Annotated in this window: 34 protein-coding genes and 1 rRNA gene; 26 read left to right on the top strand and 9 right to left on the bottom strand. The window is 55.4% G+C overall.

The genetic code is table 11. The features are described from left to right. Positions 1–93: 93 nt before the first annotated feature. From rrf to Tam1G_RS07990, 3 genes are all read left to right on the top strand, one after another. Positions 94–210: ribosomal RNA gene (rrf, locus tag Tam1G_RS08000) — 5S ribosomal RNA — on the top strand. Between the two features lie 375 nt (positions 211–585). Beyond that, positions 586–4,149, top strand: coding sequence for a DNA-directed RNA polymerase subunit beta (gene rpoB / locus Tam1G_RS07995; RefSeq protein WP_033889505.1), 3,564 nt, complete (start codon positions 586–588; stop codon positions 4,147–4,149). 150 nt (positions 4,150–4,299) lie between these two features. Further along, entirely contained in the window at positions 4,300–8,343 is a 4,044-nt protein-coding gene (locus Tam1G_RS07990; RefSeq protein WP_033889507.1) for a DNA-directed RNA polymerase subunit beta', read from the top strand. A gap of 164 nt (positions 8,344–8,507) precedes the next feature. Here Tam1G_RS07990 and Tam1G_RS07985 read toward each other — a convergent pair whose 3' ends face one another. The 8 genes from Tam1G_RS07985 to Tam1G_RS07950 form a co-directional block, all read right to left on the bottom strand. Next, positions 8,508–9,020, bottom strand: coding sequence for an FHA domain-containing protein (locus tag Tam1G_RS07985; protein WP_101626122.1), 513 nt, complete (start codon positions 9,018–9,020; stop codon positions 8,508–8,510). A gap of 11 nt (positions 9,021–9,031) precedes the next feature. Continuing rightward, positions 9,032–9,706: a variant leucine-rich repeat-containing protein gene (locus tag Tam1G_RS07980; protein WP_033889510.1), complete on the bottom strand. Its 675-nt coding sequence runs from the start codon at positions 9,704–9,706 to the stop codon at positions 9,032–9,034. Between the two features lie 21 nt (positions 9,707–9,727). Continuing rightward, on the bottom strand, positions 9,728–10,807 hold the full coding sequence (locus tag Tam1G_RS07975) for a PP2C family protein-serine/threonine phosphatase (protein ID WP_033889511.1): 1,080 nt from the start codon (positions 10,805–10,807) through the stop codon (positions 9,728–9,730). Further along, positions 10,804–13,170 (bottom strand): transglutaminase TgpA family protein, encoded by a 2,367-nt coding sequence (locus Tam1G_RS07970; RefSeq protein WP_242689738.1) that lies wholly within the window; start codon positions 13,168–13,170, stop codon positions 10,804–10,806. Before Tam1G_RS07970 ends, Tam1G_RS07975 begins: the two co-directional genes overlap by 4 nt. 122 nt (positions 13,171–13,292) lie before the next feature. Beyond that, positions 13,293–14,531, bottom strand: coding sequence for a DUF58 domain-containing protein (locus Tam1G_RS07965; protein WP_423220492.1), 1,239 nt, complete (start codon positions 14,529–14,531; stop codon positions 13,293–13,295). An 11-nt stretch (positions 14,532–14,542) separates the two neighbouring features. Continuing rightward, positions 14,543–15,709 (bottom strand): AAA family ATPase, encoded by a 1,167-nt coding sequence (locus Tam1G_RS07960; protein ID WP_101626120.1) that lies wholly within the window; start codon positions 15,707–15,709, stop codon positions 14,543–14,545. Positions 15,710–15,777: 68 nt separating this feature from the next. Further along, complete coding sequence (locus Tam1G_RS07955) at positions 15,778–21,723, bottom strand: Ig-like domain-containing protein (protein WP_101626119.1); 5,946 nt, start codon at positions 21,721–21,723, stop codon at positions 15,778–15,780. Positions 21,724–21,761: 38 nt separating this feature from the next. Continuing rightward, a complete protein-coding gene (locus tag Tam1G_RS07950; protein WP_101626118.1) occupies positions 21,762–23,183 on the bottom strand; it encodes a serine/threonine-protein kinase in 1,422 nt (473 codons plus the stop codon). 122 nt (positions 23,184–23,305) lie between these two features. Here Tam1G_RS07950 and Tam1G_RS07945 point away from each other — a divergent pair, with 122 nt between their 5' ends. From Tam1G_RS07945 to Tam1G_RS07845, 22 genes are all read left to right on the top strand, one after another. Then, the gene (locus tag Tam1G_RS07945; RefSeq protein WP_101626117.1) at positions 23,306–27,460 is read left to right on the top strand and encodes a PD-(D/E)XK nuclease family protein; all 4,155 of its coding nucleotides are present in this window, start codon (positions 23,306–23,308) and stop codon (positions 27,458–27,460) included. Further along, positions 27,457–31,410 carry an ATP-dependent DNA helicase gene (locus tag Tam1G_RS07940; protein WP_101626116.1) on the top strand — a complete coding sequence of 1,318 codons (3,954 nt, stop codon included), beginning with the start codon at positions 27,457–27,459 and terminating at the stop codon, positions 31,408–31,410. The genes Tam1G_RS07945 and Tam1G_RS07940 overlap by 4 nt, the downstream gene beginning before the upstream one ends. 186 nt (positions 31,411–31,596) lie before the next feature. Then, positions 31,597–32,967 (top strand): MFS transporter, encoded by a 1,371-nt coding sequence (locus Tam1G_RS07935; RefSeq protein ID WP_101626115.1) that lies wholly within the window; start codon positions 31,597–31,599, stop codon positions 32,965–32,967. A 232-nt stretch (positions 32,968–33,199) separates the two neighbouring features. Next, positions 33,200–33,955: a 4-hydroxy-tetrahydrodipicolinate reductase gene (gene dapB, locus Tam1G_RS07930; RefSeq protein WP_101626114.1), complete on the top strand. Its 756-nt coding sequence runs from the start codon at positions 33,200–33,202 to the stop codon at positions 33,953–33,955. 139 nt (positions 33,956–34,094) lie between these two features. Next, the gene (gene dapA, locus Tam1G_RS07925) at positions 34,095–35,000 is read left to right on the top strand and encodes a 4-hydroxy-tetrahydrodipicolinate synthase (protein ID WP_033889750.1); all 906 of its coding nucleotides are present in this window, start codon (positions 34,095–34,097) and stop codon (positions 34,998–35,000) included. 83 nt (positions 35,001–35,083) lie between these two features. Further along, complete coding sequence (locus Tam1G_RS07920; protein WP_033889522.1) at positions 35,084–36,931, top strand: ribonuclease J; 1,848 nt, start codon at positions 35,084–35,086, stop codon at positions 36,929–36,931. A 146-nt stretch (positions 36,932–37,077) separates the two neighbouring features. Beyond that, on the top strand, positions 37,078–39,687 hold the full coding sequence (gene pepN / locus Tam1G_RS07915; protein ID WP_101626113.1) for an aminopeptidase N: 2,610 nt from the start codon (positions 37,078–37,080) through the stop codon (positions 39,685–39,687). Between the two features lie 173 nt (positions 39,688–39,860). Further along, a complete protein-coding gene (locus tag Tam1G_RS07910) occupies positions 39,861–40,754 on the top strand; it encodes a sulfite exporter TauE/SafE family protein (protein WP_101626112.1) in 894 nt (297 codons plus the stop codon). Between the two features lie 140 nt (positions 40,755–40,894). Then, entirely contained in the window at positions 40,895–42,283 is a 1,389-nt protein-coding gene (gene glmM, locus Tam1G_RS07905; protein WP_033889526.1) for a phosphoglucosamine mutase, read from the top strand. Positions 42,284–42,320: 37 nt separating this feature from the next. Further along, positions 42,321–42,974, top strand: a complete 654-nt coding sequence (locus Tam1G_RS07900; RefSeq protein WP_101626111.1) for a peptide deformylase — start codon at positions 42,321–42,323, stop codon at positions 42,972–42,974. A 261-nt stretch (positions 42,975–43,235) separates the two neighbouring features. Further along, on the top strand, positions 43,236–43,367 hold the full coding sequence (locus Tam1G_RS12020; RefSeq protein WP_272945240.1) for a hypothetical protein: 132 nt from the start codon (positions 43,236–43,238) through the stop codon (positions 43,365–43,367). A gap of 247 nt (positions 43,368–43,614) precedes the next feature. Continuing rightward, the gene (gene prfB, locus Tam1G_RS07895) at positions 43,615–44,739 is read left to right on the top strand and encodes a peptide chain release factor 2 (protein WP_101626110.1); all 1,125 of its coding nucleotides are present in this window, start codon (positions 43,615–43,617) and stop codon (positions 44,737–44,739) included. Positions 44,740–44,882: 143 nt separating this feature from the next. After that, on the top strand, positions 44,883–46,043 hold the full coding sequence (gene ftsE, locus Tam1G_RS07890) for a cell division ATP-binding protein FtsE (protein ID WP_101626109.1): 1,161 nt from the start codon (positions 44,883–44,885) through the stop codon (positions 46,041–46,043). 6 nt (positions 46,044–46,049) lie between these two features. Continuing rightward, complete coding sequence (ftsX, locus tag Tam1G_RS07885) at positions 46,050–46,973, top strand: permease-like cell division protein FtsX (protein ID WP_101626108.1); 924 nt, start codon at positions 46,050–46,052, stop codon at positions 46,971–46,973. A gap of 81 nt (positions 46,974–47,054) precedes the next feature. Continuing rightward, positions 47,055–48,392: a CHAP domain-containing protein gene (locus Tam1G_RS07880; protein WP_033889530.1), complete on the top strand. Its 1,338-nt coding sequence runs from the start codon at positions 47,055–47,057 to the stop codon at positions 48,390–48,392. Positions 48,393–48,515: 123 nt separating this feature from the next. After that, the gene (gene smpB / locus Tam1G_RS07875; RefSeq protein ID WP_033889531.1) at positions 48,516–48,992 is read left to right on the top strand and encodes an SsrA-binding protein SmpB; all 477 of its coding nucleotides are present in this window, start codon (positions 48,516–48,518) and stop codon (positions 48,990–48,992) included. Positions 48,993–49,203: 211 nt separating this feature from the next. Continuing rightward, a complete protein-coding gene (locus tag Tam1G_RS07870; RefSeq protein ID WP_101626107.1) occupies positions 49,204–50,151 on the top strand; it encodes an ABC transporter substrate-binding protein in 948 nt (315 codons plus the stop codon). A 143-nt stretch (positions 50,152–50,294) separates the two neighbouring features. Further along, positions 50,295–51,239, top strand: coding sequence for an ABC transporter substrate-binding protein (locus tag Tam1G_RS07865; RefSeq protein WP_033889534.1), 945 nt, complete (start codon positions 50,295–50,297; stop codon positions 51,237–51,239). A 160-nt stretch (positions 51,240–51,399) separates the two neighbouring features. After that, the gene (locus Tam1G_RS07860) at positions 51,400–52,383 is read left to right on the top strand and encodes an amino acid ABC transporter permease (RefSeq protein ID WP_033889535.1); all 984 of its coding nucleotides are present in this window, start codon (positions 51,400–51,402) and stop codon (positions 52,381–52,383) included. Between the two features lie 20 nt (positions 52,384–52,403). After that, positions 52,404–53,201 (top strand): amino acid ABC transporter ATP-binding protein, encoded by a 798-nt coding sequence (locus Tam1G_RS07855; protein ID WP_101626106.1) that lies wholly within the window; start codon positions 52,404–52,406, stop codon positions 53,199–53,201. A 14-nt stretch (positions 53,202–53,215) separates the two neighbouring features. Next, entirely contained in the window at positions 53,216–55,108 is a 1,893-nt protein-coding gene (gene glmS / locus Tam1G_RS07850) for a glutamine--fructose-6-phosphate transaminase (isomerizing) (RefSeq protein WP_033889537.1), read from the top strand. Positions 55,109–55,113: 5 nt separating this feature from the next. Then, positions 55,114–55,845, top strand: a complete 732-nt coding sequence (locus Tam1G_RS07845; RefSeq protein ID WP_033889538.1) for a pseudouridine synthase — start codon at positions 55,114–55,116, stop codon at positions 55,843–55,845. Positions 55,846–55,851: 6 nt separating this feature from the next. Here Tam1G_RS07845 and Tam1G_RS07840 read toward each other — a convergent pair whose 3' ends face one another. Further along, complete coding sequence (locus Tam1G_RS07840) at positions 55,852–56,838, bottom strand: LacI family DNA-binding transcriptional regulator (protein WP_081889936.1); 987 nt, start codon at positions 56,836–56,838, stop codon at positions 55,852–55,854. Positions 56,839–57,074: 236 nt separating this feature from the next. Between Tam1G_RS07840 and Tam1G_RS07835 the strand changes: the two genes are divergently transcribed. Further along, positions 57,075–57,671: carbohydrate ABC transporter permease (locus Tam1G_RS07835; protein WP_133124996.1), on the top strand; the 597-nt coding region annotated here is incomplete at its 3' end.

Here is a 57,671-nt window from a genome sequence, read left to right as displayed (position 1 = left end):
TCGGAAAACGAACATCAGGAAGCGTCCACCATCCGGTCCCCGAACCACCACATGCCGGCCAAGACATGGTCTTGGACCGTATAACAGAAGATTTGCGGCGGTCATGGCCCAGGGGAGACGCCCGGTCCCATTCCGAACCCGGAAGCTAAGGCCTGGCACGGCGATGGTACTGCACCCGACAGGGTGTGGGAGAGTAGCACACCGCCGCATCAACACGTTAGAGAGAGGGAGGAACCAAACGGTTTCCTCCCTCTTCGCATATGCGCGAACAAATGTGATTGATGCAAACAAACACGCTTTGAACCATGTTTAAGGCGCGCGAAGTAGCGTAGCCAATTAACTGTGATACGTCGTGAAGCTCTACGAGGATGTACGGAATCATTGGCATCGCAATCGTTGATAATGCAGGATGTCTGTAATCATTAGAAGACTTGTCGCTACATACCGCTAATCTTTGTAATTTGCATGAGGTGTGTCATATTGCGGGCATACCACCGACAATGAAGCGTCCGCATAGGCATATGGTGGCCATGCGCGCGCTCCCAGGGGAATACCACAACTTTAGCGAGCGATAAGGAACGTCCATTGGCTAATACAGCTACGACGAACACCACTACCATCATCGCACGCGCCGACCAGCATGACATTGACCTGCACAAGGCGTCGGATCGCGTGAACTTCGGCTCCATCAAAGAGCCTATCGATGTGCCCTATCTGCTGGGCGTACAGACCGACAGCTTCGACTGGCTGATCGGCAACGAGCGCTGGAAGAAGCGCGTCGAGGAAGACGAGGCCAACGGCACCAACACCGTGGCTCACACTTCCGGTCTCGATGAGGTCTTCAACGAGATCTCCCCAATCGAGAACTTCGCCCAGACCATGTCCCTGACCTTCTCCGACCCATACTTCGAGGAGCCGCGTCACACGGTCCAGGAGTGCAAGGAGAAGGATTACACCTACTCCGCACCGCTGTACGTGAACGCTGAGTTCGAGAACGGCGATACCGGCGAAATCAAGTCTCAGACCGTGTTCATGGGTGACTTCCCGCTGCAGACCCCGCACGGTACCTTCATTATCGGCGGCACCGAGCGAGTCATCGTCTCCCAGCTTGTGCGCTCTCCGGGCGTTTACTTCGATCGTCAGCAGGACCGTACTTCCGACAAGGAAGTCTTCGGAGCCAAGATTATCCCGTCCCGCGGCGCATGGCTCGAGTTCGAGATCGATAAGAAGGACCAGCCGCAGGTGCGCGTGGACCGCAAGCGTAAGCAGTCCGCCATCGTGTTCCTGATGGCCATCGGCATGACCAAGCCCGAGATTGCTCAGGCCTTCAAGGACTGCCCGCTGGTGCTCGATGCACTGCAGCGCGAGACCCTGGAAACCCAGGACGAGGCTCTGGTCGACCTGTACCGCAAGATTCGCCCGGCCGACACCCCGACTCCGGAAGCCGGCAAGAACCTGTTGGATTCCTTCTACTTCAACACCAAGCGCTACGATCTGGCCCGCGTCGGCCGCTACAAGATCAACCGCAAGCTCGGTCTTGAGGCTGACTTCAATGATCGTTCCCTGCACCAGGAAGACATCATCGCTACCATCAAGTACCTGGTGGCTCTGCATGATGGCGCCAAGACCTTCGCAGGCACCCGCAATGGCGAGAACATCGATCTGCGCGTGGATGTGGACGATATCGATCACTTCGGCAACCGTCGTATCCGTCAGGTTGGCGAGCTGATTCAGAACCAGCTGCGTACTGGCCTGAGCCGTATGGAGCGCGTGGTACGCGAGCGTATGACCACTCAGGACGCCGAGGCTATCACCCCGCAGTCTCTGATTAACATTCGCCCGGTGAACGCCACCATCAAGGAGTTCTTCGGTACTTCCCAGCTCTCCCAGTTCATGGATCAGAACAACCCGCTCTCCGGTGTGACGAACAAGCGTCGTCTCTCCGCTCTGGGCCCTGGTGGTCTGTCCCGTGACCGCGCATCTATGGAAGTGCGAGACGTGCACCCGTCCCACTTCGGCCGTATGTGCCCGATTGAGTCTCCTGAAGGCCCGAACATCGGTCTTATCGGCTCCCTCGCAACCTTCGGCCGTGTGAACCCGTTCGGCTTCATCGAGACCCCGTACCGTAAGGTCGTCAACGGTCACGTCACCGATGAAGTCGAGTACATGACCGCAGACCGCGATCTCGACCACGTCATCGCCCAGGCCAACCAGGAGCTCGACGAGAACGGCAACTTCGTGCAGAAGTCCGCACTTGCCCGAGTCGGCGAAGAAGAAGCAGTCGATGTGCCGGTGAGCTCCGTGGATTACATGGATGTCTCACCTCGTCAGATGGTCTCCCTTGGCGCCTCCCTGATTCCGTTCCTGGAGCACGATGAGGGCCACCGTGCACTGATGGGTACCAACATGCAGCGTCAGGCCGTGCCGCTGATCGAATCCGAGCGCCCGTTGGTGGGTACCGGCTCCGAATGGCGTGCTGCCAACGACTCCGGCGACGTGATCAAGGCCGAGAAGGACGGCGTGGTGACCTACGTCTCCGCCGATCTGATTCGCGTGATGAACGACGATGGCACCACTAGCTCCTACAAGCTGGCCAAGTTCCAGCGTTCCAACCAGACCACCTGCTACAACCAGCGCCCGATCGTGCACGACGGCGAGCGTGTGGAAGCCGGCTCGGTCATGGCTGACGGCCCCGCCATCCAGAACGGTGACCTGGCTCTGGGTAAGAACCTGCTCATCGCCTTCATGCCTTGGAACGGCTACAACTACGAGGATGCTGTGATTATCTCCCAGCGCCTTGTGCAGGACGATACCCTCTCCTCCATCCACATCGAGGAGTACGAGATCGACGCTCGCGAAACCAAGCTGGGTGCCGAGGAAATCACCCGCGACCTGCCGAACGTCGGCGAGGACGCAGTGGCCAACCTCGACGAGCGCGGCATCATCCGTATTGGTGCTGAAGTCGAAGCTGGTGACATTCTGGTCGGTAAGGTCACCCCGAAGGGCGAGACTGAGCTGACTCCAGAAGAGCGCCTGCTGCGCGCCATCTTCGGTGAGAAGTCCCGCGAGGTGCGTGATACCTCCCTGCGTGTGCCTCACGGCGAGACCGGTACCGTTATCGGCGTTAAGGAAATCACCCGTGAGGATGCCGAGGAAGACGGCGACGAGCTGCCTAACGGCGTGAACCAGATGATTCGCGTCTACATCGCTCAGCACCGTAAGATCACGGTGGGCGATAAGCTCTCCGGCCGCCACGGCAACAAGGGCTGCATCTCCCGCATCCTGCCGGAAGAGGATATGCCGTTCCTCGCCGACGGTACCCCGGTCGACATCATGTTGAACCCGCTGGGTGTGCCTTCCCGAATGAACCTCGGCCAGGTGCTCGAGCTGCACCTTGGTTGGATTGCTCACTCCGGTTGGGACATTTCCCTCGACCCGAACCTGGAAGCCGAGTGGAAGAAGCTGATTCCGTCCGGTGCCGAGAAGGCTGAGCCGGGCACCCCGGTGGCAACCCCGGTGTTCGACGGTGTCAAGCCGGAAGTCTTGAAGGGCCTGCTGTCCACCACGCTGCCGAACCGCGATGGCGATCGACTTGTGGGCCCGGACGGCAAGGCAACCCTGTTCGACGGCCGTACCGGCGAACCGTACACCAAGCAGATCTCCGTTGGCTACATGTACATGCTGAAGCTGCACCACCTGGTCGACGACAAGATCCACGCTCGTTCCACCGGTCCGTACTCCATGATCACCCAGCAGCCGCTCGGCGGTAAGGCCCAGTTCGGTGGCCAGCGCTTCGGCGAGATGGAAGTGTGGGCCCTCGAGGCCTACGGTGCTGCCTACACGCTGCACGAGATGATGACCACCAAGTCCGATGACGTCGACGGCCGCGTGCGCGTCTACGGCGCCATCGTGAAGGGTGAGAACCTGCCACCGGCAGGCATCCCTGAATCCTTCAAGGTGCTTCTCAAGGAAATGCAGTCCCTGTCCCTGAACGTCGAAGTGCTCAACGCCGAAGGCGTGGCCATCGACATGAAGGATGAGGAAGACGATCCGGTGAGCTCCGCCGACGATCTGGGCTTCAACATTGGTGCCCGCCCTGATGCGGCCGCCAAGGAAGACCAGAAGGCAGAAGAGCCCGAATACCAGTGATCCCACGGGTCGTAAGCCCACTTGATTGGCCGGCCTCAAGCTCAAGTAAGAGCTGCTGAGGCCGGCGCAATCCAGCAGTATGCAAGGCATACGCAGGCTTACGACTCCACACAGCGTGAACGAAATTTTTCAATAGAAACGGATTAATAAGTGCTGGACGTCAACGCATTTGACAAGCTTCGCATCGGCCTGGCCACCGCGGATGACATTCGCGGCTGGAGCCACGGCGAAGTCAAGAAGCCTGAAACCATCAATTACCGTACTTTGAAGCCTGAGAAGGACGGTCTGTTCGGTGAGCAGATCTTCGGTCCGACCCGTGACTGGGAGTGCGCCTGCGGTAAGTACAAGCGCGTGCGCTTCAAGGGCATCGTCTGCGAGCGATGCGGTGTCGAAGTGACCCGTTCCCGCGTTCGTCGTGAGCGCATGGGCCACATTGAACTGGCCGCACCGGTCACCCACATCTGGTTCTTCAAGGGTGTGCCTTCCCGCCTCGGCTACTTGCTGAACGTCACCCCGAAGGATCTGGAACGCGTCATCTACTTCGCCTCCTACATGGTCACCGAAGTGGACGATGAGCAGCGCCACAACGATCTGCCTGGCCTGCAGGACGAGTTCGATTCCGAGATCGCCCGCCTCGAGCAGCGTCGCGACTCCGACATCGAAGCCCGCGCCAAGAAGGTGGAAGAGGACCTCGCCGCCCTCGAAGAGGCTGGCGAAGCCAAGGGCCCGGCTCGTGCCAAGCTGCGCAACGGTGCTGAGCGCGACATGGCTGCCATCCGTACCCGTTACAACGATCAGATCGCCCGCGTGGACGCAGTCTTTGACAAGTTCAAGAAGCTCAAGCCCGGCGACATGGTTGACGATGTGGACCTGTGGCGTGAAATGCAGGATCGCTACGGCGATTACTTCGACGGCTGCATGGGCGCCGAAGCCATCAAGAAGCGTCTGCAGTCCCTCGATCTCGAGGCTATCTCCAAGGAACTGCGCGAGGAGATCAAGGACGCTTCCGAGCAGCGCAAGACCAAGGCCTTGAAGCGCCTGAAGGTCGTCAACGCCTTCCTGACCACCGGCAACAAGCCGGAGGCTATGGTGCTCGACGTGATTCCGGTCATCCCGCCGGATCTGCGCCCGATGGTTCAGCTCGACGGTGGTCGTTTCGCCACCTCCGATCTGAACGATCTGTACCGTCGTGTGATCAACCGTAACAACCGTCTGAAGCGACTGATCGAGCTTGGCGCTCCGGAGATCATGCTCAACAACGAGAAGCGCATGCTTCAGGAAGCCGTCGACTCCTTGTTCGACAACGGCCGTCGTGGTCGCCCGGTCACCGGTGCCTCCAACCGCCCGCTCAAGTCCCTGTCTGACATGCTCAAGGGTAAGCAGGGTCGTTTCCGTCAGAACCTGCTCGGTAAGCGAGTCGATTACTCCGGTCGTTCTGTGATCGTCGTCGGCCCGTCTCTGCGCATGCACCAGTGCGGTCTGCCGAAGCCGATGGCACTCGAGCTGTTTAAGCCGTTCGTCATCAAGCGTCTCGTGGACCTTAACTACGCGCAGAACATGAAGTCCGCCAAGCGTCTCGTGGACCGTGGCGACTCCGAGGTGTGGGGCGTGCTCGAAGAGGTTATCTCCGAGCATCCGGTGCTCCTGAACCGTGCACCTACGCTGCACCGTCTGGGTATTCAGGCCTTCGAGCCGATCTTGGTGGAAGGCAAGGCTATCCACCTGCCGCCGCTGGCCTGCGCCGCCTTCAACGCTGACTTCGATGGTGACCAGATGGCAGTCCACCTGCCGCTCTCCGCCGAAGCTCAGGCTGAAGCCCGCTCCCTGATGATGGCTTCCGACAACATCCTGAAGCCGGCAGACGGCCACACCGTGACCATGCCGTCTCAGGATATGATCCTCGGTCTGTACTACCTGTCCACCGTGCTGGAAGGCGCCAAGGGCCAGGGCCGTGTGTTCTCCTCCCTCGAGGAAGCCGAAATGGCTCTTGACCGTCACGAGATCGACATGCAGGCCAAGGTGCTTATCCGCCTGCCGGAGAGCTTCGTGCTGCCGAAGGATTGGGAACCGGGCGAAGTCAAGGTGCTCGACCCGCGTGAAGGTGAGAGCGACGTTGCCAAGGAAGAGCGTTTCCACGATGGCAGTGTGCTGTTCGCCACCTCCTACGGCCGCATTCTGTTCAACCAGACTCTGCCGACCGATTACCCGTTCGTCAACGACCAGGTGGCCAAGGGCCGTCTGTCCAAGATCGTCGATGACATCGCCATGCGCTACTCCACCCAGCAGGTGGCCGTAACGCTGGATGCTCTGAAGGATCTTGGCTTCACCCGTGCACCGTGGTCTGGCGTGTCCTTCGCCTTCTCCGACGTGAACGAGCCTCCGGAGCGCGACCAGAAGATTGCCGAGTACGAGGCTAAGGCCGATAAGGTCAACGCCAACTACGAGATGGGTCTTCTGACCGAGGAAGCTCGTCGTCAGGAACTCATCGACCTGTGGACCGAGTGCACCGCAGCCGTTTCTAAGGAAGTCGAGGATAAGTTCGATCCGACCTCCAACCTGGCTATCATCGTGCAGTCTGGTGCACGAGGCAACATGATGCAGATCAACCAGATCGCAGGTATGCGAGGCCTCGTGGCAAACCCGAAGGGTGAGATTATTCCTCGTCCTGTGAAGTCCAACTACCGTGACGGCCTGTCCGTGCTGGAGTACTTCATCTCCCAGCACGGTGCACGTAAGGGTCTGGCCGATACCGCACTGCGTACCGCAGAATCCGGTTACCTGACCCGTCGTCTGGTGGACGTTTCCCAGGACGTCATCGTCCGTGAGGAAGACTGTGGCACCAAGGCCGGCCTGATGATTCGCGTGGCCGATCGCGACGCCGATGGCAACCTGACTCTCGTCAAGGCCGCTGACGGTGGTCCGTACTCCCGTCTGCTCGCTGCCGATGTCATTGACCCGGCAGATGGCCAGACCGTGCTGTACAAGCGTGACGATGCTCTGTCGATGGACGTGCTCAACGACCTCGTTGCCCACGGTGTGGAAGAAGTCAAGTGCCGTTCCGTGCTGACCTGCGAGTCCAAGCGTGGCGTGTGCTCCAAGTGCTACGGCTGGTCTCTGGCCACCAACACTCTGGTCGACGTTGGCGAAACCGTTGGTATCGTCGCCGCCCAGTCCATTGGTGAGCCTGGTACCCAGCTGACGCTGCGTTCCTTCCACTCCGGTGGTGTGGCCGCCGCATCCGATATCACCCAGGGTCTTCCTCGTGTTACCGAGCTTTTCGAAGCTCGTACCCCGAAGGGCGAGGCTCCGATCACCGAGTTCGCCGGCACCATCAAGATTGTGGAGAACGATCGCGGTCGCCAGATCATCCTGACTCCGGATGCCGATTCCGGCGCTCCGAAGGAAGAGGGCATCATCAAGCCGATCACCTACCAGGTGTCCAAGCGTGTGCCGCTGAAGGTTGCCGATGGCGATCACATCAAGGTCGGTACCCAGCTGGTCGAAGGTTCTGTGGATCCGAAGAAGATCCTCACCATCCTCGGCAAGCGTGCTGCTCAGGTGAACATCGTGGAAGAAGTGCACACTGTGTACCGCTCCCAGGGCGTGGATATCCATGACAAGCACATCGAAGTCATCGTGCACCAGATGACCCGCCGCGTCACCATCATCGACTCCGGCGATACCGATCTGCTGCCTGGTGAGCTGGTGGACAACGCGCGCTTCCGCGAGATCAACCGCAACGTGGTCAAGAACGGTGGCAAGCCTGCAGTCGGCCGTCCGGCTCTGATGGGTATTACCAAGGCCTCCCTGGCTACCGATTCTTGGCTGTCTGCCGCATCCTTCCAGGAGACCACCCGCGTGCTCACCGAAGCCGCACTCTCCGAGAAGGTCGACGACCTCAAGGGCCTCAAGGAGAACGTCATCATCGGTAAGCTCATCCCGGCTGGTACCGGCCTCGCCCGTTACCGCAACGCTGTGGTGGAGCCTGACAAGGCCATCCGCGACACCATTTACCCGAACTTCGGTCTGGGTGGCGACGGTGACCTTGGCGATGCCAACTTCTCCGATGCTGACCTGTCTGACCTGAACTTCTCGAACCTCGAGTTCGGTGATTTGAAGCTCGGTGACGACTTCAACCCTGACGACTTCTACTCCGATCAGGGCGGTCTGACTGACGGTGACGATCAGCAGTGAGCTCACACTGACTGATTCGAGTCACTAAGCGCAATGCATAAGGGCGGTTCGGAACACTTCTGGTTCCGAACCGCCCTTTACGTTATGCGCTGATAATTGCTGAAATAGACGACGATTGATATTGATCAGTACGTCAACAGTGCACTGAATAATCAGTTCGATAATCAATCGGACTGCTGAGTCAACTCGAAGAACAAATCTCCCAAGCGTATGCTCGTCGGAACAGTTATCTCCACCGGCGAGTCTTTCAATACCTGTGTCTCCTGCCCATCATGAAGAATATAGGTGCCATTCAAAGAACCATAATCCTCAATCCACAGTGAGCCATTGGCGTCAATGCTGATAGCCGCATGATTACGCGAAATGGTGCGAGTCGGGTCATCAATGCGTGCGGACTGGGCTCCCTGTGGCACATCAAGCGACGGCTTGCGACCAAGTAATGTGCTGGTCTTGATAACGATGTCTTGGCCAGTCACATCATTATGAAGCACATAAGCGGTCTGTGGATTCTTGGCAGTAAACGAGGAGGACAGCACGGTGCTATCCCAATCCTCAATATGATTATCATGCAGATTCTGCTGCGAATCATCGTTATGCGCTTGCGGTGTGGTATCGAATTGAGGGTCATCTTCGTACCAGCCAAGCTCCGGCGCGGGAGGATACGGTAAAACCGACATGGCGCATCCTTTCACTGGCGCGTGGCCAAAGCGGCTTCGATAGCAGGATCGCCTAATTGATGTAGCCAATCCACCAATGCTGGATATGTATTGGGGTTACGAGCAATGCATACGCGCAATTCCGGCGCATACTGAGCAATTTGAGCGATTTGCATCTGGTCTGTAGTATGCAAAGCCTGCTCAACGGTAAAACCATATGGATTAGTAGGAATCGGCTCCTCGAATTGTGGCGTTGCCTGCTGGGTTGCTTGCTGGGATGTCTGCGGTGCTGCCTGTGTAGCTTGATCGGTTTGCTGCGTTGCTTGTGCGGCAGCTGCAGTCATATGCTCTTCAGATGCTATTGCAGTATTCTGCAACACTTCCGCAGTAGGCTGAGTCTGCACTGTAGAAGTCGGCTGTGCAGTTTGCGCAGGCTGTGCAGTCTGCACAAACTGCACGTTTGCGGACGCCTGCTGATCATGAATAGGGCCGCCAATGGCATCGGCGGTAAAACCGATTTGTGCTAGAGTTTCGCGGGCACGTGCATCGCCAAACTCTGCAAGCCAGCGCTTGAGACCGGGATAGCAACGTGGATTGACGGCTACATTCGCGCCAAACTCTGGATTTTCGTAGGCGATTTTTGCTAAAAGAATCGGATCCGCGTGAGGGTCTTGCACTGCTGCAACTGCAACATCATAATCAACCATGAGATAACCTCCTTATATACACTACGGCTGAATTGCACGGCTGGTTCGTAACGTTTGCAACGTGGTATCTTCGATGACGCCGAGGTCTTCGCCAGCACCAAGACGAAACGCGTTAAACGTGTGGGTGGGCATTTTCGAATCGGGTATATCCACCACGATGACTGTTATGTTGTCGGTGCCTCCGGCATCAAGCGCTGCAGCAACCAGCGCATCCACCGCTGCTCGAGGACTTGCATGGGCGGCAGCAATACTTGCGATGCGATGGTCCGGTACTTCGCCGTACAGGCCATCGGAACATATGATGAATCGCCCAGACATATCGGCAACATAGATATCCGGCGCAATACCATCCGGGTCGCCGAGACACTGGGTGATGATATTGCGCGGTACAAGCGCTTCGGCTACTTCCGGTGTCATCAATCCTGAATCGATAGCTTCCTGCCGCTGCGAATGGTCATGCGTGATCCGAGCCAGCGAAGCAGCATCCCACATGGCAACGTTGCTAGTGTGACCAATGTTTTGAGTGTTTGGGCTATGTTGTGCCATTACAGATTCGCTAGGGGAGTGTGCATAGCATGGATTCATATGATATGTGCGGGAATCTCCGATATTGATGATGTACGTCTGACCGAGATCGTGAGAACGTGAGCTATCCAGAGTGGAGTCATCGATATCGGTTGTTTGCGCATCAGCTGCTGAATCTGGCATATATGCGACTGGCATCTCGACCATATCGCAATCTGTGTTGGGTGAATGCTCAGCTCCTGACGGATAGCTGGCTCCAGACAAAGGACGTGCCGGTAACACCAATCCACAAATCGTAGTCCCCGCTACGCCCCCGAGCTGCTTGCCTAATGCCAGAATATGCTGTTGCGCTGCAGTGAGAGTCTCGCTGATATCCTGACGATGCCGAGTGGGCAGGTTTGCAAGCAGGCTGAGTTGCCGAATGGCTAATTGGCTTGCTTGTTCTCCGCCGAATCCGCCGCCCATGCCATCGCAGACCATGTATACGCCCTGCTGGGCAAAACCTGCATCTTGATTATTCCGCCGTTTGAGACCGCGATCGCTGGTCATCGCTATGCGGATGGAACCTACGATCATGATGTCTTCCCCTTAGAAGGTCTGCGTGAAATGAGTATGAACGATTTGGCTTGCGGCTTCGTTGGACGCTTGTGTGCCAGTATACGCACACTTGCTAAGGAAAGACGTGCTTGTAAACGCCTTACACGAGGTAACGAATGCAGCATTGTTGCGCGTAGCGCATCAACTTGGACCCAATATCGGCTGGCCTGTTCTGATTGCACGGCATTGCCGGAGAACGCGGCATAGTCAGCTTCTCGACATAATTGATGCAATATCTCTTCAGAGGCATTGAGCTGACGCGCTATATCATCGGCTTGATCTCGTCGAGTGCCTTGCACGGTAACACCACTTTCCGCGGCCAAAGCGCAGATGGCATTCCAGCCGGAAGCTACGCGGGTCTGCGGGGAACCATGCCGTCGAGCTCTGGCCAGCAATACGGCTTTGCCGGCTATAATCAATGCGCAAATCATTAGAATCGTCCACAAGGGGCTGCCATAGAGTGCTACTGCACGAGTCGTGCGCCAAAATCGCAGCCAGAACAGACTGGTTGGTTGATCGTCGGCATCAGCGCCGGAAAGTGAGCTTTGACCTGTGGCTTGAGCCTGATCGCGCAGCGGATCCGTGAGCGGCACTGGTGGTTGACGCACCAAAGTCTGAGGATTGGGAGGAGTCAGATTCTGATTATCATCCGGAACCTTGGTCTCCTTGGGGGTGGGGTAGAAGGCCACCCAGCCGTATCCTCGCAATTTGATTTCCACCCAGGCAGTGACATCATTGCCAGTGAAATCGATTGTGGTGGTATGACCAGAAACGGTTTGCGTACGGGCTTCGGAAATACTGCCATCCTTATCTTTCGGTAGGAACCCCATAACCACACGCGAAGGTAACCCGAGCTCTCGAGCCATCAAAGCCATAGCTGAGGCGTATTGTTCGGAATCGCCTACCATAGCGGTTCCCGATAGCAGTTTATTAATGCGGTAGTTACCATGCCCAGCTTCCGAAGGATAATCACCTTGCAAACCATGTGAGAACCAGCCTGAATCCTTCAACGTGGTGGCCAAGGTTTCTGCCGCCGCGCCTCCGGAAGCTTGACCGCCGGCAATAGAGGTGGCTAGTTTGCTTGCCGAATCCGGTACCTCTTCGGCTCGAGGCTGACTGATTCGAGCTGAATCGGCTTTTTCGATTTCCTGTTTACTGGGAATAGTGGGAATGATGCCAGATTCGGTATACGTCATTCCTTTGCGAGTACCAGAGGAGAAAATGGCCGAATCGGTATCACTGTTGTAATAAAAAGTGTCCGCATCATGCTGGTTGGCGAATCGAACGCTTGACGCGGCACCGGCCAGAGGAAGCCAGGTATCGGTAAGACCTTCATGCACGGTGAACTTGGCCGTAAAACGTTTGCCTTGCTCATCAGTGACGATGGAAGTACCCACTCTGCGATAATTCGAAGAATCCGAAGCCTCAGCGGAATCGGAAAGATTCCATACCGAACCGTCGAAACGATCCATAACCGCCAATCTAACCGGCGTACCGGCTGGCAGATTGGTTACCGTGAGCAGTACATCGTTTTTGTGGTTTTTTACATAGGATCGCATACCGCTTAGCGGACTGGTGTAGTCATAAGGGCTGATAGGCGGATCATAAAAATCTCTTAACACCATACGGTTTTGCGGAACCGCAGTAGTGCCTGCAAACGCCAATGCTGCAGCCAAGAGCAGAATAATTGATGCGGAAATCCACCGGCCCCATTCCATCAAACCAAGCCGCCAGGAAAGCCATACGATGAGGAGTATCGCGAAAACAATACCGCTGATGGCACGATGCCATCCGGTATGTGTGCCGAGCAATGCACATATGGTCATAGCTGCCATCAACGGTAGTGCGCTTAGTAATGACAGCCAAGCGTTGATATTGAGCGTGAATATGGAAGCGAAAAATGTCAGCCACAATCCAATGGTCCATATGGCCATGAGACTGCCATCGGCAACACCTATAGGGGGCTCAATGGAAATCAAGTATTTGAAAGAGCCGAACGTCATTTCCCAGCCTCGGCTCAAGGTGGTGAGGCTGGGAATGATGTGAGCGATGGTTGTGGAATTCAGTGTGATTATCGGTCCGAGAATGAACTGGGCTATGACCAACCATACGATTTGCCACCATAGGCGTAATGCAGGTTGCGTGCCGGCAAGTGCAATGAGCACGCCACACAGAGTGGAAAGCAAAGCGGCTGCTGCCCACTGTGCAGGTGCTCCGTATACGTCGATAAGGTTGGCTTGGGCCAACAACATAAGCAGCATGATGACGGCAAGACTTATACCGTATTTCACTGATGCCTTCTGGGCGCCCTGCAGTCCGTGCCGTATGCCGCCTCGAGTCATCCATATTACGGAATGAGTGGAATCTGCCCATGATCCGGTGGTAGACGCTGCTGCAAACGTGTTAAACGCCGCGTCATCTTCGGATAATGATTGAAGCGCCGGTGCAGTAGGAATGCTGTTGGTCATGCGAGCACCCCCATGATGATAGGCAGATCATCCAATTCGCCTACCGTGGCCAAAGTGAAATTGTTGAATTGCTTGATGGTTCGGTTTGCCCCCAGATGAGCTTGCAACACCACGCATCTGGCTGAACGGGGCAAAGCTTTGGTCATACGTTTGATATGATCGAGGCCTTTCAACGATCCCACGGTAAAGAAATAGAATGAAGCATCCGGGGCATGTGTCAGGGTATTTACCGCCAGATTGGGATTGTCCTCACGGTCAGGCGTGATGCCGCTTGCCTGATCAAGCAATTCCATAGCATTGCGTGGGCGTGTAAAGGATTGACCTGCGTGCGTAAACACCGGCCTATCCTGGGACAGACATTTCACTCCGATGGATGCGTGAATGGACACAGCCATTTCGAATTCCTGCGCAGTGGCATAATCATTGGGGTCAACGCCAATAGTCAATGAAGTGTCCGTGCGTTTGGTTGCTTCATACTGACGAATCATCAACGATCCGGCTTTTGCTGAGCTGAGCCAATGCACGTTGCGTACATCATCGCCGGGAGTATATTCACGAAGCCCGTAGAAATCGAGATCATCGTCAACGATGTGACCGGACGGCTGGCCTTCGAGGTCTCGAGGAATGCCGGCATTAAGCGTATTCAGTCTTACGGTTTGGGGATGAATGAAAATGGTGAGACGCTCACCTAATTGCTTTTCATGACGGATAAGCCCGAAAGGATCGCCCTTGCGAACCCGCAGAGGGCCTACGGTGAGCACTGCTCGAGACACTGTGCGGAATGATAATTCAGTACGTTTGGATTGCCCCGAGGCCAGCATAGGGATGGTGAAACGCTCATGGGTTTCACCGAGCGGCAAATCGCCTCGCGCATGAGTGGTGGCTGTCTTCCCCGTATTGTTGATATCGACAATGATGCGCATGGAATCGCCCACGGTCACGCGCTGGCTTGATGCTTTGATATGTGCATCGAATCGAGTATTGCCTAAGGATAGTGCAATGGCCGCTGCGAGCATTACCGTTGCCACGATGCCAAGCGCTAGAAGTTCGTGCCATCGCAGAACAGGGAATAACGTTAGACTGATTGCCGCAGTGGCTCCTACTGCCCATCCCCACGGTGAAACATATGCTCCAAAGGCATGTTTGATGCGGCGAGCGTAGTGTTTCAACATGTGTTTCAGCGCGCGTCCACGACGTTTGCTGAAACGCGGTGCTGCAGCGAATTGAGTAGCCATGATCGTCTCTTTCAGGCGCCAATGGTGGGAGCGGGAACATCATCGAGGATTTGTGCAATCAGCATTTCGGCAGTAGTGCCATCGAAAGTCGCTTCGGGAGTGAGCACAATACGGTGCGCCAGTACTGCCACAGCAAGATCTTTGACATCATCCGGCACAACATAGGCGCGTCCATCCGCGGCAGCCCAAATTCGGGCACAGCGTGTGAGCGCAAGTGCACCGCGCATGGAAGAGCCGACGGTAATGCGTTCATGGTGCCGTGTTGCCTCAACGATGCGCACGATGTATTCGCGAATGACATCGTCCACATATACGTCGGATGCGGTGGTGCGCAGTCGAATAATATCGTCCCCAGTTAATACGGGGGAAACGGTTTGTGCGCGATCCGTGACATCCACTTGTTTGAGAATATCCACCGAAACATCATGGCTGGGATAGCCGATAGAGGTTTTGATGAGAAAACGATCCATCTGTGCTTCAGGAAGCGCATAAGTGCCTAGCTGTTCAATAGGATTCTGTGTAGCTATTACGATGAATGGTTGCGGTACCGCATGCGTTGTGCCATCCACCGTAACCTTCTGCTCCTCCATGACTTCCAACAATGCGGACTGTGTTTTCGGTGAAGCTCGGTTGATTTCGTCGGCTAGCACGATGGAAGCGAAGATAGGACCTTTGCGAAATTCGAACTCCGCACGTTTTTGATCATAGAAAGTGACGCCCACCACGTCTGACGGCAGTAAATCCGGGGTGAATTGGATGCGTTTGAAACTGGTGGAAATGGAGTTGGCAAGGCCTCGAGCCAGCTGGGTTTTCCCGGTACCGGGATTATCTTCCAGTAGCACATGTCCACCCACCATTAACGCGGTAACACATTGCTTGATGGGTATGGTCTTACCGATAACCACTGTGGAAATGTTATTGACCAAGTCGTTGAATGAGCGTTGAAATGCTTGAATGGCCGCAGTGGGTTGAGTCAATAGGCCGGTAGAAGGCGTGGGAAGTGGTCTGACCGGCAGTGATGGTGCAGTTGGCGCCGCTGATTCGATGGAAATGCTCACTCTGTCTTTGTCGAATGACGGGGTGGTGGCATGCATATGCGGCAGATGCCCGAGACGAGTGCGATCTGATAGCTGTGTGGCATCGGAAAGCTGCGTTTCGTCGTTGATGTGCTCGCTCATAATTCTCTCCTGCTGGATGCTGTTTGTTGTGAGGGCTGTGGTCGAATGGAAGGTGCTTATATGGACTGTTATCTCGGGGTGTTGGCGAGTCCTAATATCCAGGGGTTCGCCATGAGTCTGGTGACTCGTGCGGAGGCCTTCAGCGATGCGGACTCATTGGCAGCTGACGACCGTGTGCCTTGGATAGTGCCACCGGTAGCGGTATTATCGAGCCCCTGTAATCCGTTGTTTCCAGTGACTTTTACGCTCCAGGTGTACGAGTCCGCAGTTGGTAGTCCGGTCACGTCCAAAGGCTGGCCGGGCGTCCAAGTGAATGGCTTATCGTTAATGATGATTTGAACGGTTGCATCTTTGCCATATGTGTTGACGGATCCTCCAGAGACAGTAACGATATGTTCGTTATCGCTCCACTGCAATTCATTCGGTGCTGTGATGGATGCCGGAACCTGATAGGTGTAGGGACTTCCTGAGGAAGGTCCACCGGTAGCCGGTTCGCTGCTTGCTCCGTTGAATATCTGCTGCACTGAGGCGTTGCCGCAGGTTGCCCAGGGAGACATGGTGAATGAATGAGATGATTTGTCTTCAACGGTTGCGGAACCTATGCCATCTGCGGAAACTTGGAAAGACTGGGCAAAGCCTTGCTTGAACCAACTTACGATGCATTGATTGCCGGAACCGGAAGTACGCACATTGCTAGGCGCCTGAACCTGATACCGAGGCGTGTATGAAACCTCTGCTGATGCGGCATTGGCGTTACGCATGGGATGCACGACTGCTGTAATGGTGTATTCGCGGACGTTGAGTGCATCTTCTGGCACAGTGAATGTGGCAATGCCATTGGAACAAGCGACTGTTGTTTGCACGGCGCCGGTAAGGGCGATTTCAGTACAACCCGCATTGCGATTATTGGCGGAAGACGCGGTTACGGTGACCGTTGTGCCATCATTGGCCATACTCACATTGGGTTTATCAGGGTCTCCCCAAATATCTTGTGGACTGGATGCAGCGGATTCAGGACCCCAATTCACCTTATTATGGGCTTTGACTGTGGCGGTAATGGTGGCGCCATCGGAGATATCGTTGTTGTTGAAGTCAAAGGACAAATGGGTGCTGGGTCCTCCGGTCTCTTTGATTTGAGGGGCTCCTGCTCCGCTGACGGTTACGATGTAATTGTCGATGGAACTGAAATCTCCCTCGGGAGGGTTCCACGTTACTGTGGCTTTCTTGTTTCCGCCTTGCACAGTGACGTTGGAAGGCGCTGACGGTACTCGATCTGGTGTCGCTTCAACAGCGCTGGAGGATTTGGACCAGCCCACTTCATTCTTGGCGCTGACCGTGAATGAGTAGGTTTTCCCATTAGACAAGCCAGTGATTTGGCAGGCGGTTACCGCTCCGCAGGATTTCTCTCCTGTGCCGGCGCCGGTCCACTGCACCTTGTAATCCGTGATAGGGCTGCCATTGGCGGAGCCTGGTGTCCAGTTGAGATTGACCGCTCCATCTTGTGGATTGCCAGCTATGGGAGAAAGCAATGGTGCGTCAGGCTTATCGATAACCGAAATCGTGATGCTGCCTGTAACTTCTCGCTCCCTGGTCTTCGTTCCATCTTGGACTGTAACTAATACCGTGTTCGAGGATGCTCCGATATCCGAAGCGGCCGATATCTCAATGGTGCCAGAGGTTCCGCAACCGGTTACGGAAAGTTTAGCTGCATCGTCGGTACGACAATTGACTACGGTCAGTGGCGTTTCAGGGAAAGGATTGTATGCGTTGGCCAATATGTTCATCGACTCAGTGGAACCGGCTTTGATGGTGAGCGAGGTATTGCTGAGTCGTGCCAATGAACGTGTAGAGACGGCTACGCGTACTGTAATGCCTGCATTTACGGTCCCCTTACTGTATTTGATTGCTACGGGGATGGACACAGTAGTGCCAGGTGCCGCGTCAACATTTGCGGAGATTTTCAGTAGGCCGCTGGACGACAGATTTGCCTTTATCGGTCCCGAGGAGGCTCCACCCGAATAGGTGTATTGCTTCTCATCGTCATGCAAGCCGCTTGAAGAATGAGTCAGTGCGGTCAGATCAATGGTTTTTGCTTCCGCGCCCGCTTCGACATCGATGGTGGGAGAGGAGAATGTAGGCGGCGGAACGTCTCGGCCGATAACCGTGATCTGGAGAGTAATCACAGCGGAATTGATGATTTTGGTCTTCGATGAGCCAGGTTTGCCATCCACGGCAGTGAACGTTATGGATGCCGGTCCGGCATAATCGCCATTCGCCGTGAATTTCAACGTAGTGTCATTCACATATAGGTCGGAATTTGATGCCTTGGTTGCGCTGACTGAACTTGCGCTTTCGATATGAGGCTCTTTACCGGCGCCTACTCGTACGTAATCGTTGATGTTGATTTGGATGGTTTCTCGAGCATTGACTTTCAGCTCAGGAGCCTTGGGACGCAGAGTTGGTGGAAAAACGCCGTAGGCCGGTACTTGGATGAATGCGGTAGACGTGATGTTGTATTTCGTGTTTGTCACCGTGTAAGGAACCGCACGAGCTTCAGATGTGAGATCTACCGTAATAATGGTTGAATGATCGCCACCTTTGACGCGTGCGTGGTCAGCGCCGGAAGGATGTACACCAACAGTAAGCTCATCTGCAGTGCCTGAAGGGTTTGCAATCCATTGGGAAACATCCACATCGACGGACTTTTTATCGATGGTTGCAGCAGACGGTACGCGATAATCGTATGCCGTGGGCGGCTCTATTGGAGCATTGGGGTCGACGTTGATACTCAATGTAGCGGTATCAGAGAGCCCAGCTTTATCTCGAACGGTATATGCAACGTATGCTGTGGTGACGTTGGCGGGCGTGGTGAAGGAAATCATATTGTTTTGTACAGTGACGCCTTCTACGCCTTGCGCTTCAACGGATTTATCGACGATCAGGTCGGTATTGTCCCCGGAAATATCGTTTTGCGTCACCGGCACAGTAGCTGCGGTATTGGGACGCAACGTAATCTCATCATCGCGCGCATATACGCCGGAGTCGGAAGCGCCTTGGAATACTCCTACGCGTATTTGAGCTTGGGCGCGCTGGCCGGTCCAGTCTTCTACAGCGTATGAGAAAGTGTCCGTGCCGGAAGAGTCCGGGTAGGCCTCATAGACCAGATAATCAGAACCGACCTCGGTGATACGACCAAGAGAAGGAGCCTTATTGCCTAAGCCGAGCAGCTGGTCGTCATCGCCATCCGCATCGATGCCGGTAAGGGTAATGGGAATACGTACCTTTTGACCGGCAGCTACCTGTGCTTGCGTATTATGCGGGGTAGGAGGTGCTTTGCTTTCGGCGTTGCTCTCATGCACGGTAATGGTGATGGTTGCGGATGTTACATTGCCGAGATTGTCTTCCACGGTGTACGTAATAGGGAATACGCCGGTGTCTTGCGAAGCTTGATATCTGACTGTATCCGCGGATACGAAGGCAAGCCCTTTGAAGGTTTTCTTATCGTATTGCAGATTGTTTTTCAACCGTACGGTAGTGCCATCTGGATAATCCACATGATCGAGCACGTCCACGGAAACAATGCCTCCGGTACGCACCTGCGTGTTGATATTGCTGGCCTTGGGGGTAGAACTTGACGTGGTCAGGGCCGGAGGCTGCAACACGATGGTGCCGGTGGAAGTGCCAGCTGCGTTAGCCACCGTGTAACTGATGGATGTGGGCTTTGTAGGAACCTGACGCGCGGTGATATACACGCGCTTATGACTTACCAGACCGACTTTGATGCCGGAATCGGCTGTTGCGCTTACCGAAGTGACTGATAAGACGCCGCCCATTGGATCGACATCATTGGTGAGCGGCTCCACGATAGCGGTATTGTCCGCTCCTAGCAGCGCCACATCATTGGCGGCAATCGGTTTTGCTGACTCTCCAGTGACCGGCTGAACTTCCACACGAGCCAAACCTGTGGCGGGAATAGAGCCTTGTGTAATGGTGTACGGCACATAATAGGTGCCCGGGTTGGATGCCCTGAATGAAATGGACATGTCCGCAACATTGGTGGTAGTGGTCGCTCCATTGGGAGTGTCCACTTGGCTGAGCTGTGCAGGCTGCGCGGAAGTGCTATGCACGTACTGGGTAAGATCGATAACGGTATCGGTTTCCGGCGTAGTGGTTTTTGTTACGGGATCGATGATGGCAGCCAATGTATTTGCCGGTTTTACTGAGAAATACATCAGGCCACTGCCAGTGGCTTCACCATCAGAGACCGTGACTTCCACGGCTACTCGTCCTGATGATTGGGCGCCAGTATTGAAGGTGAGTTGACCATCTGCTCGTGTGGAGACCTGCACCTGGTCGCTGTTTTCAGGCACGGCGGCAACCAATGTCAACGGATCGCCATCCGGATCGGTGAAACTGCCAAGCGCGTTGGCTGTGTAGCTCGCCCCCTGTTCCACACTGATTTCCGGAGGAGTGTCTGATTGCACGGGAGCATGATTGCCTTGCCCTGTGAGATTGACCGTTACTGTGGCGTTGGAAGTCTGCCCTCGTCCATCTGAAATATCATAGGAAAATGTTGCCGTTCCGGGCGACGCGGATGATGCATCCAATTGCAAGTACCGGCCATCATGAATTGGAGCGACGGTAACGTTAGCGCCATTTATCGCGCTGACCTGAGTGATATTCAGCACCGAGCAGTCGGTTTGTTCGTCATTGCGCAGCACGTCAAGAATCTGTTCGGATCCGGCACGAGCCCCGATATGATCATCTACGGCTCGAATTTGACCAGACTGTGCGGAACAGGTTTTTGAAAAATCATGATGATTGTCTGCGGAATCGTTGGTGTTCTGATTCTGCGCGTTCTGCTCGGTTTGTATGGTATTCCACTGGATTTTGATGACTTTGGTGTCATGATTAGGGTTCCATACGTTGCCATTGGTCACGTCATTGAGCACTACCAGCCGGTGATTGGTGCGAAATACCAATTCGGAAGTGGTGTTGACGGATTCAAGAGTTTGGAAATCCTTGTCTGAACCTTCGGATGAGCATACGCGAATATAGTTATTGGCTCGTTGACTCCATGCTGCGTATACGCAATCGTTGGTGGATACTGGCTGAGCGGCGGTTGATTTGCCGCCTGTGGAGAAAAATCGCGCCGAATTATGATTGCCGAGTTGGGCTATGGCCAGACCTTGTGCAGAAGCGGCGGCAACCCATCCGTGTTGCTTACCATCGGTGGAAGGGGCTTGAAGCGTGAGCGATCCTGTGGTTTTCACGCTCACTCGACCATCTTTGAATAGCAGTACATTACCGGATGAAATTACAGGCGTATCACCGATAATGGTGAAGCTCTCCGCCGGCTGCGGCTTGCCGTCAGATAATGATTCCATCTCCTGTGCTTTTGCATCATTGGGCTGGTGAAGCACCACAACCATGCCATCTGATGGTCGATAGCCATATACCTCGCCGGTATGGGTTACCGCAATACGGCCGCCTGACCCCAGCTGCATCTGAGGCGAGTCAGTGGTTGGCGTCAGCGAATCAAGCTGATCGGATGAACCTGCCCACACATTGCCGGTTTTTTCATTGATGAAGGCAATGGTGCCTCCACCTTCGATGGCTGTGGTATTGGCTTTGATATCGGTTTTTGCGTCAGCGCTGACCGTGGATGCTTTGATGAAAGTAGCCTGATTGGGCTCAGTCAAAACGGTGTCACTATTATGCTGGACAACGTCGAATCGCGGTGCTGACGATGAAATGCCGGCATCCGCTTCCTGATTCTTGACATTAAATCGTGCGGCTTTTTGATGATTCAGCGAAGTTACCCATACGGTGCCATCATCTAATTGCACATGGCGGCGGGTAATTGTGCTGACGATGACTGCTCCGGCGATAAGCGCCAATAATGCTAGGAGGGTTAACACAGGCATAAGCCATGTGCGGTTCTTGGAGGGCAAAACGTGGCGCACAAGAGCACCTAAACGATGCCGGTTGCGCGGCTGAGATGGCGTGACCATAACAATTCCCCCGAATTCCTGTTGTCCCTCTTGATAGCCTAGTCTGATTCAGGTTTTGCTGTACAAGCAACTGCGGGACTGGTGGACATCTGCCGATTGCTGCGCACTATGGAAACCTGAATACAGGTTTGTGCGCCGTCCTGAGCATCGACCGTAATTGAAGTATCCGTAGTGGTGGTGGTTTGCACACTCTGATCAGCTGCTGTGGACTGGATGAATGACCATGCATAGCTGTCGCCGTTTTGTGGATCGGGATTCGTCCAGGTGAAAGTGACTGAAGAGCCGTCTTGAGAATATTGTCCGGAAAGATTCTCAGGAGATGGTATCTGGTTATTAAGCGTTGCGGCTGCGGAATCATCGGTATTGCTGCGGTTGCGTGTTGAATCGTCTACACCGGATGCATCGACATGTGTGGGTGTGGTTGTTGAGGCAGAATCCATATGAGGAAGAACCGCAAAGACGAACGTCGAGGTTGCGACTGCAATCGCTGCTAACGCCGCTCCTGTGATGATTGCAGGCTTAAGCCAGGTTCGATGCGTTCGATTGGATGTATGCGTATTTGTTGCATTCTTGATACGGCGTTTGGCATCTTTGGGATATGGGGGTATCCCTTCGGCGACTAGTGGAGTGATCTGTCCGTATTCTTCATGCTGGACTCGTTGCATAGCGCGCGCGAATTCAAGTGCCGAATAATAGCGTTGATCAGGATTTTTCGATAAAGCCTTGCCTAGTACCGATTCCACCGTTGCAGGTACATCTGGTCTGCCAATACGGGGCAATGGCTGGTTGATAATGAGTTCGGCAAGTTCGGATGATGTGTGTGGATGATACTCATGTTGGTATGGCGAGCATCCTGCCAACAGTGCATATAACGTGGCCGCAAGCGAATAAATATCTGCTGTTTCCGACCCATTGGTCCGATGTTCAAGTACTTCCGGGGGAGCCCAGGGAAGAGAAAAACCGGTGGCTGCACGATCATATACATCGGTTGAAATGCCGAAATCGCTGAGGACGGGTAGCCCCTGCGTGGTGATGAGAATATTACTAGGCTTGATATCGTGGTGAATGATGTTATTGCGATGCGCGGTATATAACGCACCTGCGAGTTTGATGCCGAGATCCAGCACCTGCTCGCATGACATGGAGCGTGATTTCATAGCGCTGTTGTATGAGCCGCCAGAAGCATACTCAAGAACCATGAAACCATGACCATTGGCACTTACTCCGGCATCATAGACCGACAGGATATATGGGTTGGAGGAAAGCTTGGCCATGAAGTTCGCTTCGCGGCTGAAAGCAGCGGCGGCACGGGGCTCCAGTGTGGCATTGCTGACTTTTACCGCAACCGGGCGCTGCGGCATGCGTTGATTGTAGAGGAAAACCGTGGCTGCGGCGCCAGAGCCTAAGCGTTGAACAAAATCATAGCCCGGCAATTGCGGCGGTACGATGGTAACGGACATCGAGAGCCTCCCCCTTGACGCTTGAACAATACACCCCTAGTTCAGGATACTGCCAGCATAAAGGCAATATTGAGGTAGGGAATAATTTTTCCCTAGTGAATAATGGGGCTTAGTCTTGAATCATGAGTAAGAACGTGAACCCTTCATTACTGTTGGACGGCATCGAGCGCGATGGTGCGGCGAGGCTGGTCATTGGTGTGCCCGGTGCCGGGAAAACGGAATATGCATTGGCGCTATTGCTGGAAGGATTGCGCAGGTATGGCGATGCTCACGCCGTAATGACGGTGTCAGGACGTATTGCAGCCGATCAGTTGGGCAATCGCGTAATTCGCGAGCGAGGGTTCTCAACCCAAGCGAGACCGGTCACCACATTAGGAGCGGTGGCGTTTCGCGTGATTGCGGCATCTCGTTCTTCGCGTAATTTACCTGCTCCGCGTTTGCTGAATGGTGCCGAACAGGATATGTTGCTCAGGCAGGTCATGGCTGTTCATATGAGTCATGTGATAGCGGGCGATGAATGTGTAACATGCCTACTTCTCAGTGAATATTTCGCGCAGTCTCAATGGGCATCGTTGATTATGGATCCTAGCGGTTCTGTCGCGGGAGGTTCCACCAGCGCAGAAATCATGGCGAGAGGCATTTCGGATGCGTTCATCAGTCAGTTGAGAGATATGCTTGCGCGATTGGATGAACTCGGTGTTGGCCCGCGCGAGGAACCATCATTGATACAGTCGGTTGCCGCCGACTCACGCTTATCGGTGCAATGGCGTCTGGCTTTTGCTCTGCGCGCTGAATATATTCGCGCGCAAGTCGAAACATATGCTGACCAATATCGTTTGGACGCGTCGTATTTATTAGTAGCCGGTGCGCGTGAAGTGCAGGAAATCCGTGTAAATAGGAACGATTTGGCGCAAGATGGGCCAATGCGAACGGAATCAGATTTGGAGCTTCCGACTCTGCCGCGGCTTATTGTGGTGGATGACGCTCAAGATATCACTTTGGCTGGCATGCGTTTTCTTGAGGAATTGCATCAGTCCGGCACGGCAGTTGTATTGGTTGGCAATCCGGACGAAGCAGTGCAGACCTTCCGAGGATCCTATCCTGAGTATCTTATGCGCCGTGCTTGTTCGGGGCCGTTGAACGCTGCCGTGGTTCCTCTAGGAACTCAAAACGCAGGCGAGCCAGGAAAGACGGCGGATTATGCGCATGTGGTGGCTTCGCGAGTATCGCTGTCCATTTCGTCTGAGGAAGAGGAAGAACTCCCTCCCGCGAAACGACCGGGCAAGCTGACCGCGGCTTTACGTTCGGGGATGCAAATATCCGCAAAGGATGATTCGGTGCTTTCCGGTTTATACCGTTCCTCGCGCGAAGAACTGGATGACGTGGTGTGGCGTATCAAACGAGCCCACCTTGACCAGCATGTTCGATGGAATGATATGGCGGTCATCGCGCACGACAACGCCACTGTGCGAGTATTTGGCGAACGTCTTCGTCGCGATGGAGTGCCGGTCCGGTATTCATCAGTCACTCGGCCTCTTAAAGATGAGCCCTGTATTCAAGGGTTGTTTGCTCTTGTTGAACTTGCCCTTCTTCGTGTGAATGGCATCAACCATTGCAATATGACGCTGGCCCAGATAGCCTCATATGTGCGTGCGCGGGTGAGAACCTTGATGAACGGTCCTTTGATTACTTCGGGGAAGAAACCCGGGCAGGGTGGAACCGCGCGTCTGGCGCCAATTGAATCCGCCATGAACGCTTTGGAATCATTATCAACCGTCTCCGGCGATGAAGGCGCGTTATTCGCATTAATGCAAGGATGGCATGCGCTGAGCGAACTTGCTGACTCTCAGTGCATGGCGGATTCGGCAGAGGATGCTATTGCGCAGCATGCTGAATTGACGGTTGACGTTGACGACGCCCTTGTGGATGCCGACTCTCATAAGGAACTTGCATTTGGCGTTGATGCGCTCTATGTCATGCTCGCTTTGGATGAGAGCTCGGCTTCGGCCCAGCAGGTACTTGCTTCGATACATGCCGTATTGGGCAACGATGTGCAGGCGCAGGCTTTCATGAATCTATGGAATCTTGTCGATCGCGTCAGCGAAGGGTTGCGTTCACTGCCAGAAGACCAGCGCGATATGCCAAGCAATGCATTGTCCATTGCTTGGCAAGCCGTAGGTGTCGCGTCGGCATGGCAGAAGATAGCGCTCGCGAACACACCGGATGGTCGAGCCTCCAATGACAGGCTGGACGCGGTTATGCGATTATTCCAATTCGCTGAAGATGCTACTGCCAGCAACAGCATCGTGGGTTTCATCACTCAAGTACGTAATATGCAGGTTCAGGCAGACTCTCTGGCGCATGTTGGTCCGGTAGAAGATGCGGTAAGTCTGACCACTCCGGCAGGTGCAGCCGGCCGCCATTGGCCATATGTGTGGATTGTTGAGATTGAACAAGACGTATGGCCTAATCTTGCCGGGCGCAACACCATGTTCGGCGGGGAAGAGCTTGCGGAACTGGTACTTCGAGGAACGTTGGCGAGTGTTGATGAGCAAGGTCACGATCCGCGATTCGTGTCGGTACTTTCCAGTGAGAAGAAAAGCTTCTTGGTTTCATTAACTAGAGCATCCAAGCAGGTGTATCTCAGCGCGGTCTGGAATGATGATGCAAGTCCCTCGGACTTCCTGTTTGGTTATTTGCCGGAACATTATTCCCGCAACAAGCAAGAAGCGACTTTTACTTCAGTGGGTTATAGCGAAAGTGGGCAAGCCGGCGAGACGGAAGATTCGGATACCGCTGCATGTGCCGGATTGGATGGTTCTCCACGAGATTTAGTGGCTGCGGCACGCGCCTCACTTGTTTGTGAATCAGAGCATGCGTCTCAGGAGCATGATGCGGCTACAGCTTTGGGCATATTGGCCGCGCACGGCATTGAAGTCGCTCATCCCGACAATTGGGCGTTTACCGCCCAAGGCGATTCGGACATGAATGAACCAGAAGATGAGCGTGCGGCTGCTGCAACTGCAACAGAAAACATGCCGGTGGTTACGCTATCTCCTTCGGCGGTCGATGGATTATGGGCATGCCCCGTGTGCTGGCTGTTGGAGCATCAATTTGCCGGCCCACAACCAGGGTCGGTGAATGCTGGGTTTGGTACGTTGATTCACGCTGTAGCTCAACAGGGAAGCGAAGAGCATCTGGACCGTCTTGGCGTCGATGAGCGGGCGCTTCAGGCTTTGGGCTTGGATGCTTCTTCAAGTAGGGAACAGCGGATTCAGACGGTTAGCGACAGGCTGATGGCGCTATATGAAGATAAACGACCTGATCCCAATGCGGTGGCTGATACGCGAGAACGGTATCAAGCTACGCGTAAGGATGATGCCGCTGCGGATATGTTGCATAACATCGCTGATTATTTCGTGACATCCGCGGAGGAATCATACCTTGGGAAAAACTTCGGTAAATTCAATATTGGTGCATTGCATCAGGTCGATTGCGAGCTGCAGTTTGCTGCTCGATTTGATTTGAACGATATTCTCGCGGCATACAATGCTATTCCCGGCGTAGCTCCTATCGATTGCTCCACATTGCTGGAGTTGATGGGAATGCTGGTTGGAGGATGGCCTGAGGGCATGTGCGAGAACCTGATCGTGCGGCTTTCCGGACGCATGGACCGTGTAGAACATCGAATTCTTGCGGATGGAAGCAGCAATATTCGACTGATTGACTATAAAACTGGTGCTGTGCCGGTTCTCAAACAGGTTTTCAACGATCTTCAGCTGGTGTGCTACCAATTGGGGCTGATATTCCCGGAGCAGGGTTCCCGTGGAGAAGCCGCGTTGCGTAAAGCTCCAACAATAGGGCAAAGCATGTTGTTCCATGTTGCGAAGAATGCGTCTCCTGCGGCAAGCCGAGCGCCTGAAGGTGCCTTCCAGCCGCCATTATTTACTGATGGAAGTCTTAATGCTGAACCTTTCGACCCACGATACTTCTACACCAAGCCAGACAAGTTCTACGATATGCCTGTGCTTGCGCCGGAACATAAGCCGCATGGGGTAAGCGAGGAGGCATGGCGGCAATTCCTGAGTCTGGCGGGCACCCAAGCTATGTGGTCGCTCACCATGATTTCGCGTGTATTCTATGCCGCTGCAGCTAGTCGGTCAGCAAAACTGGATGCGCATCCGCAATCCACGCACGTTGAATACTGCCGAATGAAGCACGTATGCCCAGCGTGCGCAGGTCAGGTGGACACCGTATTTGAAACGAGGCAGGCATGAGCGCTTTTACCCCAAGTCCAGAGCAGGCGGTCATTATCGATGCTCCTGCGAATGAAGATGTACTGGTGGTTGCCGGAGCTGGCTCCGGCAAGACCTTTACCATGACTCAACGCATTATCGCCCTAATTCACCGGGGTGTAGCTCCTGAACGTATCCTTGGTCTGACGTTCACGCGCAAAGCCGCAGGAGAACTACTTGACCGAGTTTCGGCCGCAGTGGGAGATACCGGCAGTCAGCAGACACATGCTTCACCTGGCAGTTCACCCGATCTGGCAGGGAATGTGTCTCGCGCCAATCATGCTGGCACGTCATGGGACCATGCTTTTTTCAAGCCCGCGATTTTCACCTATGACGCATTTTTCCAAACATTGGTAAGACAATATGGCCTGCTGGTCGGCTTCGATCAGAATACGCAGCCATTAAGCGAAGCCAGTGCACTGCAGCTTGCCATCGAAGTCATCGACCAGCACATGGACTTGGTGTTCAGTGAAGACTTAGGTGCGCTTACCACGGTGGCAGAGCAAGTCATCAAATTATCCGGAGCTATTGGCAGCGCCATGATCGGCGCGGGATGCACCGATTTCGAGGACGCCATGAATCGGGTAAGCCGATGGGATGCCGCCTTCATTGACGTATTGAATAAGAACCTTGAAGAGGAATCGATACCTGATAGTGAGCCCAAGGTTCATAACATCAGTAAGACTAAAAAAGATACTGATGCCAGCTGGCAAGCCAAACTGGATACTCGAGCTGAGGAAATGCATGCATTATGCGTCTACCGGTGTGGCGAACTGCTCGCCGCAACACGTAAGCGTGAAGTATTGCTGCAGTTAGTGCGCGCGTATACGCAAGCCAAAAGAGAACGGAACATGGCGGAATTTTCTGATTTCACCATTGCCGCCTATCAGTTGATTGAGCGTTTCCCTTCCATCGGGGAGCAGACGAGGCGCAGATACAGTCATGTGTTGCTGGACGAGTATCAAGACACTTCCACTACGCAGGCTGCCCTCATTGCGGCGCTATTCCACCCAGATGATGACCATCGATGCGCCGTCAATGCCGTGGGTGACCCGTTCCAGTCAATTTATGCTTGGCGAGGTGCCAGCCCTGGCGCTTTCCGCATGTTCCAGCATGACTTCCATATGCCATCCGAATCGCGTCCATTCCCATTATCTGTTACCCGACGAAATAGCCGGATTGTGCTCGAAGCTGCTAATGACTTGACGTTGCCTTTGCGTTCCCGGCCCTCGCGCCCCTCAAGCTCACTGATGCGGGAAGTCGATGTTTCGTCACTTCAAGCATTAGATAACGCTCCGGAAGGCACGCTTGGCGTGCTTGGTTTCGAGACAGGCGGACAGGAAATCGATGCGGTAGTGCGGTTTTGCAAGCATGCGGTGCGACAATACGGCCAGCATGAACATGATCAAGCGCATGTGGCCGTATTGTTCCGATCCAAAATACCGATGCCGTTGTATCAAGAAGCGCTTGAACAGGCAGGTTTGACCACATTTGTAGTAGGGTATTCCGCTTTACTGGAACGCCCGGAAATACGCGACATCATGGCGTTGCTGCATGTGGCATCGGACCGGACGGATACACAGGCGCTTATGCGTTTGCTGGCAACTCCGCGGTTCAATCTCTCTGCGGCTGATTTGACGGCATTGGCGCGAATTGCCGAAGAGCTCAACACTCAACAGCGATTCAGGGCGCTAGTGGAAGCTGGATTGGTTTCTGCTGACACTCCTGCGTCACAACAGGCAGCAGTAGTGCGTGAACATCGAGACCAAGTTGCCAATGCGGTGTTCGTTCCCGATTTGCTATTGCATGATGATCTTGCCTCAAATTTGGGCCGATTAAGCAAACATGGCCAACAAGGCGTTATGCAAGCCGCGCAGGCTGTGCAGCAGGTACAGCATGCCGTTGGGCGTCCGTTGGCGGAAGTGGTTCGCGTGGCCATTGAGGCGCTGAACCTCGATATTGACACTGTCGTGGCTCATGCCGTGCGAGGAGACGGGCGTCTTGACCCGACCGTTGCCCGAATGCCAATGAATTCCATCGTGGATTTGGTCGATACCTACGCGCAAGAAATTGCCGCCGATCAAACGCCGACGCTACGCGGTTTCATGGCCTGGACCGATTATCTGAGCAGTGTGCAAGATGAGGCGGCCAATTTGCCGGACGCTCCAGTAGACGTGGAACTCATGACCGTGCACCAGTCCAAAGGACTTGAATGGGATGCTGTGGCGGTCGTGGGCATGACGCAGGGAGGATTCCCTAGCAACCAGGGCGATCATCTTACCGTGACGTTGGAGGAAGGTCACGAAGGCGGCATGGAACAAGGCCAATGGCAGGCTCCCGAATATCACGAAACAGCGAATTCGTGGCTTACCAAGCCCATAGCGGTACCGGCACCAATGCGAGCTGATGCCGACATATTGCCCCGTTTCCCTCACGATGCTGATATCAACGCCGACCCTATTGCCGCGCTTCAATCATTGGAAGGTGTGGAAGCCATCGATGATGAAGCATTTGGATCATTGCGTGATATCGGAGATGGCGTGGAAGACTCCGATCGTAGCGCCTGGTACCTGACTCAGACAGAAGAGTATGGTCGCAGACTGCATGCCGACGAGCGCAGACTGGCATATGTGGCGCTCACCCGAGCCCGCAATGATGTGTTGATGACCTATAGCGTGCATGCGAATGCACCCAGCAGAGATCCATCCGCCGTGAAGAAAGGCGCAAAAAAGTCCGCTCCTTCCAACTTCTGGATGGAAGTTCATGATGCCTTACATGCACACCCACATGCAGTAAGTGCGGAACAATGCGTGTCTCAGCTGGAAGACAAGGCGGTGCTTGTTACTCAACAGGGTGATGCTATTGCAGCGCCTCAAGGATTCTTTGCGGGAGATGCGGCCCGCGAATATTGTGAAGCTGTGGTAGCCGACGCTTGGCGCACACCATTGGAACATGGAGCGGAAAACAATGATTTGTGGTGGCCTTCATTATTGAGTCCGGATATTCGTCAGCGACTGAACCACGGTGTTGACTCTGTCCATCAGGCCATTGCCAAAGCCGAACAGACTCTGACGGCCAGCGGCAAAACCGCAACGTTGATTTGCGGTCCGCTCTCTCAACGCGCGCAACTTCTAGCCGATGATGCCGATTTGATGAGCAGTGATGAAAGCAGTGCCATCCTCGACGACATGGTGAAAGCGAAGGCGCAGCGTATTCTTGCTGCGGGTAGACAAAACGTTACCGGTTTGCAGGCTCGCGTTGGTGGCATGAGTGAGCGTGAAGAGCGCGATTATTGGCGTTACGTTGTACGCCCGGTGCCGCGCATCTCCTCACCAGCGGCGCAGGAGGGCACCCGTTTTCATGATTGGGCGGAGCGTTTTGTGAATGCCGGCAATCCAATGGGACGGTCGGAGCATGGGCTATCGCTTGAGACTGGCACATACTTGGATGAGTACACGGGTCAATACGGCGATGAATATAGGGGAGTAGCTGTTCCGGAAGAAGGACATCTGCCGATATGGGCTAAGCGGCTTGCCCAGTCACATTGGGCGCAGCGTGTGCCGATATGGGCCGAACGCTCCATCGTGGTGAACGTTCCCGGGATTGGCATTGTCAACGGCAAACTGGATGCCGTCTTCGCTGGAGGGCTGAACTTGGAGGATACGTCCAAACAGTTCACCGTAGTTGATTGGAAAACCGGTAAACGTCCTATCAAGCCAGAAGAAGTCGAACGAAAATTAGCACAGTTGGACATGTATCGCCTGCTGCTATCTGTAGTGGAAGGAGTAGAGCTGGAGAGTATCGACGCTACCCTTTACTATGTCAGTGAGCCCAAGGAAGGCTTGCGTGAGATTCATGCTCGCGGCAAAAATAAACAGGAAATCCTTACCGAGTTGAGCTCCGGAATCCCTGAACAATCTGACAACGACTAAGCGCACCAGCGCTTATGACTGGGTGCCATGAAGACACGTCGAACATAGTGTGTTTCGACCGTTGAACATCAAGGTGCCTGTCCGCGGGAGAAACGCACCGCGTGACGTTGCTCAGGGGCCGCTACCCTCGGAAGGCATGTGTGGGCGGGCGCACATGCCGGACGAATTACCAGTAAGGAGTACATTGTGTCTACGACTCGTGTTGGTACCAAGTCGTATGCTGCCCACCCCTCCCCATATCGGAGGCTGTTCGCATTATCAGGGGCTAAAGCTTTCTGCATTTCCGGTGCGGTGGCTCGTTTGCCGATCTCCATGATGAGTCTCGGCATTGTCTTGGCATTAAACCATCTGTATGACAATTGGACCATAGCCGGCACCATGAGCGCCGTCTATGTGCTTGCCATGTCCTGCGTTACGCCGTTTTATGCCAGGGCATTCGACCGTTTCGGGCAAGCTCGAGTCGGCCGCATTGCACTCGCCGTGCAGATAATCGCTATGTTGTCGTTCGCCTTTGCGGCTCTGATCCGCGTGCCGATAGCGGTGTTATTTGTGCTCGCCATCATCATGGGACTCACGCAGTTTTCGTTCGGTGCATTAGTCAGAACGCGTTGGGCATATGCATTACGCACGGTGGAAGATGGTGATCAGCTGCTCAATACCGCCTACGCTATGGAAGCAGCCATTGATGAGATCGTATTCATTCTTGGGCCGATCCTGGCGGCCTGGCTCGCCACCTCAGTGCATCCGGTTTCGCAACTTTTCGTACCTACATTGGCTTGTGGCATTGGTGGAACGATATTCTTCTCTCTGAAATCCACTCAGCCGAACATTATTGTGCAAGAAATCGATGTACCGGTTCGCACAGCGGAACGGCGTGACGGCATCGGCTCGTCAGCAGAGACGGCAAGCGCAACAGCTGCATCGGGAGTTGCGAATGCCGCCGACCAGTTGACGCTGCGACAGTTGAAAACCCATGCGCCCAAGCCTAAGAGTGTGCTGTTGTACGCCGGTGTGCTGCCATTATTGGCGGTGTTCATCGTCTTTAACATGAGCTTCACGTCGTTCGACGTGTCAATCACCGCAACAATGAAAGCTATGGAGCTGGAGCCCTTCCTGGGTGTTCAGCTGGCCATGTTCGCCGTTGGCTCATGCGTAGGCGCATTAGTGTTCGGCTCCCGCCAGCTCAAAGGTTCGCACTGGGCGCATATGGTGATGTTCCTTGCGCTGCTCACGGTAGGGTATGTGTTCTTCCGCCTGACGATGGATAATCTCATCCTGTTGGGAATCGTGGAGATTCTGACCGGTTTGACGGTTTCGCCACTGTTCGCCACTGGTAACTTGATCGTCAAGGATCTTGTGCCGGCCGAATCGTTGACGGAAGGTCTCAGCTGGGTCACCACAGCAGGTACTGTGGGCACGTCAATCGGTTCCTCGGTAGCCGGAATCGCTTTGGATTCAGCAGGTCCTCATATCGGCATGATGCTGCCGTTCCTCTTCACTCTGGCGGCAGTGCCCATCGCCCTGTGTGGATGGTGGCTCGCCAAACGCCGTGCCTGAGGCAACACACATCAGCCATGACTCGTAGTTCATGGACATTTCATTGGACTGCATACGGCAGAGTGATAATCTGTTTGCCGATTCAACGGCGTGCATGATGATGCTCATGCGCATGAAATACATGATTGCATGAGCACCGCAACGCCTAAGAAAAGTATGGAAATGGATGACGAGATGGCGCTCGGTACGCTGGGCGGCCAGCATGTCAACGCGCAGTGGAAGCAGGACAATCATGATTAAGGTTTCCGTGGTCGGTGCCAAGGGACGTATGGGCTCTCATGTGGTCGAAGCCGTCAACAATGCCGAAGATACCGAACTCGCGCTCGCATTGGACGCCGGCGATGATTTGACCCAGATCACTCCCGCCAACACTGATGTGGTGGTGGAATTCACGGTGCCAAGCGTGAGCCTCAATAATGTACTGACGCTGATCGGACAAGGCGTGGACGTGGTGGTGGGCACCACCGGTTGGACCGATGAGAAGCTCGCTCAGGTCAAGGCCGCCATCGCCCAAGGGCCGAAGCCGGAAACGCAGAAGGTGTTCATCGCGCCGAACTTTGCCATTTCCGCTGTGCTGGCCGACTACTTCGCCACCAAGGCCGCCAAGTACTTCGAATCTGCCGAAGTCATCGAGCTGCACCACCCGACCAAGGTGGACGCTCCTTCCGGCACCGCCATCCACACCGCACGCGGTATTGCCGAAGCTCGCAAGGCAGCCGGCATGGCTCCTGTGCCGGACGCCACCGAAACCGATGGTGGCTCCCGCGGCCAGGTAATTGACGGCATCCACGTACATGCCGTACGTCTGCGTGGCCTGAATGCCCACGAGGAAGTGCTGTTCGGCAATGCTGGAGAGCAGTTGACCATTCGCGCCGATAGCTTCGATCGAACCAGCTTCATGCCAGGCGTTCTGCTGGCCGTACGCAAGCTGGCCGGCGACGCTCCGGCGGGTCTGACCGTGGGCCTTGATCAATTCCTTGACCTGTGATGCACGCCTGTGATCTTAAAAGGATCCAGACAAATCACATATCAATTATCAATCACACATACCAATTACATCCATCACACACAAACGTACGTTTCTCTACATTACAGAAGCGTCCACAATGGGAAGTACGGTGAACATTATGAGCGAGCATGACATGCATCTTCTTGACCCTGCGCCTTTCGGCCGAATTCTGCCGGCAATGGTTACCCCTATGAAGGCAGATGGCAGCGTTGATTTTGACGCGGCGGTCAAGCTCGCCAAGCACCTCGTCGCCGATGGTGCAGATGGCCTGGTAGTTAATGGCACTACCGGCGAATCGCCTGTAACTCACATGGAAGAAAAGGTCGAACTGGTTAAGGCCGTCAAGGAAGCAGTGGATGTTCCGGTGATTTCCGGAGCTGGTTCCAACGACACCGCTCATACCGTGCGCATGGTTGAGCAGACTCAGGAAGCCGGTGCCGACGCGGTGCTCGTCGTCATGCCCTACTATTCCCGCCCCTCGCAGGACGGAATCGTCGGCCACTACAAGGCCGTCGATGAATCCGCCGAAAAGCCGATCATCGTATACGATGTCCCCGGCCGTACCGGTCTGAAGGTCAAGGTGGAAACCTACGACCGTCTGGCCGAACTCGAACACGTCAAGGCCGTCAAGGACGCCACCGGCGATCTTGCAGCCGCAGTGGAGAAGCAGCAGCGCACTGGTCTCGCCTGGTATTCCGGCGATGATGGTCTCTTCCTGCCGTTCCTCTCCATCGGTGCAGTTGGCATCATTTCCGTGATTGCCCACGTTGCATCCAACCCCATGCAGCAGCTTGTTCAGGCATTCGATCGTGGCGATATCACCACTGCCCGTCGTCTTGCCAATCAGCTTGCCCCTCTCGTCCATGCTCTGAACGGTGACGGCTACCAGGCTGTCATGGCCAAGGCTGCGCTCAAGGTCAAGGGATATATTCCTTCCACCACTATGCGCCTGCCCAATATCGGTCCGGATGCCGCTCAGCTTGATAAGGCAGAAGAGGGCATGCGCGCCGCTGGACTGCTGTAAGCAGCTGCTGTACACGGGTTGCCAGCCCGCCGCTTCTGCATGACAGAGCAGAAGCACAAACAACAGAAATAATCCAAGAAGATATGGCACAAGAACAAAAGAAGACAACAAAGAACAATAACTCTCGGCGCCGCGGCTCCTCTTCTCGCAAGGGAGCCAAGGGTGCCGGTAGCCGCAACAACCAGTCCCGCAAGATTAATCAGGCACCTACCGCACCTCAGCAGGATGCCGTGCTGATTGCGCCTCCGAAGTACCGTAAGGGTTCCATGCGCATCACGCCGCTTGGTGGTCTGGGTGAAATCGGCCGCAACATGAACGTGATCGAATACAACGGTCACCTTCTGCTCATCGATTGTGGCGTGCTTTTCCCTGAAGAAGAGCAGCCGGGCGTTGATTTGATTCTGCCCGATTTCAGCTACATCAAGGATCGTCTGGACAGGGTCGATGCTTTGGTACTGACCCACGGTCATGAGGATCATATCGGCGGTGTGCCGTATCTGCTGAAGTTGCGCCCGGATATTCCGCTGATCGGCTCCAAGCTGACCCTTGCCTTTGTTGATGCCAAGTGCAAGGAACATCATCAGAACCCCACCAAGGTGGAGGTCTCCGGTCGTGAAAAGCTCAAGGTGGGTCCATTCGACCTTGAATTCATCAACGTGACCCACTCCATCCCGGATGCTTTGGCCGTATATGTCAAGACTCCGGCTGGCTCACTGATTGACACTGGCGATATCAAGCTCGACCAGCTGCCACTCGACCATCGCATCACCGATCTTGTGGAATTCGGCAAGATCGGCGAAAAGGGTGTGGACCTGCTGATGATGGATTCCACCAACGCTGAGGTTCCGGGCTTCGTGAAGCCGGAAACCTCCATTGGCCCGGCATTGGATCAGGCATTCGCTCAAGCTACCCGCAAGATTATCGTGGCCAGCTTCTCCTCCCATGTGCACCGTGTGCAGCAGGTGGTGGATGCCGCCCACAAGTACGGCCGCAAGGTTGTGTTCGTCGGTCGTTCGATGGTGCGCAACATGTCTATTGCCGCCGATCTTGGCTACCTGCATATTCCTGAAGGCACGGTTGTGGACCTGAAGCAGGCCAATGATATTCAGGACGACAAGCTTGTCTACATGTGCACCGGTTCCCAGGGCGAGCCGATGGCAGCACTCGGCCGCATCGCCGACGGCAATCACCGCGATATTCACATCAACGAGTTCGACACGGTGATTCTCGCCAGCTCCCTGATTCCGGGCAACGAGCATGGCGTCTACAAGGTAATCAACAAGCTTGTTCAGCTTGGTGCCAAGGTAGTGAACCGCGATAATGCTGCCGTGCATGTTTCCGGCCACTGCAACGAAGGCGAGCTGCTGTACATGTACAACATCGTCAAGCCGAAGTGCGCCATGCCTATCCACGGTGAGAACCGTCATCTGGTGGCCAACGGCCTGATTGCCGTCAAGACCGGCGTCGACCCGCAGAACGTGGTGCTTGCGGAAGACGGCGACGTGGTGGACCTCTACCACGGCAAGGCCGCGGTGGTTGGCTCTGTGCCATGTGGTTACGTGTACGTCGATGGCGATTCCGTTGGCGAGCTGACCGATGATGAGCTTGAGAAGCGCCGCATCCTCGGCACTGAAGGCTTTGTTTCCGCATTCGTGGTGGTGGATACCGATAATCGTGAAGTGGTTACCGGCCCGAAGATCTACCTGAATGCCGTGGCCGAAGACGAAAGCGAATTCGACAAGGTACGTCACCAGATTGTCGAACAGCTGAATGATGCCCTGATGCAGGGCACCCGCGACACCTACAAGCTGCAGCAGATCATGCGTCGCACGCTGGGCAGCTGGGTTGCTCGCCAGCTGCATCGCAAGCCGATGATTGTGCCGGTTGTTGCCGATATCGCTCAGGATGTCGAAATCGCGGATCAGCACTGAGCAACGCTGAAAGTAGCGGGTCAGGTGGAGTAATACCCCTGACCCGCTACAGTCGTATATAACCTTTACTTAAAAAGTCGTTATGCCATTCCGGCGCACCGCGCCACCTCCCGCCAGCCGGGAGGTTTTTGTATGAAAGGAACACTATGCCCGGATCGAACCTGACCCGTGTTGAGGCCGAAGAACGCAAGGCCGTAGTCGAAGCACCGATTCACTATCATGTGGACCTTGACCTGACCGTGGGCCCGAAGAACTTTGGTTCCAAAGCTCTGATTTGCTTCAATGCCGAGGAAGGATCCTCCACTTTCCTTGATTTGATTGCCGACGAAGTGACCGCCATCGAACTCAATGGCGAATCGCTTGATCCGGCTACTGCATACAAGGACAGCCGCATCGAGCTCAACCACCTGAAGGCCAAGAACGAGGTCACCGTCACCGCGTTGTGCCGTTACTCCAACACCGGTGAAGGCCTGCACCGCTCGGTCGATCCTTCCGATGGTAACGTGTACCTCTACTCTCAGTTCGAAGTTCCGGACGCCCGCCGTGTCTACGCCGTGTTCGACCAGCCTGACCTGAAGGCCACTTTTGACTTCAAGGTGCTTGCTCCGAAGAGCTGGATTGTCACCTCCAATATGCCTGCCGCCAGCGTCGAAGATGATGTGCGCGAAACCCTTGACGGTACTCTGGAAGAAAAGCCGAACGAATCCAGCCGCCTGTGGATCTTCGAGCCGACCCCGGTCATGAGCTCCTACCTGACTGCCATCTGCGCTGGCCCGTACGCCGAATGGCACACCGAATACCACAACGAAGACGGCCGCATTGTGCCGATGGCCCAGTACTGCCGCCAGTCCCTTGCCGAGGCATTCGCCAAGGACGTGGACTACTTGTTCGACATCACCAAGAAGGGCTTCGCCTTCTACGCCAAGACTTGGGGTGTGCCGTACCCGTACGCCAAGTACGACCAGATTTACGTGCCGGAATACAACGCCGGCGCTATGGAGAACATCGGCATGGTCACCATCCGCGACTCCTACGTGTTCGAATCCAAGGTGACCGATGCTCTGGCCGAACGCCGCGTGGTAACCGTGCTGCACGAGCTCGCCCACATGTGGTTCGGCGACTACGTGACCATGAAGTGGTGGAACGACCTGTGGCTCAACGAGTCCTTCGCTGAATTCACCTCCACGCTGGCCACCGCTGAAGCCACCGAATGGCACGATGCATGGGCTACCTTCTGCTCCGGCGAGAAGAGCTGGGCCCTGCGTCAGGATCAGCTGCCGACCACGCACCCGATTGTGGCCCCGATCAATGATTTGAACGATACCTACGTTAACTTCGACGGCATCACCTACGCTAAGGGCGCTTCCGTGCTGAAGCAGCTGGCCTTCTACGTGGGCCGCGAACAGTTCTTCAAGGGCATCAACAGCTACCTCAACCGTCACGCCTACTCCAACGCCACCCTGGCTGACCTGCTGGGCGAGCTGGAGAAGACCTCCGGCCGTGACCTGAAGGCATGGAGTGCCAAGTGGCTTGAGGAATCCGGTATCAACACCATCGCCGCCTCGGTAGCCGAAGCCGCCAATGGTACCATTGCCGAGCTCAAGCTCACCCAGACCGCTTCCGAAGAGCATCCGGTGCTGCGCCCGCATCGTCTGGCCATCGGCTTCTACAACGAAGATGAAACCACTGGCAAGATCGTGCGTACCGAGCAGATCGAACTTGATGTGGATGGCGAGACCACCATTGTGGAGGCTGCCGCAGGTAAGCAGCGTCCGGCTCTGATCCTCATCAACGATGATGATCTGACCTACACGAAGATTCGTTTCGATGCCGAATCCCAGGCTTTCGCCGAAGCCAACCTGCACCGTTTCGATGATGCACTGGCTCGCGCCGTGACCTGGCTGGCCTTCTGGGATATGACCCGCGATGGCGAATTCCCGGCCGAGCGCTTCGTGGACATGACCCTGCGCCTGCTGGCCACCGAGACCGAGTCCACCACGTTCCGTTACGCTCTGGCTTGCATGAGCACCACCGCCCACCACTATGTGGCACCGGCCCGCCGTGAGGAAGTGCTGTGCCACGTGGCCGCTGAGCTTTGGAAGTTGGCCAACGCCGCCGAAGCCGGTTCCGACAACCAGTTCCAGCTCATCACCGCATACCTCGGTTACGGTGAGGAAGGCGATGAGGCATTCGCTGCCAACGCTCGCGGCCTGCTCGACGGCACGGTGAGCCTGCCTGGTCTGGAGATTGACAACAACTTCACCTGGACCATCATCCAGTCCCTCACTTCCGTTAATGCGTTGAGCGATGACGAGGTTGAGGCTCAGCTGGCCAAGAAGGATTCGATTGTCAACCGTGAGTTCGCACTCGGTGCCCGCGCCGCACGACCGACCACCGAAGCCAAGGAATGGGCTTGGGATCAGGCGCTCAATAACGCTGAGTTGACCAATTCCCAGCTGGAAGCCGTGGCTCGTGGCTTCTCCGCCACTCCGAACACGGAGCTGGCCGAGCCATTCGCAGCCAAGTACTTTGAGACCGTGGACTGGATTTGGGCCAACAAGACCTACCACATGGCCGAAGCCCTGCTCAACGGTCTCTACCCGGGTTACGCCGACCCGGCCACCCTCACCAAGCTGGGTGACGCATGGCTTGAGGAGCACTTCGCTGCCGACAACGCCCTGAAGCGTCTGATCGTCGAGAATGTGGCCTCCTCGCACCGCACCCTTAAGGTTCGCGACTACAACGCAGCCCTGTGATTGTGTTTTCGCCTAGCTCCCCTCTCTGAGGGGAGCCGTCGCCAAGGCGACTGAGGGGAGCTGCCCCAGAGCAGCAGTCCACATACCAAAAGAAAACCCGCAAGCAATCCTCAACAGCGTATCCTCGCTCAAGGCTGGCAATGCGCCGGCCTGAACAAGCGAAGGATACGAGGATGATTGCGGGTTTTTCCATACTCTCACTATTGCTGATTCTGCTCGCCGGTATTGGAGCCGGATTCGTGGGATATGCGGTAGGCGCATCCTCGCTGGTTTCTTACCCGGCGTTGCTTGCGTTCGGCATCCCGCCAGTGCTTGCTAACGCTTCGAATACGGTCGGTGTGGTCGGTACGGGCATTGGCGGCGTGATGGGGGCGCATCGTGAGCTGAAAGGCCAGACTTTGCGCGTTATCACCTATGTGGCCATTGGTGCTATCGGTGGTGTGATCGGCGCATATTTGCTGCTGGAACTTGATCCGAAAGTCTTTGAATTTGCGGCTCCCGCGCTGATTCTGTTCAGCTCGCTCATCATTGCAGTCAATCCTCGCGGACGCATGCAGGCCAAGCAGGCGGCCGCTGATGCTGCAGCCCAACTGAACCATATGAATGCCGCCGAGCAAGCCACTCAAACAGAACCGATTGCTGAACAGCACAAGGCCGAGGACCGCGCGGCCAGACTTCCCGTTGACCAGCCTGTGCAGCCAATGAACAAAGACTCGTGGTGGGTGTGGATCGGCGTGTGGGCCGTGGCCATCTATTCCGGCTACTTTGGTGCTGGCGCTGGCACTTGCGCGCTCGCCGTACTCGATGCCGCTAAAATCGGACCATTCCACAAAATCAACGCACTGAAAACCCTGATTGGTACCGGTGCGAACATTACCGCATCCGTGGTGTTCATTGTGCGCGGTGCAGTTGATTGGCCAGCTGCCATCATGCTGTGCATCGGCTGCTTCATCGGTGGCTACATCGCTCCTCCCATCACCCGCAAGATACCCGCGAATATTATGCGTGCCGCCGCCGTGGTCGCCGGCATCGTGCTCACCATCGATTTGGCGCTCAAGACTTACTGAAGCGTGATTATCGCGAGCAAATGCAACCGAATTGAGCAGCAATGTGTCAATCAGTATGACATCGTGCGCTGAGCCGATTACCATAGTGCTCGTTATAGAACGAGACGGTATCAGACCGCTCAAGTGAAGGATGCAATAGTATGCCGAAAATGTTTGGAACTGATGGTGTTCGAGGACTAGCCAACAAGGATTTGACCGCGCGCTTGGCACTTGATTTGGGAGATGCGGCTGTGCGTGTGCTGGGCGACGCTGGCACAAAGGATGACCAGCCTGAGGGCCGTCGCCGTGCGCTCGTGGGTCGCGATACCCGAGTTTCCGGCGATTTTCTGGCTTCTGCGCTTGCTGCAGGCATGTCTGCCGGTGGTTTTGACGTGATTGACGCTGGCATTATCCCCACTCCGGGCGTGGCTTACCTGACCAGCGTGCTCAATGTGGAAATGGGCGCCGTGATTTCCGCATCCCACAATCCGATGCCGGACAATGGCATCAAGTTCTTCGCCCGTGGCGGCTTCAAGCTGCCTGATCAGAAGGAAGACGAAATCGAGGCTGTGCTTGGCCAGGATTGGGAGCGTCCGACCGGTGCCGGCGTGGGCCGCGTGAGCCACGATCAGACCACGGCTACCAACCTGTACATCGACCATCTGGTCTCCACCATCGCTCCGCTTAACGACGATCAAACCCAGCCGAAGCCGCTGAAGGGCTTGAAGATTGTGGCCGATTGCGCCAACGGCGCCACTTCCGTGGTGGCTCCTGAGGCTCTGCGCCGCGCTGGTGCCGATGTAATTGTGATTAACGCATCCCCGGACGGCTACAACATCAACAAGAATGCCGGCTCCACTCATCCTGAACAGCTGCAGGCGATGGTCAAGGCCACCGATGCCGTAATGGGTGTTGCCTTCGATGGCGATGCCGATCGCTGCCTTGCCGTGGACGAAGACGGCAATATGGTCAACGGCGATCAGATCATGGGCATCCTGGCCCGCGCCAAGAAGCGCGAAGGCAAGCTCAAGCACGATACGCTCGTGGTCACCGTGATGAGCAACCTTGGCCTGAAACTCGCCCTGAAAGATATGGGCATCAAGACCGTGGAGACCTCCGTGGGCGATCGTTACGTGCTCGAGGAAATGCTCAAGGGTGATTACTCGCTCGGCGGTGAACAGTCCGGCCATGTGATCAACCGCGAATTCGCCACCACCGGCGACGGCACTCTGACCGCGCTGACCCTGTGCAACGAAGTCGTCAAGTCCGGCAAGAGCTTGAAGGAACTTGCCGCCGACTTCCCGCAGCTGCCGCAAACCCTGATCAACGTGCCGAACGTGGACAAGAAGGCAGCTTCCACCAACAAGCGCATTCAGGAGGCCGTGGCTCACGAAGAAGAGCTGCTCGGCGATTCCGGCCGCGTGCTGCTGCGCCCCTCCGGCACCGAGCCGCTCGTGCGCGTGATGGCCGAGGCTGCCACCCAGGCTTATGCCGACGAAGTGTGCACGCGTCTGGCCAAGATCGTGGCCGAAGAGCTTGCACTGAAGTAGTCCCTTCCGCAAAGGAAATCCCGCAAAAGGAACCCGTATGTTTGGAAAGAGCACCAAAGTCGATCTCGAACTCAACCGTATCGTTGAGCAGCTCATCAAAACCGGCGGCAAGGAGAAGATTCTGCCCATTGTGCAGGCCGGCGAACCGGTACTGCGCCAACAGACTATGGCCTACAATGGCCAGCTCTCCAAGCGCACGCTGGACAAGCTCATCGACACGATGCACACCACGATGCTCGAAGCTCCGGGCGTGGGTCTTGCCGCCACCCAGATTGGTCTTGGCCTGGCGCTTGCTGTGGTCGAGGATCATGTACGTGACGATGAGGACGATCCGCGTGAAATCGCGGAATTCCCCTTCCATGTGATCATCAACCCCAAGTACACGCCCGCCAGCGACAAGACCGCATCCTTCTATGAGGGCTGCCTGAGCTTTGATGGCTACCAGGCTGTGCGCAAGCGTTGGCTTGATATCGATGCTGAATGGGATGACGAGGACGGCAACCGTCACAAGGAGCGTCTGCATGGTTGGCCGGCACGTATTTTCCAGCATGAAACCGATCATTTGAGCGGCGAACTCTACATTGATCGCGCGGAGATTCGCTCGTTGACCACCTACGAGAACCTCGAGGACTACTGGTGCAACGACCCAGTGCCCACCGAGGCCGCCGAAGAGCTCGGTTTCGCGCTGTAAACCGATCACCCTACCTCAACATCACCATGATCGCCATGACTGTAGGTTTTTGAACACTGCTGTAGGGTTTTGAACGTTTTTCGTTCAATTTCCTACAGTCAACGTTGAAAAACCTACAGCCAAGGGTGAATGGGCATCGGCACAAAGTGGTGTGCGATTGAGACCATGAATACTCTGTATGCAAAGCTGCACAATTATGCGTTGATAGGGTGATGTTGGATTCCTCGACAGGTCTGAGGATTCGTTTATACTTCTGACCTCGTGAGTGAGTATCAGGACAGCCGTCAGCAGCGTGAGAACCGCCGCCGCACTATGGTGCGCGTGGTGTGCGTTGTCATAGCTGTGGCCATGCTTGGCTCCCTGGTTATCCCGGCAATTTACGCTGGACTTTGACGCTGCCTGTGCGCATTCGTGCTTGCGGCTTTCACGTCTGATGCCTAATGATTCGAATTGCGCGGTCAGCGGAACACAACAAGCATCACTGGCCGATGCTGGACAATCGAAATCATAAGCATTTACTGCCGCGGCAATAGCGCCAGACATCATCAACAAGCAATGTTTGGCGACGGAATGTGCACAGGCTGTCAACAAGGACGTGGCATCAAGGAACTTTCAAGAATCAACAGTAAGGTAAAACACGATGGCAGAATTTGACTTTACCCAGGCAATCGGCGAGGCCCGCGCTAAGTATGATTCCATCGCCAAGGCGTTGGACGTGGACCGACTCAAGGCCGAGATTAAGGAACTCGAGGCTCAGGCAGCAGCCCCGGGCTTGTGGGATGATCCCGAAAACGCGCAGAAGGTGACCAGCAAGCTTTCCGCTACCGAATCTCAGCTCAAGCGCCTGAACTCTGCATCCCAGCGTATTGACGATGTGGAAACGCTCGTGGAGCTTGGTCGTGAGGAAGGCGATCAGGATTCGTTGGAGGACGCGCAGAACGAAATCGGCGCAATCCAGCAGGACCTCGATCAGATGGAAATCCAAACCCTGCTCGACGGTGAATACGATGAGCGTTCCGCCGTGGTTACCATTCGTTCCGGTGCCGGTGGTGTGGATGCTGCGGACTTCGCACAGATGCTGCTGCGCATGTACCTGCGCTATTGCGAGCGTAATGGCTTTAAGGCCAAGGTGATGGATACTTCCTACGCTGAAGAAGCCGGCATCAAGTCCGCTACCTTCCAGGTGGACGCTCCGTACGCATACGGTCGACTTTCCGTGGAAGGCGGCACACATCGTCTGGTGCGCATCTCCCCATTCGACAATCAGGGCCGCCGCCAGACCAGCTTCGCCGCTGTGGAAGTGGTGCCGCTGGTTGAGGCCACCGATCACATCGATATTCCGGATACGGATATTCGCGTGGATACCTACTGCTCCTCCGGTCCTGGCGGTCAGGGTGTGAACACCACCTACTCCGCTGTGCGCATCACCCACTTGCCCACCGGCATTGTGGTGACTATGCAGGATGAGCGTTCCCAGATTCAGAACCGTGCCTCCGCTATGGCTGTGCTCCAGTCTCGACTGTTGGTGCTGCGCCACGAGGAGGAAGCCAAGAAGAAGAAGGAGCTTGCCGGCGATATCAAGGCCAGCTGGGGTGATCAAATGCGTTCCTACGTGTTGCACCCGTACCAGATGGTCAAGGATTTGCGCACTGGTTACGAAACCAGCCAGACCCAGGCCGTGTTCGATGGCGACATCAACGGCTTTATCGAGGCTGGCATCCGTTGGCGTCACGAGCAGCGCCGTCAGGCTGAATCCGAAGAGTAAGAAGAGCAATCGGTACTCTCCGAAAACCTGTCCAGATCTGCTAAAAAACTGCAGCGAGTATTGGTTATGGCTCCCCTTATCGGGGAGCCTGCAATACCGCTTACAGCACTGGCAATACAAGGGAAACACAAAGGAAAACGGATATGGCATTGATCTCACTGGACAAAGTGTCCAAGATCTACCCTAAGGGTACGCGTCCGGCGCTGGACAATATCAGTCTTGATATTGAGCGCGGCGATTTCGTGTTCCTGGTGGGTGCTTCTGGTTCAGGTAAAACCACATTATTGAGTCTTCTGCTGCGCGAAGAGGAGGCCACCAGCGGTGAGATTCGCGTGGCCGGTAATGATTTGCGACGCATTACGAACCGTCAGGTGCCGCAGTATCGCCGTTCTTTGGGCTTTGTGTTCCAGGACTACAAGCTGCTGAACAATAAGACGGTCTGGGAGAACGTGGCATTCGCGCTTGAGGTGATTGGCACTCGCCGTTCGACCATCAAATCGCTGGTTCCTAAAGTGCTCGATACCGTGGGCTTAACCGGCAAGGAAAAGAATTATCCGCATGAGCTTTCCGGCGGTGAACAGCAGCGTGTGGCCATCGCTCGCGCGTATGTGAATCATCCTCAGATTTTGCTGGCCGACGAGCCCACCGGCAACCTTGATCCGACCACATCGCTCGGCATTATGGAGGTGCTGGATTCCATCAACCGCACCGGTACCACCGTGGTGATGGCCACGCATAACGAGGAAATCGTGAACTCGATGCGCAAACGTGTGGTGGAGTTACATAATGGCAAGATTGTGCGTGACGAGGCTCATGGTTCCTATGATTCCGCGTTGTTCTTCCCGGATGCCGAGGTTGAGGCGCGCTCCGATAAGGCGAATCACATTACTGTTCCAACGCGCGCTGCCATTGACATGGGGGAGGGGCCGTCCGAAGGCATCGCCCGTTTGGCGAACTCGGTGCATTCCGGCCGCACAGGCCGTTATGGTGAAACGTTTGCGCCGATTGAAGATACGTTGACTTGGGGCAAGGGGCTGCCGCTCGATGAGCAGGCTGCCGCAATGGAACAAACGCAGGCTTTCGATCCGCTGAAAGATACGGCTGATGATGCCGCGGTTTCCTCCAATGAGCGTGATGATTCTCGATTCGCTCCGCCGCGTGTGCCGGAAACTCAGGAAGCCGCGCCGCTGGCACCTCCGGCTCCGCCAGCTCCTCCTGCACCTCCGGCTCAGCGGTCTACTGCTGAGGCTACACCCGCACCATCTGATACGAGTACCGCTGACGCTGACAAGAAGGGGGAGTAGTAAGTCATGCGTGCGCAATTCATCCTGTCTGAAACATGGACCAATCTGCGTCGAAATCTGGCCATGCTGCTGTCGCTGATGCTGGTCACGTTCATTTCCTTCCTGTTCATTGGCGCATCCGTACTGACGCAGGCGCAGATTACCAAGGCCAAAGGCGATTGGTATGACAAGGTTGAGGTTGTGGTCTGGCTCTGCCCGGACGGCACCAGTCAGTCCGCCAACTGCGCTTCGGGCAAGTCTCCTTCCGCTCAGGAAATCACTGATTTGCAGAAGACTATTCGCGATGAGCTCAATGATGTAGTCGCCAAAATTGATTACGTCAGCAAGCAGGATTTCTACGACAACACGTTCACCAAGCAGTATCCAAACGGCGAATTCCAAGGCCGAACCCTCACTGCGGATGATATGCAGGATTCGTTGTGGCTCAAGCTCAAGGATCCCACCAAATATCAGGTGGTGGCCGAGGTGCTTTCCGGTAAGCAAGGCGTGGAGGATGTGACCGATCAACGGCAGATCTTCGACCCGGTGTTCGCCGTGCTGAACCGTGCGACCGCGGTGACTGCAGTACTGGCAGGCGTGATGGTGCTCGTGGCCATCTTGCTGACCGGAACCACGATTCGCATGTCCGCAGCTTCCAGACGTACGGAAACCGAAATCATGCGATATGTCGGAGCCTCCAACTGGACCATTCGATTGCCGTTTATTTTGGAGGGGGCGATAGCATCCTTGCTGGGTTCGGTGCTCTCCTGTCTGATGCTTTCGGTCATCGTTCGTGTGTTCATCACCGGATGGCTGGCACAGTCGGTGACATGGATTCCGTATGTGAATCAGCTCACAGTGCTGATGATTTCGCCATTCCTGGTACTTGGCGCGGTATTGCTGTCGGTGATTGCCTCCACGATTTCGCTGAGGCGTTATCTGAGAGCGTAAGCGCTGCGCAACACCGCATGCATTCTCAGATTCGCATGTTATGGTGTGCACTTGTATGGCAATGAAAGGATCTTTTCGTCCATGAATAAGACGACCAACACAATAAAGCCCGCGCTGGCAGCGTTGACGGCGGGTATGTGCTGCGTGGCCGGATTGGTGATGGCTCCTGCGCAGCCTGCTGAAGCGAGCACCTACTCCAATTTGGTCAGTGCGCAGAATCAGCATGCGGCTTCCGTGGCACGCGAGGCGCAGCTCAAAGCGCAGCTGGCAGGTGTCAGCAGCGAGCTTGCAAACAAGATCGTGGAGCTGGACGATCTGACCAACAACAAGATCGTTGCTGCTCAGGATAAGGTTACGCAGGCCAATGCCGATGCGGCCGCCGCTCAGGAAGAGGCTCAGGCTGCGGCTCAGCGTCTCGAAGCTGCTCAAAAAGATAAGGAAACGCTTGAGCAGCAGATTGAGCAAACCGGCAAGGACTATGATGACGCGCATGCCGCTGTGGCTCAGCTTGCTCGAGACAGCATGCATGGTTCTAGTACGTCCGAAGTCATGAGCGTGGTTACTGGTGCCAGCAGCACGCAGGACTTCGTCAATTCCATGCAGTCCCGTGATGCATTGTCTCGCAATGAGGCCAATGCTGCTTCTACGGCTGCCAGTGATTTGAGCACATCTAAGAATCGTGGCGAGCGTCTTGCCGCCATCGAAAAGCAGATTGCCACGCTGAAGACGCAGGCTGATCAGAAGTCGGCCGCGGCGCAAACCGCTGCTGAAAATGCTCAGAGTGAGCGTGATGCTCTCGAACAGCTTCGTGAAGAAGGTGAGCAGCGCCGTAACGAGCTGACCTCGATGGTTTCCAACCTGAAGGACCAGCAGGCGGCTCAGGCGGCTCAGACGGTGTTGCTGGCTTCCCGCGTGGATTCCTACAACCAGCAGTACATCAAGGAACAGGCTGCTGCCGGCGGGCAGGTGAACAATGGTCAGCAAGGTGGTGGTGGCACTGGTGGCGGCACCAGTGGTGGTACGTCTTCCGGTGGCAGCAGTTCGGCTGGTGGTAGCACGGGCCAGGGCACTTCGAATGGTGATGTCGGCAACCGTTACTACCCGGGCCAGTGCACTTGGTACGCCTACAATCGCCGTAAGGAAATGGGCATCGGTACGCCGTCCTACCTGCACAACGGTGGTGAATGGTATCTGAATGCTCCTCGATACGGTTTGCGTGTGGATCATGTGCCTCAGGTGGGTGCGGCATTGTCCTTCCCGCCTGGCGTTGCCGGCGCTGATGGTACGTATGGCCATGTGGCGGTAGTGGAATCTGTTTCCGGAAACACGGTGACGATTTCCGAAATGAACGTCAAGGGCGCATACGTGATCAGCTGGCGAACGCTGTCTAACGCCAGCGCGTATTGGTACGTGCACTGATACGCGGTATGCGCAACGCCTAAGCTGCTCATAGCGAATATGTGAGCTGGACAAGCTATTAAGCTAGACAATCCCCCTCCTATTCTTGGGAGGGGGATTATTGAATGAAAGGAGGGAAACCTTATGGCCAAGGAAACCGGTGAAAAGCTGATTGTGCAAAATAAGAAGGCTCGTCATGACTATGCCATTGAAGACAAGTATGAAGCCGGCATTGCGTTGACTGGTACTGAGGTGAAATCCCTGCGTGAGGGGCGTGCCTCACTGTCTGAAGCGTTTATTTCCATTGATCGCCGCGGAGAGATGTGGCTGGAAGGAGCCAATATTCCCGAATATCTGAACGGTACGTGGAATAATCACGCCCCGAAGCGTAAGCGTAAGCTGCTGCTGCATCGTCAGCAGATTACCAAGCTGGCCCGTGGCATCGAAGCCAAGGGCTACACCATTGTGCCGCTGAGCCTGTATTTCAAGGATGGCCGGGTTAAGGCTTCCATTGCGCTGGCTCGAGGCAAGAAGGAATTCGACAAGCGTCAGGCGCTGCGCGAGGAACAAGACAAGCGTGAGGCGTTGCGTGCTATGCGCTACGCCAATATGCGTCACTAAGCACTGTTCCGTTGATGCTGGTGCTCGGCTGCTAAGGGCTCTTCTCTTTTTCTGAGAAGAGTCTTTTTTCTTATGCTGCTCACAATGGTTAGTGTCCACAACGTGAACAATATCTCGCAATATTAACCGCTCTGTAGCATTGCGAACCTACGCTCTGGAGCCAGCTGGGAAACATACCCGCCCAGTTGACTAGATGGAGAGAGGAAATCCAATGTCTTTAAGCAAGGGAATACAATCCGTGGCTGCAGCTACATTGAGCGCGGCAATGCTTATCGCCGTAGCTGCCTGCGGCACCACAGACAAAGCTGATACCGCTTCGGCCAATACCGACTCCGGTTCATCCAATAGCACGCAAGGATTCGATACCAGCAGCATCAAAAAGGACGATGCCATTGCCGCGCTGCTTCCGGATTCTGTTGCTGGAGATGGCACGTTGACAGTCGGTACCGATACTTCATACGCTCCGGCTGAGTTCTTGGCCGAGGATGGCAAGACGCCGGTCGGTTTTGATGTTGATTTGTCCAAGGCGCTGGCCGCTGTATTTGGTCTTAAGGAAAAGACCGTTTCGTCTACTTTTGATTCGATTATTCCGTCCGTTGGCTCCAAATATGATATTGGCATTTCGTCCTTCACTGTGACGAAGGAACGTCTGGATGCCGTTGATTTCGTCACCTACTTCAAGGCTGGCTCCACTTGGGTAACCAAGAAGGGCAATCCGGACAAGGTGGATACCTCCAACCTGTGCGGCGTCAAAGTGGCTGTGCAAACCGGTACCACGCAGGAAGAGGAAATCAACGCCGCCAACGACCAGTGCAAGGCCGATGGCAAGGCTGAGATTGATGTCCAGTCCTCCAAACTGCAGACTGATGTGACCACCGCTGTGGCTTCAGGCAAGGCATCCATCTTCTATGCCGATTCTCCGGTGGCCGGCTATGCCATTGAACAGACCGGCGATACGCTAGCCGCTCTTGGTGACGATACCGGTGTGACCCCGGAAGCCGTGGCCATCAAGAAGGGTGATTCCGCTACCGCCGAAGCCGTGCAGAAGGCTATGCAGAAGCTGATGGATGACGGCACCTACAAGAAGATTCTTGATACTTGGGGAGTTTCCTCGGGTGCTGTCGACAAGGCTGAAATCAACCCTGCCGTATCTGAGTGATACACGCGAGTGATATGGTGTCAGGGTTCTGTACCATGCCAACCGAATCGTATATGTATGCACGTTAGTGTATAACTATACCTAATGATTGATGACGGCCGGCCAATCGAGGCCGGTCGCCCAAGAGAAGAAGAGAAACAATTATGCAGTCCAAGAAGCTGAAGACCATCGCGGCCGCCGCTCTCAGCGCGGCAATGCTGTTCACCGCCGCTGCCTGCGGCACCACCGACGAAGCCACCTCTGGTTCTGGTTCCGACTCCGGTTCCGGTGAGGCCAAGGCCATCACCAGCTACGATGTGAGCTCCGTCAAGAAGGATGATGCCATCGCCGCACTGCTGCCCGAATCCGTTACCAAGGATGGCAAGCTGACCATCGGCACCAACCCGTCCTACGCTCCGGCAGAGTTCCTGGATTCCGACGGCAAGACCCAGATTGGCTACGACATGGACCTGGCTCACGCTCTGGGCAACGTGTTCGGCCTGAAGACTGAAATCGTCTCCTCCAACTTCGACACCATCATTCCGGCTATCGGCTCCAAGTACGACCTAGGTATCGCGGCTTTCACCATCACCAAGGAACGTATGGAATCAGTTGATTTCGTCTCCTACTTCACTTCCGGCATGGCCTACGCCGTGGCCAAGGGCAACCCGAACAAGGTTGACGCCAGCGATCTGTGCGGCTTGAACGTCGCCGTGGAAACCGGCACTGTTGAAGAGGAAGCCATCAACGAAACCGCCAAGCAGTGCAAGGCTGACGGCAAGAAGGACATCACCATCCAGTCCTCCAAGCAGCAGACCGATGCCACCACCGCAGTGGTGACCGGCAAGGCCGATGTGTTCTTCGCTGACTCCCCAGTGGTTGGCTACGCCATCGCGCAGACCGATGGTCAGCTCGAACAACTGGGCAAGGACTTCGACTCCGTGCCGAACGCCATCGCTATCAAGAAGGGCGACACTGGCACCACCGAAGCCGTGCAGAAGGCTATGCAGAAGCTGATGGATGATGGCACCTATGGCAAGATTTTGCAGCACTGGGGTGTTGAATCCGGTGCTCTGACCAAGGCTGAAGTCAACCCCGACGTTGAGTGATCGCTAGTCATAGTTGCTGGCTCAAGGGGTAGCTCACCCTGTATAAAGAATGGGGCGCTTATGTTGCATGTAACACAGGCGCCCCATTCATGCGTTAAGGTGCAACGTTAGTTCTTATGGTCGCCTTCAGCGGCCTCAATATGTACACAAGGAATCAACAATGGCGAAGAAAGTAGTTGACGGCGAAGGACTCGACATCCCCAACCGCATCAAAGCCCTACCGGTTAAGCGCCCGGGTCCGATTGTGGCCGCAGTGATTGTGGCGCTGCTCGCCGCAATGCTCATTCAGGGCATGATTACCAATCCGCGACTGGATTGGCCCACCGTGTGGAAATACCTGTTCAACGAGAATGTGCTCGAAGGTATTCGTTACACGCTTGAGCTCACTGTGATTTCGATGGTGGTGGCCATCATTCTTTCGGTGATTCTCGCCATTATGCGCAAATCGATTAACCCTGTGCTGCGTGGCGTCAGCTGGTTCTTCATCTGGTTCTTCCGCGGAACTCCTGTGTACACGCAGCTGATCTTCTGGGGTCTGTTCTCTGTGCTGATTCCCAAGCTCAGCCTCGGCATTCCATTCACCTCCGTTGAATTCTGGAGCATCGACTCCAATGTGGTAGTCACTGCATTCAACGCTGCATGGATTGGTTTGGCGCTGAACGAAGCCGCATACCTTTCCGAGATTGTGCGCGCCGGCCTCGAAGCCGTTGACCCTGGCCAGACCGAGGCTGCAGAGGCACTGGGCATGAACCGTACGCTGATCATGCGTCGCATTGTGCTGCCGCAGGCCATGCGCATTATCATTCCGCCTACCGGCAACGAGACCATCGGCATGTTGAAGACCACATCTCTGGTCACCGCCGTGCCGTTCACCTTGGAACTTCAGTTCGCCACGAATGCTATCGCCAACCGAATCTACAAGCCGATTCCGTTGCTGCTCGTGGCCTGCTTCTGGTACCTGCTCATCACCTCCATTCTCATGGTGCTGCAGTCCCGCCTGGAGAAGCACTTCGGCAAGGGCTTCGATGCTCGCGCTATGGGCACTCGCGGCAAGCAGCCGCCGCTGCCGGGTAAAACCGAAGGCGAACCTAAAGATGACGTGAACAAGCTGAACGAAGCCGCATTCACCGGCATGACCGCGTGAGCAGGAAAGGCGAATCAATCATGACTGAAACTCTTAACAGCTCCGCCGTAGTTCCCGCTATCAAAGCCACACAGGTGCATAAGGCTTTTGGCACGCTGCATGTGCTCAAAGGTGTTGACCTGACCGTTATGCCAGGCACGGTAACCGTGATTCTGGGCCCCTCCGGCTCCGGAAAGTCCACATTCCTGCGCCTGATCAACCAGCTGGAAACCCTGACTGGTGGCTCCATCGAAGTCAACGGCGAGCTCGTTGGCTACAAGCATGTGGAAAAGAACGGGCAAGATATGCTGCAGACCCTGAATGACAAGGAGATTGCCGCACAGCGCTCCAAGCTCGGCATGGTGTTCCAGCGTTTCAACCTGTTCCCGCATATGACCGCCATTGAAAACGTGATGGAAGCACCGGTCCATGTGCAGCACAAGTCCAAGAAGGAAGCCCATGATTTGGCTGTTGCCGAGCTGGAACGCGTGGGCCTGGGCGAGCGACTCGATTATTACCCGTCCCAGTTGTCTGGTGGTCAGCAGCAGCGTGTGGCCATTGCTCGCGCACTGGCCATGAAGCCGGAAATCATGCTCTTCGACGAGCCGACCTCCGCACTCGATCCGGAACTGGTGGGCGAGGTGCTGAACGTTATGCGTTCCCTCGCCAAGGAAGGCATGACGATGGTGTGCGTGACCCATGAGATCGGCTTCGCTCGTGAAGTGGCTGATCAGGTGGTGTTTATGGATGGGGGAGTCGTAGTCGAAAAGGGCGGCCCCGAAATCATTGACAACCCCACTGAGCCAAGGTTTAAGGACTTCCTCCAGCACGTGCTGTAGTAGGCTTATAGGTTATGTGTGGAATTGTTGGATATGCAGGAAATGTTGAAACCGCTTGCGGCAAGCCGCTGGAAGTGTGTCTTCAGGGCTTAGCTCGTCTGGAATACCGTGGTTATGATTCGGCCGGTGTGGCCTTGAGCGCGCCGGGCATGGATAAGGTGGCTGTGCGCAAGAAGGCTGGCCGTTTGAAGAACCTGGTCGAAGACATCGAGCGCAAGCCCATGCCGGCCGCAACCGTAGGCATTGGACACACTCGTTGGGCTACCAATGGTGAGCCGAGCGATGTGAACGCCCATCCGCATACCAGCATGGACGGTAAGGTTGCCATCATCCATAACGGCATCATCGAAAACGCCTCCCAGCTGCGCCTCGACCTGCAAGCTGAAGGTTTCCGTTTCGCCTCCGCCACTGATACCGAAGTGGCTGCCAAGTTGCTGGGCAAAATCGTTGACAAAATCATCGAAGAAGAAGGCCATCCAGACCTGTTCAAGGCCGTACGCCGCATGGCCCGCATGCTTGAAGGCGCATTCACCATTCTTGCCACCGACTGCCGCCAGCCGGATATCGTGGTAGGTGCGCGTCATGATTCCCCGCTCGTAGTGGGATTGGGCGAAGGTGAGAACTTCCTTGGCTCCGATGTGGCCGCATTCGTGGCCTACACGAAGCGTGCTATGGAAATCGATCAGGATCAGGCCGTATGCGTATCCGCAGATAAGGTTGTCGTCACTGATTTCGAAGGCAACGTAATAGAGCATCCGAAGACCTACACCGTGGATTGGGATGCTTCAGCCGCCGAAAAGGGCGGTTGGGATTCCTTCATGGATAAGGAAATCCATGAAGACCCGGCTGCCGTACAGCGCACCTTGCTTGGCCGCTTCGATAAGAACGGCGACATCACCCTCGATGAAGTTCGCATCGACGAACACGACTTCAAATCCATCGACAAAATCATCGTCGTAGCTTGCGGTACCGCAAGCTATGCCGGCCAGGTGGCCAAGTATGCCATCGAACATTGGGTGCGTATCCCTGTGGAAATCGAACTCGCACACGAATTCCGATACCGTGATCCGATTCTGACCCCGCGCACGCTGGTGGTGGCCATCTCGCAGTCCGGCGAAACGATGGATACGCTGATGGCATTGCGTCACGCGCGTGAACAGGGCTCCAAGGTGTTGGCTATCTGCAACACCCAGGGCGCGTCCATTCCGCGCGAATCCGACGCCGTTCTATACACGCACGCCGGTCCGGAAGTGGCAGTGGCCTCCACCAAGGCTTTCGTGGCGCAGATCACCGCCGCCTACCTGCTGGGCCTGTACCTGGCTCAGGTCAAGGGCGCGATGTTCCGTGATGAGATTCATCAGGTGCTTGACTCCCTGAAGGACATGCCGCGCAAGATTCAGTGGGTGCTGGACACGCAGCCGAAGACCATTCAGGCTGCCGCCGAGCGCATGGTGAACGCCAACTCGTTCCTGTTCCTCGGCCGCCACGTAGGCTATCCGGTGGCATTGGAAGGCGCACTGAAGTTGAAGGAAATCGCCTACACCTTCACCGAAGGCTTCGCAGCCGGCGAATTGAAGCATGGCCCGATTGCCTTGGTGGACGAAGGCGAACCTGTGGTGTTCATCGTGCCGCCAGCACGCGGCCGCAATGTGTTGCATGCCAAGGTGATTTCCGGCATCGAAGAAGTCAAGGCTCGTGGCGCATACATTATCGCAGTGGCCGAGCAGGGCGACCCGGATGTAGAGCGTTACGCGGACGTGGTGTTCTGGCGTCCTGCTTGCCCGACATTGATGAGTCCGCTTGTGGATGTGGTGCCGCTGCAGTTGTTCGCAATGGATATGGCCAAGCTCAAGGGTTATGACGTGGACAAGCCACGCAACCTCGCCAAGTCCGTTACCGTGGAGTGAGCCTAATGCCGAGGCCACATCGATTTGTGACTGAGGAACCTCATATTCCGTTTGATTTGGATGTGCTCTATGAGGATGAGCGGCTTATCGTGATTGATAAGCCGCACTTTCTTGCCACGATGCCACGCGGCATGTGGTATCGCGAAACGGCGTTGATTCGGCTGCGCGAGCAGTATGGTGAGCCGGATATCATTCCAGCGCATCGTTTGGATCGTATGACGGCAGGCGTGCTGGTGTTCGTGCGTGATAAGTCATGCCGTGGCGCATATCAGATGCTGTTCCAGAACAAGCAGGCGGTCAAGATGTATGAATGCTTGGCTCCATGCAAGCCGATTAGTCGGCCACGGTTTGGCACAGTGACGCAACTGGAATCGCCTCGGCCTTTCCCACTGCTACGGCGATCGCATATCACCAAAATTCGCGGCATTATGACCGCTTATGAAGAGCCTGGTGCCGTCAATGCTGAAACAATAATCGAGCGCGGTCCACTGGAAGACAGCAAGCAGCTGGTTTGCCGGTACACATTACATCCGAAAACCGGTAAAACGCATCAGTTGCGCGTGCACATGAATTCGTTGGGGCTGCCCATTGTCGGCGACAATTATTATCCACGCATTCAGAATTGCCCTTACGACGATTTCAGTCAGCCACTGGCGCTGGTTGCACGCACATTGACATTTACCGATCCCATCACCGGAGAGTTACTCGAATACACCTCGCGTATGCCGCTTAGCTGATACTGCTCAATTCAGATCACGTACGGAACCTCGTTCAATCAGTTCGGTGGGAATAACGGTTTTGATGCCGGTGGGTACTTTCTCGCCTTCGCATTGACGGCGAATCATCGAAAAAGCGGTCGCTCCAATATCGTCGAAACGCATACGCATGGTGGTCAGATTAAGACGCGGCACCATATCCACCAGCGAGTCATCCACGCCTACGACGCTCACATCTTCCGGTACACGCTTGCCTGCGGATTGCAGGCCTTGAATTGCGCCGTATGCCATCTGATCATTGGCTGCGTAAATCGCTGTGCAATCGGGGTTGTGAGCCAAAGCCACACCTGCCTGGTAGCCGGAATCCGCGCACCAATCACCGATGTACATACTGGGCACAGTTGCGCCCATCTGCTCCAGGGCCTCTCGCCAGCCACGGGCGCGAGATTCGGCGGCACGGGAGGTAGCGGGGCCGGCGATATGGTAGACGGTTTTGTGGCCCTTGCTCATCAGGTAGTCCACGATGGCGGTGGAGCAACCGTATTGGTCGGCATCCACGGTGGGGCAGTAGTCGGCAGCTCCCTCGGAAATCAGTACGACCGGCAACTCCTTTGGCGGCTTGTACCCGATGAAGTCGGAGATGCGTTCCTCAAGCACTACGATGACGCCGTCCACTGGCTGTTGCTGCATACGCTCGATTGCGGCCGCCAAAGTTCGTTCGGAACCATGACGCATGGTTTGAATGGTTACGGAGTAGTCGTCTTCGGCGGCGGAGGAGATGATGGCATCAAGAATGCGGGAGTTGCCGAATGTGGCAGTATTGAACATCACTACGCCGATATCTTGGAATTTACCGCGTTTCAGCGCTCGCGCGGCATAATTCGGGCGATAGCCGAGCTTTTGCATGGCTGCTTCGACCCGTTGACGAGTTTCGGGCTTGACGGCGTCGCTGCCATTGGCCACTCGGGATACGGTTTGGGGAGAGACACCTGCGGCCTTTGCTACATCTTGCATGGAGACTTGTGATGCTCGTGACATAATGACCCCCGGTCAGTATCAACTTCAACTGTGCTCTCTCGAATAATGCCATTCATCATCGAACAAACGGTAACGATAACATCATTGTTTTCGTGACCATTGTATCAGACATGTCTAAAAACCTTGAATTCAACACAAGTGGACAATGTTTGAAATCGTGTTATGATGATAACGCAAACATTTTTATCAACCTTCGAAGGAGAGGGGTTGGAATGGCTTCAGCTGATATCACTGCTGAACCTGTGAAGGCAGGCGAGGTGCGTGTGAACAAGCATAAGGCGGATTGGCGTGGATGGAAGTTCATGTGGCCGTTCGCAGTGGTGTTCATCTTCGTGTTCATCATTCCGATTGTGTACGCCATCTACATTTCGTTCTTCAAGAAGCAGATGATTGGCGGCACCAAGTTCGTTGGCCTGCAGAACTACCAGCGTCTGCTTGTCGACCAGCAGTTCTGGAGCTCGGTCGGTCGCGTGGCCCTGTTCACTGTGGTGCAGGTGCCGATCATGCTGTTCCTCGCGGCTGCAATGGCATTGGCCATCGATTCGATGAAGCTGCATGGCACGAAGTTCTTCCGCATCTCCACCTTCCTGCCTTACGCAGTGCCCGCCGTGGTCTCCACGTTAATCTGGGGCTTCGTATACGGCGCCAAGTACGGCCTGGTCGGCTCCTTCAACAGCTTCTTCGGCACCCATATCGATGTGTTGAGCTCAGACGTGTTGCTTGCCGCCATCGCAAACATCAACACCTGGGAGTTCACCGGTTACAACATGCTGATCTTCTACAGCTCCCTGTCCACGATTCCGCACAGC

The organism is Bifidobacterium imperatoris (assembly GCF_002860405.1).
GTDB classification, from domain to species: Bacteria; Actinomycetota; Actinomycetes; order Actinomycetales; family Bifidobacteriaceae; genus Bifidobacterium; species Bifidobacterium imperatoris.
This window is presented reverse-complemented; position numbering and strand designations above follow the sequence as displayed.

Excerpts from the sequence above, each read along its gene's own strand:
- Tam1G_RS07945 (WP_101626117.1), top strand. The coding sequence starts at position 23,306 with ATGAGTAAGAACGTGAACCCTTCATTACTGTTGGACGGCATCGAGCGC.
- Tam1G_RS07965 (WP_423220492.1), bottom strand. The coding sequence starts at position 14,531 with ATGGCTACTCAATTCGCTGCAGCACCGCGTTTCAGCAAACGTCGTGGA.
- ftsX (WP_101626108.1), top strand. The coding sequence starts at position 46,050 with ATGCGTGCGCAATTCATCCTGTCTGAAACATGGACCAATCTGCGTCGA.
- Tam1G_RS07865 (WP_033889534.1), top strand. The coding sequence starts at position 50,295 with ATGCAGTCCAAGAAGCTGAAGACCATCGCGGCCGCCGCTCTCAGCGCG.
- prfB (WP_101626110.1), top strand. The coding sequence starts at position 43,615 with ATGGCAGAATTTGACTTTACCCAGGCAATCGGCGAGGCCCGCGCTAAG.
- pepN (WP_101626113.1), top strand. The coding sequence starts at position 37,078 with ATGCCCGGATCGAACCTGACCCGTGTTGAGGCCGAAGAACGCAAGGCC.
- Tam1G_RS07920 (WP_033889522.1), top strand. The coding sequence starts at position 35,084 with ATGGCACAAGAACAAAAGAAGACAACAAAGAACAATAACTCTCGGCGC.
- Tam1G_RS07940 (WP_101626116.1), top strand. The coding sequence starts at position 27,457 with ATGAGCGCTTTTACCCCAAGTCCAGAGCAGGCGGTCATTATCGATGCT.
- Tam1G_RS07845 (WP_033889538.1), top strand. The coding sequence starts at position 55,114 with ATGCCGAGGCCACATCGATTTGTGACTGAGGAACCTCATATTCCGTTT.
- Tam1G_RS07955 (WP_101626119.1), bottom strand. The coding sequence starts at position 21,723 with ATGGTCACGCCATCTCAGCCGCGCAACCGGCATCGTTTAGGTGCTCTT.
- glmS (WP_033889537.1), top strand. The coding sequence starts at position 53,216 with ATGTGTGGAATTGTTGGATATGCAGGAAATGTTGAAACCGCTTGCGGC.
- dapB (WP_101626114.1), top strand. The coding sequence starts at position 33,200 with ATGATTAAGGTTTCCGTGGTCGGTGCCAAGGGACGTATGGGCTCTCAT.
- smpB (WP_033889531.1), top strand. The coding sequence starts at position 48,516 with ATGGCCAAGGAAACCGGTGAAAAGCTGATTGTGCAAAATAAGAAGGCT.
- Tam1G_RS07975 (WP_033889511.1), bottom strand. The coding sequence starts at position 10,807 with ATGATCGTAGGTTCCATCCGCATAGCGATGACCAGCGATCGCGGTCTC.
- Tam1G_RS07855 (WP_101626106.1), top strand. The coding sequence starts at position 52,404 with ATGACTGAAACTCTTAACAGCTCCGCCGTAGTTCCCGCTATCAAAGCC.
- Tam1G_RS07910 (WP_101626112.1), top strand. The coding sequence starts at position 39,861 with ATGATTGCGGGTTTTTCCATACTCTCACTATTGCTGATTCTGCTCGCC.
- Tam1G_RS07950 (WP_101626118.1), bottom strand. The coding sequence starts at position 23,183 with ATGTCCGTTACCATCGTACCGCCGCAATTGCCGGGCTATGATTTTGTT.
- Tam1G_RS07985 (WP_101626122.1), bottom strand. The coding sequence starts at position 9,020 with ATGTCGGTTTTACCGTATCCTCCCGCGCCGGAGCTTGGCTGGTACGAA.
- Tam1G_RS07900 (WP_101626111.1), top strand. The coding sequence starts at position 42,321 with ATGTTTGGAAAGAGCACCAAAGTCGATCTCGAACTCAACCGTATCGTT.
- Tam1G_RS07870 (WP_101626107.1), top strand. The coding sequence starts at position 49,204 with ATGTCTTTAAGCAAGGGAATACAATCCGTGGCTGCAGCTACATTGAGC.
- Tam1G_RS07880 (WP_033889530.1), top strand. The coding sequence starts at position 47,055 with ATGAATAAGACGACCAACACAATAAAGCCCGCGCTGGCAGCGTTGACG.
- Tam1G_RS07960 (WP_101626120.1), bottom strand. The coding sequence starts at position 15,709 with ATGAGCGAGCACATCAACGACGAAACGCAGCTTTCCGATGCCACACAG.
- Tam1G_RS07860 (WP_033889535.1), top strand. The coding sequence starts at position 51,400 with ATGGCGAAGAAAGTAGTTGACGGCGAAGGACTCGACATCCCCAACCGC.
- Tam1G_RS07980 (WP_033889510.1), bottom strand. The coding sequence starts at position 9,706 with ATGGTTGATTATGATGTTGCAGTTGCAGCAGTGCAAGACCCTCACGCG.
- dapA (WP_033889750.1), top strand. The coding sequence starts at position 34,095 with ATGAGCGAGCATGACATGCATCTTCTTGACCCTGCGCCTTTCGGCCGA.
- glmM (WP_033889526.1), top strand. The coding sequence starts at position 40,895 with ATGCCGAAAATGTTTGGAACTGATGGTGTTCGAGGACTAGCCAACAAG.
- ftsE (WP_101626109.1), top strand. The coding sequence starts at position 44,883 with ATGGCATTGATCTCACTGGACAAAGTGTCCAAGATCTACCCTAAGGGT.
- Tam1G_RS07840 (WP_081889936.1), bottom strand. The coding sequence starts at position 56,838 with ATGCAAGATGTAGCAAAGGCCGCAGGTGTCTCTCCCCAAACCGTATCC.
- Tam1G_RS07970 (WP_242689738.1), bottom strand. The coding sequence starts at position 13,170 with ATGACTCGAGGCGGCATACGGCACGGACTGCAGGGCGCCCAGAAGGCA.